This is a genomic window from Streptosporangium sp. NPDC023825 (assembly GCF_040639575.1).
In the GTDB taxonomy this organism is placed as follows: domain Bacteria; phylum Actinomycetota; class Actinomycetes; order Streptosporangiales; family Streptosporangiaceae; genus Streptosporangium.
Genome location: NZ_JBFAAE010000008.1, coordinates 56,808 through 111,613, shown reverse-complemented (window position 1 = coordinate 111,613; position 54,806 = coordinate 56,808). Strand labels below are relative to the sequence as shown.

Below are 54,806 nucleotides of genomic sequence, written 5' to 3'. Positions count from 1 at the left end.
CTCAACCGCGCGCGGGCGCTGCTGTCGGAGGTGCCGCAGGCCAGGCACAGGGCGGCGGCGGTGCGACGCCTGAACGACCTGGTCATCGGCGCGGCACCGGTCGGCTGATGAACGCGCTCGCCGAGGAGGCGTTCACCGTCCTGCGGGAGGTCTGCGAGGACCTCGGCATCGACCACAGGGACGCGGAGTTGCTGCGGGTGCGCAGCAACGCCGTCTTCAAGCTGCGCAGCGAGATCGTGGTCAGGATCGCCACCGCTCCCAACGCGCTGACCCGGCTGCCGCTGGTCCTGGCGGTGGCGCGCTGGCTCGCCGAGCAGGGGTTTCCCGCGGTGCGCCCGGCCGACGAGATCTCCGAGCAGCCCGTGGTGCACGAGGGCAGGGTCGTCACCTTCTGGCACTACGTTCCGGCCAGCGGCCGGCCCACCACCACGGAGCTGGGGGAGATCCTGCGCAGCCTGCACCTGCTGCCGGTCCCGCCGGTGGCGTTGCGGCGTTTCGTCGACCCGCTGTGCGAGGTGCGCCGCGCCGTGGACCGATCCGAGGAGCTGACCTCCTGCCAGCGGGTCTGGCTGCGCGACCGCATCGCGGAGCTGACGGAGCGCTGGTCGGACCTCGGTGTGGACGACGCGCCGGTGCTGCTGCACGGCGACGCGTGGATCGACAACCTGCTGCGCTGCACGGACGGCCACGTGGTGCTCTGCGACTGGGACGGCGTCGCGGTCGGCCCCCGCGAGTGGGACCTGGTCCACACCTACCACGGCCAGCGGCGCTTCGGCCTGACCGCCGCCGACGTGGACGCCTTCGCCGACGCGTACGGCAGCGACCTGCGTTCCTGGCCGGGGTACTCCACTCTCATGGAGGTCAGGGACATCTACGCGGTGGGCATCCACATCCGCAACGCCGCCGCCGACCCGTTCTCCCGACGCGAGCTTCCCCGCAGGCTGGATTCCCTCACCCGAGGTGAGCAACATGCCCGCTGGTACATGGCCGAACCCGTTACTGTCTCCCAGTAAAGATCTTAAAACGGGGGCATGTCATGCCAAAGGTCACTTTACGTAACACCTTTCACGTCCGTAACACCCCGGAGGCGCTCCACGCCCATCTGAGCCAGCCGCAGAGCTACGTGGGGCTCTCGCCGCTGGTGGTCGCCGTCAAGGACGTCGAGCGGGGCGAGGCAGAGACCCGCTACACCTCGGTGGAGCGGTTCAGGTTCTTCGGCCTCGTCACGTACGACAACATGATCAAGGTGACGTTGCGGAGCACGCCGCGGACCGTCGAGGGCGAGGTCGCCAGCCCCGGCGGCGTGCGCCTGGACTACCGGTTCACCCTCAACGAGAAGAACGGGGGCACCGAGGTCGAGGACATCCTCGTGGTGCACGCCTGGGTCAGGCCGCTGCTGGGCTACGCCGCGAGGAAGGCCCGCGAGGTGCAGCTCGCCCGAGCCGGGGTCCTCGCCTCCCGCCTGGGTTCCGCTCCCTAGGCTCCGTCTCTCAGGGCCCGCTCTCTGGATTTCTCTCCCCGGGTCGCGCCTTCCGGGTTCCTTTTCCCGGAGGCCGCTTCGAATTCCGCCTCCAGGCTTGCGCCTCCCGGCTTCCTTTTTCCGGAGGCCGCCCCGGGTCGCGCCTTCCGGTTCCGTCACGGCCGGCGCGGCGGGATCCGCGGGCCAGGACCTAGGCTGGGGCGCGTGAGGGCGCCCACGGTCACCGGGAAGGTCATGGCCATCCTCGGCGCGTTCCTGCCGGGAGACGTGCGGCTGACGCTCACCGAGATCTGCCGCCGGGCCGAACTGCCGCCCGCCACCGGCCACCGGCTGGTCAGGGAGCTGGTGGAGGGCGGGTTCATGGAGCGGCTCCCCGACGGCTCCTACCGGGTCGGGATGCTCCTGTGGCAGATCGGCGCCCAGGCCGCGGAGCCGAGGGAGCTGCGCGAGCTCGCCCTGCCGTACATGGAGGACCTCTACGCCGCCACCCGCGAGAACGTGCAGCTCGCGGTGCTCCGCGACGACCGGGCACTCTACCTCGAGCGACTGCGCGGGCCCACCTCCGTGCCGGTCGTCTCGCGCGTGGCGGGGGAGCTGCCGCTGCACGCGACCGGGGTCGGCAAGGTCCTGCTGGCCTTCGCGGACCCGAAGACGGTGGAACGGGTGCTCGCCAGGGAGCTCACCGCGCACGCGCCGAACACGGTGGTGGACCCGGCGCGGCTCCGTACCGAGCTGGAGGAGGTCCGCAGGACCGGGATCGCCCGTACGCAGGAGGAGATGTCGGTGGGCACCTGCTCGGTCGCGGCGCCGGTACGGGGGGCGGGCGGCCGGGTGGTGGCGGCGCTGTCGTTGGTGACCTGGCGGCACACCGCCGATCCGCGACGGCTGGCGCCGGCGGTGCTGTCCGCCGCCGCCGCGCTCTCCCGCGACCTCGCCGCCGCTCCCCGCTGAGCGTTCGCGGCCGCTTCGCGCCGCCTGTCTCCCGTCGCCGATGTTTCCCGCCGCCTGGTTCCCGCTTCCGCCGGACGTTCGCGGACACCTCTGTCTCCCGCTTCCGCCGGACGTTCGCGGCCCCCTTTCGCTCTCGCGGGGTGGGGGTTTCCGCTGAGCGGAAGGGGGCGGTATGCGAGGGCGGACGGTACGGGATGCTCGGGGCATGCGAACTCAGGTCGGGATCGTCGGCGCGGGACCCGCCGGGCTGCTCCTCTCCCATCTGCTCCACCTGCGGGGCATCGACTCGGTGGTCCTGGAGGCGCGGAGCAGGGAGTACGTCGAGCAGCGCGTGCGGGCCGGGGTGCTGGAACAGGGCACGGTGGACGTGCTCAACGAGGCGGGTGTCGGCGACCGGATGCGCGCGGAGGGGTTGCCGCACCACGGCATCGAGTTGCGCTACGGCGGGGCCGGGCACCGCATCGCCTTCGAGAAGCTGGTCCCCGGGCGGGCCATCACCGTCTACGGCCAGCAGGAGGTCGTCAAGGACCTCATCGCCCGGCGGCTGGCCGACGGAGGAAAGATCCTCTTCGACGTTCCCGACGTCGCCCTGCACTCGCTGGAGAAGGACCCCTACCTCACCTTCCAGGGCGAGCGCCTCGACTGCGACGTGATCGCCGGGTGCGACGGCTTCCACGGCGTCTCGCGGCCGTCGATCCCCGAGGGAGTCCTGTCGGTCTTCCAGCGCGACTACCCGTTCGCCTGGCTCGGCATCCTCGCGCGGGTCCCGCCGTCGTCCGAGGAGCTGATCTACTCCCACAGCGACCGGGGTTTCGCGCTGCACAGCATGCGCTCCCCGGAGATCAGCCGCTTCTACCTCCAGGTCCCCCCGGACGCCTCGCTCGACGACTGGCCGGACGAGCGGATCTGGGCCGAACTGCGGGCCCGCCTGGAGACGGTCCCGGGGTTCGCGCTGGCCGAGGGGCCGATCATCTCCAAGGACCTGTCGGCGATGCGCTCGTTCGTCGCCGAGCCCATGCGTCACGGCAACCTCTACCTCGCCGGGGACGCCGCCCACATCGTGCCGCCCACCGGCGCCAAGGGGCTCAACCTGGCCGTCGCGGACGTCCGGCTGCTGACCGCGGCCCTGGCGGAGTTCTACGCGACGGGCTCCACCGCGCTGCTGGACACGTACTCCGACGGCTGTCTCAAACGCGTCTGGCGCGCCCAGCACTTCTCCTGGTGGATGACGACGCTGCTGCACACCTTCGACGCCGACGACCCCTACGGGCGGCGCCTGCAGACCTCCCATCTCGACTACGTCACCTCCTCCGAGGCCGCGGCGACCACGCTCGCGGAGAACTACGTCGGCCTGCCCTTCGACCCCGGAACCCTCCCGTGACTCCCGCCGGCCCGCGCCCGCGTTGAGTCGTCCCCGCGCCGGCCCGCGCCCGCGTTGAGTCGTCCCCGCGCCGACCGGCACCCGCGTTGAGTCGTCCCCGGCTGCCGCGTCGCCGCGCTGCGAGTGCCCCGGAAGAGCCGCCCCTCGGGACCCCATCCCCGGGGGCGGAACCCTGAGGGGGAAGGCCCTACCATCGCGGGCTTTCGCCCAGTTCAGGAGCGTATATCGGGGAATATCCCCGATGGGTGGGCACCACCCCGTCCCGGGGACCATCCGGGAACGTTCAGGGGCGGCCGGGGGCGGTCTCCGATATTCCGTGATCTCGCTCGTCGCCATCGTTGAGGCATGGGAAGCCAGGCGTTCACGCGGCACACGATGATCCTCGGCGGCTACGCGGCGATCGGCGCGGGAGCCGTCACGATGCTCGGACTGCACGTGGTCACCGGTCTCGATCCGGTGCACACCGTGATCAGCGAGTACGCGTTCGAGGCGGACGGCTGGCTGCTGCCTCTGTCGCTCACGCTCTTCTCCGTCGCGGCGGCGATCATCGGGGCCATACTGGCCCGTCGCGGTGAGGATCGCGCGGTGGCCCTGCTGGTCGGGACCTGGGGCCTGTGCATGCTGCTGATCGGCGCCTTCCCGACCGACGAGCCGGGCGTGCCGCTGTCGATGTCCGGCGGCATCCACAGGTACGCGGCGTTCGTGGCCTTCCTCACGATGCCGATCGCCGGGCTGCTCCTGGCCAGGCGGTACGCGACCAGCCCGTACGCCCGCCCGGTCCGGCTGCTCAGCCTGGCCGCCCTGGGTGTGCTGGTACTGGTGGTCCTCCCGTACGTGGTGCGGATGCTCGGCGTGGACCTGACCAACGACGACATCCCCGCCGGGGTGATCCAGCGGCTGGTGGTGGGGTTCGAGGTGGCGGTGCTGGCCATGCTGGGGCTGGTGGCCGGTGCCAGGCACGGCCGCGTCCACCGCCCGCTCCCGGCGACCGCCCGCGCCTGACCGTTCCCGCCCGGCCGTCCCCTGCCGTCCGCTCGACCCGACCGTTCCCGGCCGAACCTCCCCGCGCCGTCCGCTTGCCCCGACCGTTCCCGTTCGGCCGTTCCCGCGCGGTCCGCTCCGCGTGGCAGGTTGACGGTCCCGGTGGCCCGGCCTACCTTCGCAGGAAGCGACCGCTCGGTACGTCACCGCCGTCCGGTCGGACCATCCCCCGGAGGACGCGCATGCCGGTCGTGAACACCGTCAGAGGTCCCGTCGACGTCGCCGACCTGGGCCGGACCCTCATGCACGAGCACGTCTTCGTCCTCTCTCCCGAGCACGTCGACAACTACGGCAGGGGCGCGTGGTGGGACGAGGAGTACCGGGTGGCCGACGCCGTCACCAAGCTCAGGGCGCTGGCGGCCAGAGGCGTGAAGACCGTCGTCGACCCGACCGTGTGGGGACTGGGCCGCTACATCCCGCGCGTGCGGCGGGTGGCCGACCAGGTGCCGGAGCTGAACATCGTCGTCGCCTCCGGGATCTACTCCTTCGACGAGGTCCCGCACCAGTACGAGCACCGGGGCCCCGGCCTGATGATGGACGTGCCCGAGCCGATGGTCGAGGACTTCTCCCGCGACATCGTCGAGGGCATCGCCGACACCGGGGTGAAAGCCGCGTTCCTGAAGTGCGCGATCGAGAGCAGGGGGCTCACCCCCGGCGTCGAGCGGATCTGCCGGGCGGTCGCCCGGACCCACCTGCGGACCGGCGTGCCGATCACGGTGCACACCAACCCCTCCACCGGGAGCGGGCTGGTCGTCCTGGACCTGTTCGTCAAGGAGGGGGTCGACCCGGCCAAGGTCGTGCTCGGGCACTCGGGCGACTCCAACGACCTCGACCATCTGATGCGGCTGGCCGACACCGGCGCGACGCTCGGCATGGACCGCTTCGGGCTGGACGCCTACAACTCCACGGCGTCGCGGATCGCCACCGTCGTCGCGCTCTGCGAGCGTGGCTACGCCGACCGGATGGTGCTCAGCCACGACAGCGCGTGCTTCATGGACTACTTCGGCGACGCCTGGGACGAGGGCATACCGCTGGCCGCGCCGAACTGGCACTTCGGCCACATCCACGACGACGTGCTCCCGGCCCTGCGGGAGGCCGGGGTGAGCGACGCGCAGGTGGACCAGATGCTGATCGACAACCCTCGCCGCTACTTTTCCTGACTTTTCGTTATTTGTCGTACGGCTGCCCTACGCTCCCGGAAAGTCGATCAACCGAGAAGGTGGAGCATGGCCGCGCGGAGCACTTACCTGGAACTGTCCGAGGACGGCGGGAGCTCGCACAAGTTCTACGAGGTCATGGTCGACGGAACCGAGGTGACGATCAGGTACGGCCGCATCGGCGAGTCGGGCCAGTCCAAGGCGTCGGCGTTCGCCAGCGCGGCGAAGGCCGAGGCGGCCGCCGCGAAGAAGATCAACGAGAAGGTCCGCCGGGGTTACGCCCCCGCCGTCCAAGGGGTGCGCCAGCGCCGCGCGGTCACCCGGCGCAGCGTGGAGAGCACCCGCTCCACCGCCACCCAGGCGCCGGTGCTGTGGCGCTTCGCCAGCGGCGCGGCGGCGTTCGGCATCTTCGTCGACTCCGAGCGCTGCTGGGTCGGCAACCAGCGCGGCGACGTCTACACCGTCACCCACGGCGGCACCGTCACCGGCCGCTTCAAGCTGCCCGACGGGGTCAAGTGCATCGTCGGCGACGACTTCTGGATCTACGCGGGCGCCGACGACGGCAAGGTCTACGACCTCGGCGGCAAGGTCCCCAGGGTCGCGTACGAGATCGCCGAGGACGTCGACATCTACTGGCTGGACATCCACGACGGCGTGCTGGGCGTCTCCGACCGCGCCGGGCGGATCACCACCATCGACCACGAGGACGAGTTCCAGTGGGCGCGCAAGGGCAGGGGCGACTCGGCCTGGATGGTCCGCTGCGACGACGAGGCCGTCTACCACGGGCACTCCACCGGGGTGGCCCGCTACGACGCCGCCGACGGGACGCCCGTCTGGGAGACGCCCCTCACCGGCGCGGTGCTGTTCGGCTGGCAGGAGGCCGACTCGGTCTACGCCGGTACCTCGCGCTCGGCCGTGCACCGCCTGCGCAAGTCGGACGGCGCCTCCCAGGCGGTCTACCGCTGCGACGCCACGGTCTTCTCCTGCGCCACCGCCCCCGGCGGCCGGTACGTGTTCGCCGGCGACAACCACTCCTCGATCTACTGCTTCGACCAGAGCGGCGAGCGCCTGTGGAAGCTGGCGACCGGCTGCGGCTCCGCCTTCTCCATGCAGTATCTCGACGACCGCCTCTACATCGTGACCACCGACGGCACCCTGGCCTGCATCGACGCCACCGAGGAGGCGATCAGGGCGGCCCAGGACGGCACCGTCCCCGAGGCCGTGGACGTCAAGGCGTCCGCCGGGCTGGCGGTGGTGGAGCCCACGACCGCGCTGGAGACCGTGGTGTTCGACGCCGTCCCCGACACCGGCGACGGCGTGGTGGTGGAGTGCTTCCGCGAGGGTGAGCGGCTCCGGGTGCGGGTGGTCAGCGAGGGCTACGACGTGCGGCGCAACGTGCAGTTCCCCAAGGGCGTGCGCGAGGCGGGCGCCCGCTATCTCGTCGAGGGCGTCCGCTTCTCCGAGCGGGGCGGTTTCTACCGGGCGTACGGCGACATCAGGCGCCTGCTCTGATCTCCCCGATGGACCGTCGGCAGCAAAACTAACGAGATTTTGTCAGATACTGTCGCTTCCTGACCTCTCTTCCTGATGGATGTCCTAGCGTCCGATACATGGTGCATGACTTCCGCGGCGCGGTCCCGGCGAGGACGGGGGAGAACCCCGCAGGTGAAGGCTCGGCTGAAGGCTCGGCGCGCGAGGGATTCGTGCGGGGGCGCTCGGCTCTCGGCGGGAAGAGCGCGGTCGCCGTCGTCGTGGAACTGAACGTTTTCCCGCTAAAAAGCGCGGGAGGCACCCCTCTGGCCGGTGCCGAGCTGACACCGACCGGGCTGCGGCACGACCGCGAGTTCATGCTGGTCCGGCCGGACCTGCGGCATCTGTCACAGCGGGAGCTGCCCCGGCTGGCGACACTGCGGCCCGCGTACGACGGCGTGAAGCTCGTCGTGGGCGCGCCCGGGGCGGTGGCACCCCTGGTCCACGAGCCGGTGGACGGGCCGGTGCTGGAGGTGACCGTGCACGGGAAGCCCTGCCAGGGCGTGGACCAGGGGGAGGAGGCCGCCGCGTGGTTCTCCGGCCTCCTCGGGGAGCCCTGCCGCCTGGTCCGCTTCGCCGGCACCCGGCCCACCTCGCGGGGCGGCGGCACGCTGGCGTTCGCCGACGCCCACCCGCTCTCCGTACTGTCACGCGAGTCCCTCGACGACCTGAACCTGCGCGTGGGCGGCACGCTGCCGATGAACCGGTTCCGGCCCAACATCGTGCTGGAGGGCCTCGGCCCCTACGGCGAGGACGCGTTGTCCACGCTGCGCGTCGGCACCGCCGAGATCGAGTTCATCAAGCCCTGCGCGCGCTGCGTCATCATCAACGTCGACCAGGACTCCGCACGCAGGAACGGCGAGCCTCTCCGGGTGCTGGCCGGCTACCGGACCCGGGTCTTCGAGGGCGATCGCGGCGTCATGTTCGGCCGGCTCGGCATCCCGCGCGCCCTCGGCACGATCGCGGTCGGTGACACGGTCACCGCGTCGTGAGCGGCGGCGAACGGGAGAAGCCCGTCGCGGGCCGGAACCGAGGGTGGGGGTTCCGACCCGCGACGGGCCGGGTCAGGCCGGGTCGGGCCAGGTCGGGCGGGGTCGGTCAGGTGGGGGCGTTCCACTTCTGGTTGGCGGTGCCGGTGCAGGTCCAGATCTGCAGGCGGGTGCCGTTGGCACTGGACTGGCCGGTGGCGTCCAGGCACTTGTCGGCGGCCGGGTTCACGAGATCGCGGGTCGCGGCGTTGTAGGTCCACCGCTGGGCGGTGGTGCCGTTGCAGTCGTACAGCTGGATCTGCGCTCCGTCGGCGGTGGAGGCGGCGGTGACGTCCAGGCACTTGCCGAGGGCGCGCACCGTGCCGTCGGTGCCCAGGGTCCACTGCTGGGCGCCGGTGCCGTTGCAGTCGTACAGCTGGATGGGGGTGCCGTTGGCGCTGGAGGCGGCGGCGACGTCGACGCACTTGCCGCCGATACCGGTGATCTGGCCCGTACGGCCGCCACCGCTGGGCGGGGCGTAGACGCGGACGTAGTCGACGGTGAGCTGCTGGGGGAAGGTGGTGGAGGCGTCGGGCGAGCCGGGCCAGTTGCCGCCGACGGCCAGGTTGAGGATCATGAAGAACGGGTGGTCGTAGACCCAGGGGTTGCCCCGCGTGTCGGCGGGGGTCTTCCTGGAGTACTGGACGCCGTCGACGTACCAGGTCACCGCGCCGGGTTCCCAGTCGACGGTGAAGGTGTGGAAGGCGTCGGCGAAGGCCTGGCCCGCGGGGAGGTTGTAGCTGCCGCTCAACGGGTTGGCCCCGAAGTAGCCGGGGCCGTGGAGGCTGCCGAGCACCTGCCCGGGGACGCTGCCGACGTTCTCCATGATGTCGATCTCGCCGTTGGCGGGCCACTGGGCCCCTCCGGTGCCCAGCATCCAGAACGCGGGCCACATGCCCTTGCCCCGGGGGAGCTTCATCCGCGCCTCGAAGCGGCCGTAGGCGCGGGTGAAGGTCGCGGCGGTGGTCAGCTTGCCCGAGGTGTACTCGCACGAGCCGTACCAGCAGCCGAGTCCGGCGGGGTTGCCCTTGCGCGCGGTGATGACCAGGTTGCCCGCGCCGTCGTGGGCGATGTTCTCGTTGCCGGCCGTGTAGTACTGCCGCTCGTTGTTTCCCCAGCCGCCGCCGCCGACGTCCCGGCGCCACTTGGTGGTGTCGGGGCCGGTGCCGGAGGCGGCGTTGAACTCGTCCGACCACACGAGGGGGCCGGGGGCGGGTGCCGCCAGGGCCCGCTGGGCGGCGGTGCTCTGCGCGGCGGTGCTCTGCGCGGCGGTGCTCTGCGCGGCGGTGCTCTGCGCGGAGGTGGCCTGGGCGCCCGCCGGGGAGGGGACGAGCGTGGCGGAGCCGAGGGCGAGGAGCGCCGCGGCCAGGAGGCCGCCGAGCCGCGCGCGCCGCGTCCGTGAGTGGCCCTGTGAGGGGCTTTGTGAGGGGCCCGGTGAGTGGCTCCGCGAGGGGCGGGGGCCGGGAAGGGGCGCCGGGCTGGTGGAGATCATCGGCTGTTCCTTTCGATCCGGTGTCCGCTGGAAGGGCTGGAAGGGCTGGAAGGGCTGGAAGGGCTGGGAGGGGGCGCCATCGCCTAGAAGCCGGCCGTGATGCGGGTGAACTCCCAGTCGGGCTGGGAGATGCCGCTGCACGCGGAGCCCGCGTCGCCGCCGGGGCAGGGACGGTCGCGGTTGACCGCCCAGTAGGCGAAGCGGGTCAGGCCCTTGGACCTGGCCCAGTCGCGGATCTGGGTCCAGGTCTGCGTGGTGGTCAGCTCGCCCTGGTCGGACAGGCCGTTCATGCCGGAGATGCCCATCCGGGCGTACGCCTGCGCGTCGGTCCAGCCGTTGGCGGCCTTGAGCGCGTTCTTCAGGCCCTCGGCGGAGCTGACGGTGGCGTTGTAGATGTTGGAGGCGCCGAAGTTGAACGGCATGATCGTGTAGTTGTCGATCGGCACGGCCAGTGCCCTGGCCTGGTTGATCAGGCGGACACCGGTCGAGCTGGGGCCGTTGATCCCGGTACCGATGGTGACGGCGATCTTGACGTTCGGGTTGTTCTGCTTGACGATCTTCAGGCCGTTGAGGATGCGGTCCTGGACGGTGTAGTTCTCGAACTCGTCGTTGTTCTCGATGTCGAAGTCGACGACCGCCGGGCCGACGGCGTTGATGACCTGCTGCACGGCTCCGGCGTAGGCGGCCGGGGTGGAGCAGTTCGGGCCGAGCTTGTTGCCCGACCAGCCGCCGAAGGAGACCTGCACGCTGCCGCCCGCCGCCTTGATCTGGTTGATCGCGGCCTGGTCGGTGCCGCCGGTCAGCGGCCTGGAGCCGTCCCAGCGCGGGGTGCAGCCGCCGCCGGACAGGATGAACGCCATGGTGAAGGACTTCACGCCGGTGGTGCTCATGATCGTCGCAGGGCTCGGCGGGTTGCCCCAGCCCATGTAGAGGTACGGGGCCCCGGCCATCTTGCCGACCGGCGGGGGGTCCGTGGGCGGGTTGCCGCCGCCGTCGCTCGGGGCGTTCCACTTCTGGTTGGCGGTGCCGGTGCAGGTCCAGATCTGCAGGCGGGTGCCGTTGGCGCTGGACTGGCCGGTGGCGTCCAGGCACTTGTCGGCGGCCGGGTTCACCAGGTCGTTCGCCGCGCTGTATGTCCACTGCTGCGCGGCGGTGCCGTTGCAGTCGTACAGCTGGATCTGCGCTCCGTTGGCGGTGGAGGCGGCGGTGACGTCGAGGCACTTGCCGAGGGCGCGCACAGTGCCGTCGCCGTTGCGGGTCCACTGCTGTGCCGAGCTGCCGTTGCAGTCGTACAGCTGGATGGGGGTGCCGTTGGCGCTGTTGGCGGCGGCGACGTCGACGCACTTGCCGCCGATGCCGGTGATCTGCCCGGTGGCGGCGGCGGCCGGCGTCGCGGTCGTCACGCCGGCGAGAGCGAGGACGACGACGGTGAACATCCCGCCGAGGGTGGTGGGAAGCGACATGCGACGGCGCCGGCGAGGCGACTGTCCGGTGTCCATGCGCGGATTTCCTTCCGTCTTGGGGAGCGACGTACGGGTGACGCCACATCCCGGTGGGGACGCGACGCGCGCGCGTGACGTCACGACCCGTATCAGGGGGTGACATGCGGGTGGTGCCGGACGCGGCGAGCGTGCTTTCCGCGAGCGGCCGCACGGTGGCCCGGGGGGACGGGCCCGCCATACGGCGGCACGCGCTGCTCGGCGCGTCCTGGGCCCTGCCGCGACGGATACGGCAGGGAGAACGGAGCCTTCACGGGGCGGAGGGCGGCCAGCGCGCCCCACACTCGTGACGGGGTGTGGTCAGGGCGGCGGGGCGAGCGTGATCACCACGTCCGCCGCCATCCGGCGTCAGGGGAGCGAGTCATGGGGGGTCCCTTCACGGCAAGGTCTCGCTTGCCCGGGACCTTAGGCCAGCCTTCGTTCTCAGGTCAATACAAGGAGTAAAAAAAGCGGCACGGCTTCGGGTTCCGGATCGTGCGGAACGCTGTGAACTTACGAAAAAAAGGAAAGTTTATTTACGGTGGAACTCCTGAAGGGAACGTTCCAGGAGGCCGCGCTGTCAGGATCTTCTGTCAGAAAATCCCGGAGCGGGGGCCGGAGAGGCGCGTGCGGCCCGGCGCGGCACAGGGCCGGCCACGGCACCGTGCGAGCCGGTACCGCGTGCGGTGCTCCGTACCCGTGGCGGGACGCCGTCCCGGCCATCCGCGGTGTGGTGTTATTCAGTGCCCTTCCCGACTTTTCGTATGGTGTGATGTCCGGTAGACGGCAAGCTCTCTCGCCCGCCGCCCGCCGCCCGCCGATCGACAACAGTGGGGTTTCACTCATGCTTCGTGGAGACAGGGTCCTGCTCAGGGCCATCACCAAGGAGGACCTGGTCCCGCTCCACCGGTTGAACGACGACGTGGAGACGGCGGCCGGAGCCACCACGACGCCCTGGGTTCCCGAGACGATCGACCAGGCCATCGCCCACTACGAGCGGCGCAAGCCCGATCCGGCCAACGTCGACTTCGCCATCCAGTCCCTCTCCGGGGACCTGCTCGGATCCGGCAACGTCTGGGGGATCGACACCCTCAACCGCAACGGGCACCTGGGCATCTCGCTGCTTCCCGAGGCGCGCGGCCACGGCTACGCCCCCGACGCGCTGAGGCTGCTGTGCGACTACGCCTTCCGCATCCGCGGCCTGAACCGGCTGGGCCTGGAGACGCTCGCCACCAACAGCGCGATGATCGCCGCCGCCGAGAAGACCGGCTTCCGGCGCGAGGGCACGCTCCGCGAGCACGCCTGGGTGGCGGGGTCCTTCGTCGACGAGGCGCTGTTCGGACTCCTCGCCTCCGAGTTCCACGACCTGCGTACCACGAAGGAGCTGTGAGCGATGAGGACCTGGCTTCCGATCGGCCTCGGCGTCCTGCTCGTGCTGGCGGGCGGCCTCTGGGCGCTCCAGGGCCTCGGGTACGTGGGCGGCAGTTCCATGAGCGGTGCGCGGGAGTGGTTCTGGATCGGCCTGGCCACCCTCGCCGTCGGCCTCGTCCTCGCCGTCTCCGCCTTCCGCAGGGGCCGCCGCTCCCGGTGAGCGGAGCCGCTCGCACCGGCCGCCGTTCCCTCGTCGGCGACACGGCGCCGACGACCGGTCAGCGGTGGCGACACGGCGCCGACGACCGGTCAGTGGCGGCGATATGGCGCCGGACAATGGCGCCCGACCGGTCGCCGGTGAGGGCTCCGCACGCCTTACGTTCGCGCGTGTGACCCGGTTCAGGTGAACCCGGCCAGTTTGTAGAGGACCAGCGATCCGGCGACGGCCACGTTGAGGCTGGCTCCCGTGCCGATCATCGGGATCTCCACCGCGGTATCGAGCAGGTCGAGGGCCTCCGGTGGGATGCCGTCACGCTCATGGCCGAGGACGGCGACCGTGGGGCGGCGGGCCATGGGCAGGTCCGCGAGGCGGACGGCCTCCTCCGCCAGCTCCACGCCCAGGACGTGATGTCCGGCGGAACGCTGGTCGGCGAGCCAGGTCAACGGGTCGCGCACCCAGTGCACGCAGGCCGGTCGACGCAGGGTGTTTCCCCGGTCCAGGGCCTCGGGGACCCAGGACAGGCGGGGCACGGCCATGCACGCGCCGACCGCGTCACAGGTTCGCAGCAGGGTGCCGAGGTTCAGTCCGTGCAGGGGCCACAGCGGGGCGACGTACAGGTGGCCGAGACAGCGGGGCGGGCGCGGGCGACGGGTCGCTCGCAGGTCCTTGCGGGTGCGGACCCGGATGGCGGGGCCGTTCACGCCCGGTCGCGGAAGACCTCCGCGCGGGTGGCAGGAATCATGGTGGTGAACGCTTCAGCGGTGCGTCCGGACCATCGACGACGTCATCTCGCCCCAGGGTAACGGCAGGGCCCGGCTTGACGGTAGGGCTCGGCTTGACGGTAGGGCTCGGGGTGACGGCAGGGCCCGGGTGACGGCAGGGCCACCACCTTCGTGTTGAGGCGGTGGCCCTGCCGGTCCCGATGCCGCTCGGGTGCCCGCGGTCGTCGCGGCCCCCGGTCCGCGCACCCGCGCGGAGCGGTGTGTCCCGTGCGGGCGCGCGGCGGGGTGTTCGGCCGGTGCCTAGCGTTTGCCGCCGGAGCCGTCGAGCCCGGCACGGCGCAGCGCGTCGGCCATCGCGCCGCTCGGCGCGTTGCGCTGCCTGCCGCCGCCCTCCTGACGCTGCCGGTCGCCGCGTCCCTGCCCGCCCTGTGCGCCCTGCCCGCCGCGTCCCTGCCCGCCACCGCGCCTGCCGCCGCCGCCGTCGCCCTGGCGCTGCCCGCTGCCCTGCTGGTCGCGCTGGTCGCGCGGCCCTCGGGGGCCTGAGGGCTTGACGTCGTCCTCCAGCCGGAGGGTGAGCGAGATGCGCTTGCGCGGGATGTCGACGTCGAGCACCTTCACCCGGACGATGTCGCCGGGCTTGACCACCTCGCGCGGGTCCTTGACGAAGTTGTGCGACAGCGCCGACACGTGGACCAGGCCGTCCTGGTGCACGCCGACGTCGACGAACGCGCCGAAGGCGGCGACGTTGGTGACCACGCCCTCCAGCAGCATGCCGGGCGTGAGGTCGGAGAGCTTCTCCACGCCCTCCTTGAAGGTCGCGGTCTTGAAGGCGGGACGCGGGTCGCGGCCCGGCTTCTCCAGCTCGGCGAGGATGTCGGTGACGGTCGGCAGGCCGAAGGTGTCGTCCACGAACTCCTGCGGGCGCAGGGCCCGCAGCGCCGTGCCGTTGCCGATCAGGGACGCGAGGTCGCCGCCGGTGCTCTTCAGGATGCGCCGCACCACCGGGTACGCCTCCGGGTGCACGCTGGAGGTGTCGAGCGGGTCGTCGCCGCCGCGGATGCGCAGGAAGCCCGCGCACTGCTCGAAGGCCTTCGGGCCGAGCCGGGGGACCTCCTTCAGCGCCTTGCGGGAGCGGAACGGGCCGTTGGCGTCGCGGTGCTGGACGATGTTCTCCGCGAGCCCGGAGCCGATGCCGGAGACGCGGGTGAGCAGTGGCGCCGAGGCGGTGTTGACGTCGACGCCGACCGCGTTCACGCAGTCCTCCACCACGGCGTCGAGCGAGCGGGAGAGTTTGGTCTCGGCGAGGTCGTGCTGGTACTGGCCGACGCCGATCGACTTGGGATCGATCTTGACCAGCTCGGCCAGCGGGTCCTGGAGCCGCCTGGCGATCGACACGGCGCCGCGCAGCGACACGTCCATGCCGGGCAGCTCCTGCGAGGCGAACGCGGAGGCGGAGTAGACGGAGGCTCCGGCCTCCGACACCACGACCTTGGTCAGCCCGGGGACCAGCTTCACCAGCTCGCCGGCGAGCTTGTCGGTCTCGCGCGAGGCGGTGCCGTTGCCGATCGAGACGAGCTCGACGTCGTGCTTCCTCGCCAGCGCGGCGAGGGTGGCCAGCGACTGGTCCCACTGGCGGCGCGGCTCGTGGGGGTAGATGGTGTCGGTGTCGAGCACCTTGCCGGTCGCGTCGACCACCGCGACCTTCACCCCGGTGCGCAGCCCGGGGTCCAGCCCCATGGTCGCGCGGCTCCCGGCGGGCGCGGCGAGCAGCAGGTCGCGCAGGTTCGCGGCGAACACGCGCACCGCCTCCTCCTCGGCTGCCTGCCACATGCGCATCCGCAGGTCGATGCCGAGGTGGACGAGGATGCGGGTGCGCCAGGCCCAGCGGACCGTGTCGGCCAGCCACGCGTCGGCGGGCCGCCCCTGGTCGGAGATGCCGAAGCGGTGCGCGACGCGGCCCTCGTAGGTGCCGGTGGGCTCCTGCTCGGGCTCCAGGGTGAGGGTGAGGATCTCCTCCTTCTCCCCGCGGAACATCGCCAGGATCCGGTGCGAGGGCAGCTTGGTGAACGGCTCGGCGAAGTCGAAGTAGTCGGAGAACTTGGCGCCCTCCTCCTCCTTGCCCTCGCGGACCGCCGCGACCAGGCGGCCCTTCGTCCACATCCGCTCGCGCAGCTCGCCGACCAGGTCGGCGTCCTCGCCGAACCGCTCGACGAGGATCGCGCGGGCACCGTCCAGGGCGGCGGCCGCGTCGGCCACCCCCTCGCCGACGAACGCCTCCGCCGCGGCCCGCGGGTCGACCGACGGGTCCGCCAGCAGGCCGTCGGCGAGCGGTTCGAGCCCCGCCTCCCTGGCGATCTGCGCCTTGGTCCGCCGCTTGGGCTTGTACGGAAGGTAGATGTCCTCCAGGCGGGCCTTGGAGTCGGCCGCCAGGATCTGCGCCCGCAGGGTGTCGTCGAGCTTGCCCTGGCCCTGGATGGACTCCAGGATCGCGGTGCGCCGCTCCTCCAGCTCCCGCAGGTAACGCAGCCGCTCCTCCAGCGTGCGCAGCTGCGTGTCGTCGAGCATCTCGGTGGCTTCCTTGCGGTAGCGGGCGATGAACGGCACGGTGGCCCCGCCGTCGAGCAGGTCCACCGCCGCACTCACCTGTCGCTCGCGCACACCCAGCTCTTCGGCGATCCGCTGATGAATAGACGTGGTCACGATCTCTCTTCCTCTGTGATGGCGGTCTCCAAGCTACCGCCTCACCCCCTGGAGGGCCGGAGAGCCGAGGGGACGAATCACCTGAGAGCAGGAAAAGAGCCGTGCGGTCGTACGGGGAGCGGCGAAGTCAGGGCAGTACCTCGAGGTTGGGGGTCAGCCGGGTCCACTCGACGGTCGCTCCGGCCGCGTTGCCGCCGGGGGTGCCGGTCACCCAGTGCGTGAGCTGGGGACTCTCCCTGCTGTCCTGGACCACCCAGGTCGCCCCGGTGTCGGTGCCGTCCCTGAACAGCCGGGCCGTCCCCGCGCTGTCCACCCGTACCTTCCAGGTCGCCGTCCGGCCGGCCGCGTCCAGCGAGTGGACCTTCTCCCAGACGGCGGAGCCCTTGCGCATCGTCCAGACCCCGCTCCGCTGCACGGTCAGCATGAGCCGCCTGGCGCCGTTCGCCACCTTCGCGCCGAGGCACACACCGTTGCCGGTACGCGGGTCGAGCGCGCTGTCGTCGTCCACCCGGCCGCGGAACTCCAGGGTGAAGTCGCATCCCTTGGAGGCGTCGAGGGGGAAGGACGCCCGGCACGCCGCGGTGCCGGTGCTCGCGAGCCGGAGCCCGCCCCCCGCGATCCGCGCGCCGCCGGCCAGCGTCCAGCCCTTCGCGTTCGCGCCCGTGGTCCAGTCGCCCGCGGCGAGGGGCGCGCCGGAGAGGGGACGGGAGATGTCGAGCCTGGCGACCTTGATGTTGGTCTGGTTGTGCTCCCAGACGACGAAGAACCGGCCGGGCTCGTACTCGTCGGCGCTGGGGTAGACGTCCCACCCCCGGGCCGCGCCCTTCGTCAGGCGGGGGCCGTCGGCGAAGAGCCGCGCCGGCTCCCAGGGCTCGCCGGGCCGCCTGACCTTGTAGTAGAGCACCTCGCGGTACTGGTCGGGCTTGCTCGCAGAGGAGCCGGTGAACGGCCCGGCCAGCGTGTTGAAGATGGCCAGGTGCCGGCCCGCCGAGTCGCGCGTGAAGAACGTCTTGACGTAGTAGTTGGGCAGGTCCGCGTCCAGCCTCAGCGGCGACCACGTCAGCCCGCCGTCGGTGCTGGTCGCCGTGGCGCTGTGGGCCGCGCCCGAGCGGTAGCGGGCGTCGCGCGCCGCCGCCGAGGTGCCGCTCCTCAGGTCCAGGGCGCGGGTCACCATCACGAGCGTCCCGGGGTCGTCCTGGGAGATCGCGATCTGCGGCTCCTCGATCGCCACCCCCGGCGGGTTCTCCGCCATCCCGCCGGAGGTCCAGGTCACCAGGTCGGCCGAGCGCAGCACGCCCGCCTTGTTCGTACCGCCCGAGTGCCGCCAGTACGGCACCAGCCACACGCCGCCGAACCGCAGCGGCCTGCCCGCGACGACCACGCCCCTGCCGTTGTCCGGCACGTCGACGGTGACGGGGAAGGCGGTCCACGTACGGCCGCCGTCGGTGCTCCTCCTGACGGCCAATGAGGTGGGGAAGCCGTCGACCTCGCCCTCCCGGTCGCGGTCGCGCTCGACGGAGATCACGCCGAGCAGCGCGTACAACGTGCCCGCGTCGTCGAGGAGGATCACGTAGTGGTAGCGGGTCGTCGCGGTGGCGGCGGCGAGCGTGCCCACCGTCCAGGTCAGGCCGCCGTCCTGCGAGCGGGCGAACATGATGGAGCCCTGGTCGGTCGGCGCCGGGTCCCGCGCGTCCCGGACCCCGGCCCGCCAGGCGACCACCAGCCGCCGGTGGTCCAGGGCGACGATGTCGGGAACCCTGTTGCCCTCGTGGGCGAGCTCCCCGTCGGGACTCCTGTCCACCGTGCCGTACACGGTGACGGGAGGGCTGACGTCCGATCCGACGATCTCGGTTTCCGGCCACGGCATGGATCACAGCGAACAGGGGGCGGATGGACGGGAGGTTACCGGGGGGTGACGCCCGCACGGCCGTCGTCCCGCGCCTGGCAACGGTGTCGGCCAATGCCCGCTCCACGCCCGTCCCGCACCCGGCCCGCGGGCGGGAATGTCCAGCCAATGAAAACCGTTATCACCGGCATCGTGCGACCCACCAACCCGAGAGGAGCCGACCGTGGCCAGGAACGAGGTGCGCTCAGTGATCAAGCTGAGGTCGACCGCGGGCACCGGTTTCACCTACGTGACCCGCAAGAACCGGCGTAACGACCCCGACCGGCTCACCCTCGTCAAGTACGACCCGATCGTCCGCCAGCACGTTCCGTTCCGAGAGGACAGATAGTCATGAAGAAGGGCATTCACCCTGACTACCGCCCGGTCGTCTTCCGCGACCCGAGCGCTGGTTTCGCCTTCCTGACCCGTTCGACCGTCGGCAGCCGCAAGACCGTCGAGTGGGAGGACGGCAACGTCTATCCGGTGGTCGACGTCGACGTCTCCTCGGCGAGCCACCCCTTCTACACCGGGCGCAGCCGGGTCGTCGACACGGCCGGGCGCGTCGAGCGCTTCAAGCAGCGCTACGCCAAGCGCTGACGCCGGACCGATCCCGGCCGGTCCGGCCGGCCGGGGCCGCGTCTCGCGTCTGCCCTCTACCGGGGTGCGCGGCGGCGGTGGGAGCGCCGCGTACGGTCCGAGCGGGTGGGAGCCCGGGCAGGACCGCCGGTCCCGTCAGCCGCAGGTGATCTCGGTGAAGGTCGGGGGAGTGGCGGCGGCTCCCACGAAGCCGATGTCGGAGACGGTCTCCCCCGGCGGCAGCGACGGCTTCTCCGCAGGAGCGTGGATCATCGCGACGGGACCGCTCTGCATGTGGGTGCCGTTCCAGGACTGCCTGAAGGTTGCCTCGCGCGGCTGCATCCACTGGATGTACCAGTCACGCATCGGCTGGTCGGTGGTGTTGCTGATCGTCGCGGCGCCCCGGTAGCCACCCGGCCACGACTCCACCAGGGTGACCGTCGCCCGGCACCTCGCGGAGGCCTTGGCGGTGGTGCCGCGCTTGGAAGTTCCGTGAACGGGCGTGGAGGGCGAGGACGCCTGGGTGTCTCCGTGAACCGACGGGGACGCCTGGGTGTCTCCGTGAACCGACGGGGATGCCGGGGCGTTGGGGGAGGGCGCGGCGGGCGGGTGTGCCACGGCGTGCCCGCCCTCCGCCGTCCGGCCGACGCAGGCCGCCGCGACCAGGGCCACCGCCGCTCCGAGCGAGACGAGACCCAGCAATGGGGCGATCTTCGTGGTGGGCGGCACGGGACTCTCTTCCGTCCTTTCACGAGGCGCGGCGGTCCGGCGGTTCGCCGGCCGGTCTGCCCCCGCTCTGTTCTGCCGGACCGGCACAACAGAGCGGGGGCGGGCGCGGGTCGGTCCCCGCCGGTGCGTACCGGCGGGGACCGCGTCCCGCTAGGGGCTGGTGCAGGTGACGGAGGGGGAGCCGCTGGTTCCCGTTCCGGTGAATCCGAAGGTGGTCGAACCACCACCCGCTATCGCCCGGTTCCATTCGACGTTCTTGGCCGTCACGGTGGACCCGGATGTGGTGTGCGTGGCGCTCCACAGGCTGTTCACCGTGCTGCCGTTGTTGAGCGTCCATCTCGCCGTCCAGCCGTTGAAGGCGGCCGTGCCCGTGTTCTTCACGGTCACCTCCCCCTGGAAGCCGCCCGACCAGGTGGTGACGGTCCGGTAGGTGGCGGTGCACGCGCCGGGCCCGGGCGTCGGGGTCACGGTAGGAGTGGGAGTGGGGGTGGGGGTCACAGTGGGGGTGGGGGTGGGGGTGGGCGTCGGGTCGGTGCCCGTCCGGCCGACGCCGGTCACCTCGCCGTTGCCGCCGTCGAAGACGACGTCGGAGCAGTTGTAGAACGTCTCCGCGCTGTCGGAACGCTTCCACACCGAGTAGATGATGTGCCGGCCGGACTTGCCCGACGGGAGCCTGGCGTTCCAGTAGTAGTGGGCGTCGTTGGTGCCCGGCGAGCCGACGCTCTGCGGGTGGTCGGCCGTGTGGAACGGCTCGCTCTCCAGGTCGTCCCAGGTCAGCGCCCGGTTGGGGTTCCAGCCGTCCTTGGTGATGTAGAGGTAGAACCAGCCGGGGTGGGCGGCCCACTTGTTGTACTTGAACTGGATGGACGCGCCCGAGGTCAGGTGCGTCACCGGCCAGTTGGCGCTCGGGAGGTCGAACCCGCTGTAGCCGGGGTTACCGCCGCTGCACGCCTGGCCGTCGGGGATGAACCCGCGGGTTCGCCCGGCTCCGTCGGACCGCAGCAGGCTGAACCAGTTGTACAGCGAGTTGGTCCCGCTCTGGGCCACCGCCGCCGAGCACGCCTGGTTGATCGGCACGATGTTCCCCTGCGGGGAGAGACCGTCCTGCCAGCAGAAGAAGGTCCGGCTGCCGGGCGTCATCATGGCGCCGTGCGCCGAGGCCGGTAGGGGAACGAGGACGACGGCAAGAAGCGCGGTCATGAACGTGACCACACCGGCGACAGCCATACTTCGCCATTTACTCACAGAATTACCCTCCCTTTCGAGGGGTGACGAGTCGCTGATCAATGGCGGTGAGGCGCTCACGCGAGACGGACTCTAGGTGGCCGATCCCGGCGTGTAAACGGAGTGTTTCTTCCGTGGTGCGGCAACGGCTCGTCGTACCAGCTCAGGGAGGAGGCGCGGTGGTTTCGCGGGATGAAAGGTTCACGGCCGGAGTGTGTCCTGGCGGGATTTTCCCGCTCGGGCCTCCCGGGAGACGGGAGAACCACTTCCCGGGAGACAGGAGAGCCAGGAGAAACGGAAGAACGAAAAGACCGGCCGGAAGGGTGTTCCGGCCGGTCTTCGCGGTGAGGGCGGGCCCGGGGTGAATTCCTTTTCCCGGTACGGCTCCGGTACGGCTACCGCGTGCCTCCCGCCGCGACCTTCTCCAGCGCGGGGCCGGAGAGCCGGTACCTGTCCCATTCGTCGACCTGTTCCGCGCCGATCGCCCGGTAGAAGTCGATGGCCGGGGTGTTCCAGTCGAGCACCGACCACTCGAAGCGGCCGTAGCCGCGCTCCACGCAGATGCCCGCCAGCGTGGCGAGCAGCTGCTTGCCGTACCCGCCACCCCGGTGCTCGGGGTGGACGAAGAGGTCCTCGAGGTAGATGCCGTGGGTGCCGAGCCAGGTCGAGTAGGAGACGAACCAGATCGCGAACCCGGCGGTCCTCTCCCCGTCGACGGCGATGTGGCAGAACACGCTGGGAGAGGGGCCGAAGAGTGTCTCGTGGAGCATGTCGGCGGTGGTCTCGACCTTGTCCAGCGCTCTCTCGTACTCCGCGAGTCCGCGGATCATGTCGATGATCGCCGGTACGTCGTCCGGCGTTGCGGGGCGAATCATGCTCGAAGTCTAGGCGCGGGCCGAGGACGAGCCGGCCCTGAAAAAGGATTTTCGGTGATAAAACATGTTATATAGGGCCACTTGGCTGGACGGGGGGTTCCTCCCGTAAGTTGTCTGCTGATCGAAGTGCGGGTCGTTGAGAGAGGTGGGTCACCATGTCGACAGAGCCCAACGGGGAGCGGTTGGCGGAGCTCAGGCAGGCGTTCGCGGCCATCGACACCGATGGCGACGGATTCATCACGGAAAGCGAGTTCGGTGAGCACTTTCCCGCTCTGCCCGCCGAGGCCATCGGGTCGCTGAACCAGAACGGCGACTCCGACGGCGACGGCCGGTTCTCGTTCGAGGAGTTCGTCCGCCTGGTCGCCCGCGACTGATCCGTCTCCGGCACCCGGCAGCGGCCCTCTCACCCGCTGCCGGAACCGGCGGCCTCTTCCGGGGCGGGTGCCGCCGTACCTGCCTTCCCTCCCGGCGTCTTGCTCAGGACCTCCACAGGCGTCTTGCTCAGGACCTTCACAGACGTCTTTGCTCAGGATTTCCGCAGGCCACCGGCGATCGGGATCAGCGTGGGACGGGGACGACCCCGTCGGAGACCTCGCGCAGTGACTCCTCGACGGTGGAGTCGATGGGGAACGCCTCTCGCAACCTGGTCAGGTCGAGCAGGCGGCCGAGGAATCCGTGCACGCCGGCGAGGCGCAACCAGCCTTTCCGCTCGTAGGCGCGCCGCAGGCTCGTCAGCAGCACCCAGATGCCCGTGGAGTCGCAGAATCCCAGCCCCGTCGTGTCGACGACGAGGCAGACGTGGCCGCGCCTCATGAAGTCCGCGAGCCTCTCCTCCAGCAGAGGAGCCGATGACTTGTCCAGATCGCCGATCAGGGTCACCACGGAGAAGTGTGGATGCGCATCCACAGTGACGGATAGTCGAGTCATATCGCCCCGCTGTCTACGGCAGTTGGAGACAGCGCCCTGTCGGGAGCCGTACGAAGGACGGGTGCCATTGGCTCCCACCGTACGCCCGTGGCTCATGACAGTTCAACAAGCGATTGCGAACCGTCGGTGGTCAGGAAGGCCGGTGACCGCGCGCCGCGGCCTGTTCCCGGCACCTGGTCGGGACGTCATCATCCCAGGTCGGCGCGGTCGAACGGGCCTCGGCGTCCTCGCCGCGGCCGCCCACGCGGAGTGACGGGCGAGGACCCGTCGCGGGGCCCCGTTTGCCCTGTCCGGCCTCGGGCACGCCAGGAGGATGGGAACCACTGATCCGGCGGTGCTCACCGTCAACGCGGGATCGTCGAGCCTCCAACTTCACCTCGTCCGGGACGGGCGGGTCCTGCGCACCGAGCACAGCGAGCAGAGCCCCGACCCCGCGACGTCCGAGCGGTCGATCGCGGACTTCCTCGACGCCGCCCCCGGCGCCGGCCTCGCCGCGGTCGGCCACCGCCTCGTCCACGGAGGCGAGGCGGTACGCGAGCCGACGGTCGTGGACGACGGCGTGCTGGAGGCGGTACGGGAGTACGCCGACCTCGCCCCGCTGCACGTGCCGCCCGCCCTCGCGCTCGTCGAGGCCGCCCGGCGCAGGCTGCCCGACGTCCCGCACGTGCTCTGCCCCGACACCGCCTTCCACGCGGGGCTTCCCGACGGCGCCGCCACCTACGCGCTGCCCGCCGAGTGGCGGAGCCGCTACGGCCTGCGCCGCTACGGCTTCCACGGCCTGTCGTACGCCTGGGCGCTGGGACGGGCCGCGGAACTGCTCGACCGGCCCGGGGGAACCCTGCAGGTGGTGCTGGCCCATCTCGGCGGAGGCTCCTCGGTGTGCGCCGTCCGCGAGGGGCGCAGCGTGGACACCTCGATGGGGTTCACCCCGCTGGAGGGGGTCCCGATGAGCAAGCGGTCGGGGAGCGTCGATCCCGGCATGCTGCTGTGGCTGCTGTCCGGTTCCCGGCTCACGCTCGACGAGCTGCGCGACGGCCTGGAACACCGGTCGGGGCTGCTCGGGCTCTCGGACGGCAAGTCGGGCGACACCCGGGAGCTGGTCGCCTCCGGGGATCCCGCCGCCGCGCTGGCTCTGGAGGTGTTCGGGCACCGGGTGAGCCGGGAGATCGCCGCCGCCGCGACGAGCCTGGACCGCCTCGACGCGCTCGTGTTCACCGGGGAGATCGGCTGGGACCAGCCGGAGGTCCGCGAGGCCGTCTGCCGCAGGCTCTCGCTGCTCGGTGTCGAGCCTCCCGCCCGTACCGACCTCGACGCCGACGGCCCGGTCAGCGCGCCCGGCGCGTCCGTGCCCGTACTGGTGGTCCGGCCGAGGGAGGAACTGCAACTCGCCCGGGAGACGCTCGGCGCGCTCGGCCGGCATGCGCGAGGATCCGGCGCGGTGTCCGGTCACCGTTCGGGGAGCCGTTCGGGGAAGGCGGGGAGTGACCGTGACTCGTGATCTCGTCAGGGGCGCCGGGAGCGGCGTCCTCGCCACCGCGGCGATGAGCGCGGTGATGCTCGCGGGAGACCGCGCGGGTCTCATGGGCGACCAGCCGCCCAAGAGGATCGTCCGCGCCCTGCTGCCGGGTCACAGGCACCGGCCCAAGCGGGGAGAGCGGGTGCTGGGCGCGATCGCCCACTTCGGTTTCGGCGCCGCGGGCGGGGCCGCGTTCGCCCTGCTCTGCGGGGGACGCCGTGCCCCGGTGACGCTCGGGGTGGCGTACGGGCTGGCGATCTGGTTCGTCAGCTATCAGGGCTGGGTGCCGAAACTGGGAGTCCTGCCCCCGATCCCCGAGGACCGGCCGGGACGTCAGGCGGTGATGGCCGCCGGCCACGTGGTGTACGGCGCGACGCTCGCCCTCGCGGCGAACGGCCTCCGCCGCGAGACCTGACGGCCCGCACGACACGTACCGGGTTTCGCGGTGAACGGTCTTCCCCGTACCGGGTTTCGCGGTGAACGGTCTCCCGCGTTCGGGGCCGGCGGGTTCGCCCGCGGGGCGGCCCGCCCCTTCCGTGTCCCTGCCGGGAGGGAACGGGGCGGGCCGTCACGCTGATCGCGGAGACGGTGGAACGGTCTGCCCCGCGAAGGGGATCCCGTCCTACGAGCGGTCACCGAGATACTAGGAGGTGGCCACCGAGGCCGAGGCCGAGACCGGCTGCCCTGCCGAGAGCGTCTGCCGCATCGGCTTGCCGACGGCGCTACGCGCCGCGCCGGGGCCTTCCGGCGCCTCCTGGACGTCCGCGGGGTTGATCCGGCCGCCGTGCTCGTCGTGGTGGTCCGCGTCCGCGTCGTCGAACCACACGCCGCCGTCCGCGAGGTAGCGGAAGCGGATGGGCTGCCGTGCGGGGACCATCAGGCTCACCTGGTAGGTACCGTCGTCCCTGCGCTGCATGGGATGGGCATAGGGGTCCCAGTCGTTGAAGTCGCCGACCAACGAGACTCCTCCGACGGTCGGGCTCTCCGTTATGCTGAAAGTCAGCTTGACCTGGCCGTTCTTGGTCGGCTTACCGCGCTTGATCACTGAAATCCTCCTGACATCACTGTCTCCGTGCGTAACGTGCCGTGATCTTGGTTGCGGAAAGACGTGAAGATCACGCCAACTACCGGATCGCGCCGACATGGACGTGACGCGACCAGGAGGCCGACGCCCAGTCACGGCCGAGCCGTCGATCCATATGGATCGTTACCGCCCGTAGCGGCAGGACAACCCGGACAGACCGATATTTGATCGGCATCACGTCCGACCTTGACCCGGCCATGATGGTTGACCGGCCCCGGCCGGAGGCGGGCGCGCGTCGGCCAGGATGGTGGGGTGAACATAAGGCCGATCTCCCCGTCGTCGCTGGTGGAGGACCTCGCCGATCGGGTGGTCGCGCAACCCCGCGACTCCTGGGTGCGCGTCGCGCTCGACGGGGCTCCGGCGGCGCGGCCGGAGGACCTCGCCGACGCGCTGGCAGACCCGCTCCGGCTCCGCGGCAGGGAGGTGCTCCGGGTCTCCACCGCCGACTTCCTGCGCCCGGCCTCGCTCCGCTTCGAGTACGGCCGGACCGACCCTGACTCCTTCTACGCCGAGTGGTTCGACTACGGGGGACTGGCCAGGGAGGTCCTGAGACCGCTCGACCCCGGGCGGTCGGGGAAGGTGCTGCCCACGCTGTGGGACAGCGTCGTCGACAGGGCCACCCGCGCGCCCTACGTCACGGTCCCCCCGGGCGGGGTGCTGCTGCTGGCCGGGCCCCTGCTGCTGGGCCGGGGGCTGCCGTTCGAGCTGACCGTGCATCTGCGGCTCTCACCGGGCGCGCTCGCCCGGCGCACCCCGGACGAGCAGCGCTGGACGCTGCCCGCCTACGCGCGCTACGAGGAGGAGGTGACCCCGGCGGAGGTCGCGGACGTGGTCGTCCGCGTCGACGATCCGAGACATCCGGCCCTGGTCACCTTGTCATGAGCGGAGGCAGGGCGCGTCCCTCGGACGCGCCCTGCCTCCGCTCGTCCAACGGCGGCGCTACACGCCCGCGCGCGAGGGAATCCTGCCCTCGGAGTCGGAGTACGAGCCGCGGAGCGACTCCTGCTCGATGGAGGACCGCATCTCCTCGCGATTCTCCTCCAGACGCAGGGCGACTCCCATCGCGAAGAAGGTCGGCGCCCACTCGCCGATGAAGATCCCCCACCGGTCCGCCCGGTCGACTCCCGCGCTCTCCTTCGAGTTCGACGTGAACCACACCGCGACCGACGCGCCGATCGAGGCGAGCCCGGCGACGTACATCATGCTGGACTTCACGCCCATCTTGTGAAGCATATTGATCATTTCATCCCCCTGATGATGGTTCGTTCTTATGGTTACCCCGGGAAATCACGGATAACCGAATGTGACGAACCGCAGGTGATGGCATCTCCGGGCGTGCGGGTCCCGCCGTCCTACGTCGTCTCGCGCGGTCTCGCGCGGTCGCGCTCGCTCTCCCCGCCGAGGCGTTTGAGGAGGTCCTCGCGCCTGGCTTCGAGCTCGCCGACGAGGATCTCCTGCTCGTCGGCCTGGTTGATCATCATCGACCGCTCGGCGGGGTCGGTGGGGCCGACCTCCCCGACCTGCCTTCGCATGTCGGCGACCTCGGCACGCAGTCTCTCCAGGTCCTCTTCGACCTGTCGCAGTTCTTCCTGAAGGCTCATTCGCTGTCCATACCCCTGCTTTCGGCCTCGACTCCACGGTTCCGGCCGTCTCGCCCGGTCCCGCCCGCCCGGTCCCGCCCGCCCGGTCCCGCCCGCCCGGTCCCGCCCGCCCGGTCCTGCTCGCCCGGTCCCGCTCGCAGGGCTCGCGATCCCGGCGGCCGGGAGGCGCTCCGCGGTGGCGGGAACCCGGCGGGCCCGGCCGGTGTACCTCCCGCATGAGAAGAATCCTTTTCCTCCTGGCGTTCATCGTCCCCCTGCTGGCCCTCGGCGTCCCGGCACGGGCGGGAGGCTGGGCACTCACCGTGATGGACCCGGTCCCGGCGACGAGCCCGGACACCACGTACACCCTCGGCTTCTGGCTGCTGCAGCACGGCACCCACCCGTACGAGGGCGACGACCTGGGTGAGGTCGCGCTGAGGTTCACCGACGGCAAGAGGAGCCTCACGTTCTCCGGCGTGGCGCTGAAGGAGCCCGCCCACTACGCCGCCGCGGTCTCCCTGCCCAAGGGCACCTGGGAGGTGGAGGGGATCCAGGGCTGGTTCTCGCCCTACCGGATCGGCACCCTGACGGTGCCCGGCGGGCTGAAGGTCGCCCCGGTTCCCGAGGACCTCAGGCGGTCGATCGCCGCCCAGCCGCAGCGGGATTACTGGGGTGTGATCCGCCCGCCGGGCGTCCCCCTCGGCGACGGCGTTCCCTCCGAGTCCGCCGGCCCCACGCCCGCCGCCACTCCGGCGGCGGCGCCCGCCGGAGGCTCACCGGTGGAGACGGCCACCGTCGCGGTCGTGGAGCAGGAAACCTGGTGGCGGCCCCCGTACGTGCTTGCGGCGCTCGTGGGGATCGCCGCTCTCACGGCTCTCGTCTACCGGGTACGGCGACGCTGACCACCGGGGCCGGGGGTAGGGCGGGCGCCGAATGCCGGAGCGGGTACGGCGACGCTGACCACCGGGGCGGGCCCGGGACGGCTCGCCCACGGCTCGGGCCGGCGGAGCATCGCGCATGACCGGGGCCGGGGTCGGGGTCGGGGTCGGGGTCGGCGGAGCCTCACCCGCGGGCCGGGCCGGGCCGGGCCGGGCCGGTGGAGTCTCGCGCACGGCCCGGATCGGCGGAGTCCCGTCTGCGGCCCGGGTCAGCGGAGCAGGGATCTCGCCGTCGGCGTCAGGTTCAGTCGCTCGGGAGGAGCGACCAGGCGCGCCGACAGCTCGGGAAGGACCTCCCGTGTCCACCTCGCCGAACGTGCGAGCAGCGCGGCGTGCTCGTCGTGCCGTTCCCGGCTCGCGAAGGCGGAGAACCACACGAAGACGTCCTCGCCGGTCCGTACCGGCAAGGCGGGGTAGGTGTTCTCGGCGTGTTCGGTCCGCAGGCGGGCCAGCGGGGCGGCGCCCGTCTCCGCCAGCAGCGGTGCCACCCGGTCATCGAAGAACCGGGCGAACTCGTCGCCGGGTACGCCCGGGTGGCAGACGGTCGCGGTGAACCACGACGAGGTCGCCGCGTCGCTCGCCGGGGGACCGGCCGTCGCCGCGCCGCCCGCCGCGGGGCGGGCGGCGCCCGACAGGTCGAAGCCCGCTCCCGGGGCCGACGGGCGGAGCAGCAGGACGTCGTCCGAGTCGATCATCGTCCCGTTGGCCTCGTCGCGGTGGGCCCTCCACACCGGTCCTCCGTAGAAGGCCGCCAGCGCCGCGGCCCGCGACTCCATGTCGCGGAACCCGCGCAGCCAGACGAACCTCTCCGGGTCGTCCCGGTCGCGGAACTGGCCGACGACGCGCATGCCCACGGCCTCCTGGGACTCGACGAACTCCCTGTCGAACAGGGTGACCAGGTCGTCCCTCCTGTCGGGGTGCAGCGTGTACCGCCTCAGTTCGAGGATCGGGCAGCAGGTGTTCTCCGCCTGCCCGTGACGGGCGTCGTTCGTCACCGTGGTCGGTCCTTCCCGGAACTGCTCAGTGGTGCCCGCATGCTAGGAGCAGGTCACTGACACCTTGCGTCAGTGACCTGCTCCCGTGGCCGGGCCGCCACCGTCGTGTCCGGCCGGTCCGAGCGCGGAGCCCGCGACACGCGAGGTGTCACGGGCTCCTTCGCCGTCGGTCGTGTTCCCGTCAGTCGTCGTCCTGGTCGTTCTGGTCGTCGGTGTCGGTGTCGTCGGCGTCGTCGGCGGCCCGCTCGGCGGCGGTCTCGGTCTCCTGGTCCTGCTCCAGGATCGCGCCGGTGGTGGCGTCGATGTCGAACTCGTGCTGGACGTCACCCTCGAGGAGCTCGATCTCCCAGCTGGTGGGAGTCTCGTCGCCGTCGAACTCGGCCTTGACGAGCTTGGCGCCGGGCACCTTGTCCTGAGCGATCTTGATGGCCGCGTCCCGCTTGATCTTGGCCTCCGCCTCGCCGGGCGCGGGGGGCGGGGTGGCGGTCTGGGTCCCGGGCGTCTCGGTCACCGGTGCGGGAGTCGTCGCCGTACCGCTGGGGGCCGGGGTGGGCGTCGCGGTTCCGGCGAAGGCTACTGCGCCGCCTCCGGAGACGACGGCGAGAAGTCCGGCGGCGGCGATGGTGAGTTTCGTCGTGTTTCGCATGTCCCCAAGCTTGCCGGGGCTCCCGTTAGCGGCACGCTGCGGAAACCCTAAAGGCAGGTTAAGGCCGTCGAGCGGTTCCGGCTCCCTGTCTTCCCGTACCCCTTCGTCCTCCCGTACCCCTTCGGCGCGACCCGGTCGCCGGGAGCGCACGGGAGTCCAGGGCCAGGATCGGAAGGCGGCCGCGGGAACATCACGAATGGGGTCTTGTCGAAGTGCGGTCGAAGGATCACTGTCGGAGCAGGGGGGTTCCGCGACCCTGGAGGATCGCCATGACCGAAGTCACCCGGTCCCATCCGCTCGGAGTCAGCCGCCCGGATCTCGCCGTGGCGGACCTGCCCGAGCCTGAGGAGGTCTTCGGAGTCTCCCGGCTCGGCAAGAAGGAGTTGTTCAAGTTCGCCGTCGGTCCCAGCCTCATCGCGCTCGGCATCTCCATCGGCAGCGGCGAGTGGCTGCTGGGGCCGCAGGCCGTCGGCCAGTACGGGTTCGTCGGGGTGGGCTGGGTCATCCTGATCTCGGCCGTCCTGCAGACCTTCTACAACGTCGAGTGCTCGCGCTACGTCGTGGCCACCGGTGAGGCGCCGGTGGTCGGCTGGGGACGGGTCCCTCCCGGCTTCCAGCTCTGGGTGCCGCTCTCGGTCTTCGTCGTCATCTTCGCGTTCATCGCCGGAGGCTGGGCCGCCTCCGCCGGGCAGGGCGTCTACGCGCTCGTCCACGGGGAGATCGCGCCCGCCGGAGCCGAGGAACCCCGGCTGTGGGCGATCGGCCTGCTCCTGCTCGTCTTCGTCATCACCGCCGCCGCCCGCAGGATCAGCCGGGCCCTGGAACTCGCCAACTGGGGCATGATCAGCACGATCCTGGTCGCGCTGCTGGTCATCGACCTTTTCGTGGTGCCGTTCGAGATCTGGTGGGACGCGATCCGCGGTTTCGTCACCCCCGCGGCGCCACCGGCGGGGATCACCGCCACCCAGCTCGGCGCGCTGGCCGGGTTCACCGCGCTCGCCTCCGGGCTGAACTGGTACGTCATGGGCCACTACCGCGACAAGGGCTACGGCATGGGCTACCGGACCGGGTTCATCGCCGGGATGCGCGGGCCGAAGAGCGAGCTGCTGGCCAGCGGGGTGACCTTCCCCGACGACGAGGCCAACGCGGGCCGCTGGCGCCGCTGGTACCGCCTGCTGCTGATCGACATGTGGGGCGTCTTCTTCGTCGGTGCCGTCCTCGGGATGCTGCTGCCCACCATCCTGATGTCCAGGGCGGTCGAGCTGTCCGGCGAGCGGCCGACCCAGGAGAACGTCCCGACGTTCGTGGCGAGCGCCCTGGGCGACGAGTACGGCCAGGCCATGTTCGTCGGCGCGCTGGTCCTGGGGGTGCTGATCCTCTTCTCCACCCAGCTCGGCATCTTCGAGGCGATGGTCCGGGTGGTGACCGACGCCGCCCACGCCACCAGCCCCCGGCTGCGGGTGCTCATCGAGGGCGATCCCCGCAGGTTCTACTACCCGTTCATGTTCGGGCTGCTGGTGGTCATCGCCGTCGTCCTGCACCTGGCACTTCCGGTGAGCCTGGTGCAGTGGTCGGCCAACATGTCCAACCTGGGCGCGCTGATCTATCCGTTCATGCTCATGTACCTCAACGCCAGGTTGCCCCGCCCGGCACGTCCCCGCTGGTGGCACTACGTGATCCTGGTGCTGAACTTCCTGTTCTTCGGCTTCTTCTTCGTGAATTTCATCGCCGACTTCATCGGCGATCCGCTGGTCACCTTCTGATCCCTCCCCGGCCCGGCCGCTCCTGTCCTGGCGGGTCGTGTCCCCGCGTCCCCTGTCCCCGTGCGCCCTTGTCCCCGCGTCCCCGTCGGACCTCCGTCCCGGGGACGCGGTGCGACGTCGGGGGAGGGAGGCGGATGACGTCGGCTGAACCCGGCACGCCGGTTTTGCGTACCTGCTGGCGAAAGCGACCTCGAAACCGGTGGAGCGAGGCTGGACCCGATTCGTGGTCCCGGCTCGCGGCCGGGTGCGATCCGCCGTCGTGCCCGCCTGCCCTCGATGACGCGGACCTCCACGCTGGAAGGATTGGGATGGACGACATCACGGCCTCCGTCGGGACTCTTCGCCCCCGCTCCGGGGCCTCGTGTCCCTCGTGGTGCGAGCGCGAGCACTCCACCACGTACGTCACCCACGCGGCCGACATCGCCGAGCTGCGCAACCCCGACGGGTCCACGGTGACCGTCACGCTCTCCCAGCACGTCCAGCCGGGGTACGTGGGGGAGCAGGTGGTGCGCGTCTACACCTGCCTCGGTGAGGAGACCGGCATCGCCGACCTGTCCCCGGACTCCGCCGAGGCGGTCGGGCGCTCGATCGTCTCCTTCTCGCCCGACGGATCCATGCGCGCGTACGGGCTCGCCCTGCAACGGGCCGCCGCCCACCTGCTGCTTCCCGGGCTGGAGGTGTCCCGCGACGGGGCTTCGGCGGCGAGGCCGGTCAAGGGGCCCGGCCGGTCCTCCGCCGAGCCGCCCTCGCAGGAGAAGCTGTTCAGGATCGCGTTCCTGTCCGGCTACCTCAACGTGAGGAGCGCGCCGGGACCGTTGAGCGGGGGCGTGGTCGAGCGCCGTCTCAGCCGGGTGCTGTCGCCGAGGGAGACGAGCGAGCTGTGCGACATCGTGCGCGGTATGTTGTCGCGCCGCGCCGCCGCGAGCCGGGGAGCCTTCCGCGGCGACACGCACGGCGACACGCGCGAGGACACGTACGACCTCGCGTCGGGCCTGTAACGCCGAGCGACCTCGCGTCGGGAACGTGGCGCCGAGCGACCTCGCGTCGGCCTGTAGCGCCGAGCGACCTCGCGTCGGGAACGTGGCGCCGGGGAGTTTCGGACACGGTCCGCCAGGCGGGAAAGCGGTAAGAAGGAGATTTGTCTCGCTTGGCACTTGCGGTTGCAAGTGCAAACGCAAGTGCGTGCGCAACGGAGCTGTGCGAAACGCGGTGTATATGTGAAACTGTGGCACCCTAGGAAGGTGCGACAGGGAGCCCACATGGCCAGACAGGCCGCGGAAGACAACGGCGAGCAGGGCGGCGTTCTCGCGTACGCGGGCGGTGGCGGTCCCACTATCCTGCGGATTCTTCTGGGCGCCCAGCTGCGGAGGCTGCGCGTCGCCAAGGACATCACCCGAGAGCAGGCCGGTTACGCCATCCGCGCCTCCCACGCCAAGATCAGCCGGCTGGAGCTCGGGAGGGTCGGTTTCAAGGAACGCGATGTCGCGGACCTGCTGACAATGTACGGGGTGACCGATACCCGGGAAAGGGCTCCGCTGCTCACGCTGGCCCGCCAGGCCAACGCCCCCGGCTGGTGGCACAAGTACGGAGACCTGCTCCCCAACTGGTTCGAGGTCTACGTCGGCCTCGAAGAGGCCGCCTCGATCGTCCGGACCTACGAGGTGCAGTTCGTCCCCGGCCTCCTGCAGAGTCCCGAATACGCGCGGGCCGTCATCATGCTCGTGCACGGCGGCGCCACCGCGGACGAGGTCGACCGCCGCGTCGCGCTCCGCCTGGCCCGCCAGGAGCGTCTGACCAGGCCGGACGCCCCGACGCTCTGGGCCGTGATGGACGAGGCCGTGCTGAGGCGGCCTATCGGCGGGCCCCAGGTTCTGTGCGCCCAGATCGAACACCTGCTCGAGGTCGTCGAGCTGCCCAACGTCAGGCTGCAGATCATGCCGTTCGACCGGGGCGGTCACGCCGCGGCCGGTGGCCCGTTCTCCATCCTGCGCTTCCCCGAGCGGGACCTGCCCGACGTGGTCTACATGGAGCAGCTGACGAGCGCCCTCTACGTGGACAAGCTCGAGGAGACCGACCATTACATGCAGGTCATGGACCGTCTGTGCATCCAGGCGTACTCCGTCTCCGAGAGCAGGGAGTTCCTGCGCGAGCTCCGCGAGGAGCTCCCGGACTGACCGTGCTTGGCATGGTTTCAGAAGAATTGCGATGTTTGATGACTTAGAGCTGTCTTGTCCAGTTATTAAGCGAAATATCGGTTCATGATCTAAAGGCGTCGGTCGCTCGTCTACCATGCGGGAAAGACGTGGCGAAGGCGAGGATATGACTGAGCGCGAGCAGGCTCCGCCGGGAATCGACCCTACGGTCCCGAGCGTGGCCCGTATGTATGACTACTACCTGGGGGGTAAGGACAACTTCGCCTCCGACCGGATCGCCGGTGAGAAGATCGTCGAGTTCGTCCCCAACGTCAAGGACGTGGCGCGCTCCAACCGCGCCTTCCTCGGTCGTACCGTGCGGCATCTCGTCGCCGCAGGGATCCGCCAGTTCATCGACATCGGCACGGGTCTGCCGACGCAGGAGAACGTGCACCAGGTCGTCCTGCGCGAGGCGCCGGACTCCCAGATCGTGTACGTCGACAACGACCCCATCGTGCTCGTCCACGCCCGCGCGCTGCTCGCCGACAACGCGCAGACCGTCGTGATCTCCGGGGACCTGCGGGAGCCGGAGGCGATCCTCGAGCACCCGGACGTCCGCGAGCGCATCGACTTCGACCAGCCGGTCGCCGTCCTCATGGTGTCCATCCTGCACTTCGTCGCCGACGACGAGCAGGTCTCCGGCATCGCCGCCTCCCTCGGGAAGCGGCTGGTCTCCGGCAGCCACGTGGTGATCTCCCACGTCACCTCGGGCGACCTCACCGAGGAGCAGGTCAGCCAGGGCCGCGGCGTCTACGGCACGACCACCGCGGGCGGCATCTTCCCCCGTACCCTCACCCAGATCCGCGGTCTGTTCGACGGGCTGGAGATGCTCGAACCCGGCCTGGTGCCCGTATACGACTGGCGGCCCGACTCCGGCGACGTCGTCATCCCGCCGGGAGCAGGAGCCGTCACCGTGGGAGCCGTCGGACGCGTCCCGTAGGACCCCGTCCACCCCCGTCCGCGTTCCCCCGGGGAGCGCGACGGGGATCCCCGGGGCGCGTGGAGGGGGATCTCGAGAGCCCGCAACCGGACGGGGCCGCGGTCGCCGGCGCCCCGGCTCCCTCCGGGTCCCCTCGGCCGGCACCGGGTCGGGGGAAAGGGTGAACCCGCCGGAGCCGGTGAGCGTATCTGAAGGATGTTGACACATTCGCGCCAGACCGGTGTCGCCAGGAACGCCCGGGTGGTCGCCACGGTGATTCTCGCCCTGTCCTTCTCCCTCGCCTGCAGCGCGGACCAGCCCGTGAGTCCCCCCGCCGCGGCCGGAATCGCGGCACCCGCGGGCCCGCCCCCAACCGTCGAGCAGCTCGCCAAGAAGGTCGACTGCAAGCCCCGGATCCAGGTCGACGCGGTCGACATCCGGACGGGAGCCTGCAAGACCTCCGTCGGCCAGTTCTTCATCAGCACCTTCGTCACCCAGTCCGGCAAGGACCAGTGGATGGACCAGGCGCCGGAGTACAACCCGCACCTGGTCGGGGAGCTGTGGACCGTGCTCGGCGCCAGGAAGGTCCTGGACGAGTTGCGCGTGACGCTGGGCGGAGACCTGCACCTGACCGACCACCGGGTGACCCCGGCCCCCACGCCGCCCGCCGGGTGACGAGCGCGGCCGGCCCGCGCCGGGCGAACGCGCCAGGCGCGGGCCGGGGCCGCGGCGGGCCCGGGCACCCGCCGTCGGGGTACCGATTGCCATCCGTCGGGGTAGCGATTGCCATAGCGACGCTAGATATGCGAGCGGCGTTATTACTAGCGGGGACCGGCTCCATAGCGGTGCTAGCATCTGCGGGATGTCCACACAGGAGCGCCGCGAGCGCGAGCGGGCGCGACGCCACCGGCTGATCGTGACGGTCGCTCGCGAGCTGGCCGAGGCCGAGGGGTGGGAGGCGGTCACGACGCGCCGTCTCGCCGAGCGTATCGAGTACAGCCAGCCGGTCCTCTACAGCCACTTCGCGGGCAAGGACGCCATCGTGGCGGCCGTCGCCCTGGAGGGCTTCGCCGAGCTCACCGCCGAGCTGGGCAAGGCCCGCGCGACGGCCGGCACCCCGCGCGAGGCGCTCGCCGCCCTGATCCACGCCTACGCCGGCTTCGCCCGCCTGAACCCGTCGCTGTACGACGCCATGCTCACCCTCGCCGTCGACCTGCCCTTCGGCCGTCCCGGCACGCCCGCCCCGCTCCAGGCCGCCTTCGCCGAGTTCCGCGAGGCGATCGCCGCCTTCGCCGCCGGCCGCGACACCGGCATCCTGGCCGAGGTCGCCTGGGGTTCCGTGCACGGTCTCGTCACCCTCACCCGCAGTGGCCGTCTTCCGGCGGACCACCACGAGCGGCGGCTGGCGATGCTGATCGACCAGCTCGCCGCGTCCGCCGACCGGCGGTAGTGCCTCGGGTCCCCTCGCCCGGCGCGGGTGGTCTCGCGCACGCGTTTTCCCGCCGGGTTCCCGGGTTCTCAGGGAGGGCGAACTTTATCCCCGAATGAAATAGATACGGCATTGCCTGCTGATTCGCCGGTCCGTAGCATCCGTCCCATGTCCATCACACGTGAGTTCGCCTACGCATCGCCCTCGCGTCCCGCTGACGGCGAGTGCGTGTGGTATCGCTCCAAGGGCGATCTCTACGACCTGATTCGCACGGGCAGCGACGGAGATTTTCGCTATCACATCTTCCACGCCCGCGACGGCCGCTATCTCCAGGCCTTCGCCTCCTGGCAGGACGGCCTGGAGTGGATCAAGGAGCGGGTCGAGGACGAGTAGTGCGGTCCGGCCCGGGACACGCGGCCCCGGTGCTCGCCGCGCCGCACGCGGAACCCCGGGGCGAGCGGGATCCCGGACGCCCCCGGAGGGCACGGGCCTCCGGGGCGGAGCCGGGTGCTGGACGCCCTCCGGTGGGTACGGGCCTCCTGGGCAGGTGCCCGCCGGAACGGAGGTCAGGGCACCAGGCGCAGCGCGGGGCGCTGGTCGGGCAGGTCGAGCAGCTCGCGCACCCGGGAGACGGGCCAGGCCAGCTGGGCGGCGAGTCGCGCCATGGTGAGACCGGTCTCGGAGACGGCCAGGTCGAAGGCCCTGCGCAGCAGCACGGGCTGCTCGCCGGGATAGCCGCTGATCGGTTCGGCGGCGAAGCCCGGCTGGTCACGCAGTGTCTTGAGCCGCTGGTAGGCGCGGCTCGCCGCCGAATCGGAGATCAGGCCGACCTCGCGGCAGCGGTACAGCAGGGAGTCGACCGACACGCCCCAGGTGTGCTTGAGCTCGACCAGCCTGCGCAGGTCGAGGCGGCCGGGCAGCTCCGGCAGGATGCTGTCGCGCGGGGTCAGGAACTCGGCGGCGAAGACGTCGGCCTCCCGCTCCTGCTGGGTGTCTCCCGACGCGGTGTCGCCGTGCAGCACCAGGTGCCCCAGCTCGTGGGCGGCGGTGAAGCGGTAGCGGTGGATGTCGTCGAACCGGTTGGCGGTCAGCACCACGATCGGACGGGGCAGCTGGGAGGTGGAGAAGGCGTCCACCGTGGTGGCGTCCTCGTCGGGCGGCGGGAGGACCACGACGATCCCGTGGGCCTCCATGTGCCGGACGATGTGCGACAGCGGGCCGGTGCCCAGCCCCCAGAGCCGCCGCAGGGCGCGGGCGGCCTGGGCGGGGTCGCTGGGAAGCTCCACGCCGGAGTGGACCTCGCCGCCGGAGAAGCCGGGGAGGGCGACGTGCGGCAGCCTGACCTGCCGCTCCAAGGCGTGGGCCAGCTCCCACACCTGCTCGACGAAGGCCGCGGCCTTGGCCCGCTGGTGCGCGCGGGTGGAGCGCAGGCTCCTGAAGTGCGCCATGGACCCGTCCAGCTTGCCGTGCGGCCGGCCCAGCAGGAAGAACGCCGGCGGTACGCCGAGCGCGTCGGCCAGGCGGGGAACGAGGTCGGGCCGGGGACGGGTCATGCCCGTCTCGTACTGCCCCACCGCCGCGGGGGTGACGCCGACGCGTTCGGCCAGGTCCTTCTTGGTCATCCCCGCGAGCTGTCGCGCCTGGGTCAGCCGCCCCTGGTCGAACGCGTCCGCCACGGCCTGCGGGCTCGGCCCGCCGCTCCCGGAGAGGCCGGGAGCGCCGAACGGAGGGGTCTGGTTACGGTTGCTCATTGTCGCCGGTGACCACGGTTTCCTCGGGTGCCTCGCTGCTTACGGGGAAGATCTTGCCATTCTTCCGCTCGGCCGGAGACCTCGTGCTCAACGCGAGGGCCGGTACGAGGCCGTCGTCGAAGCGCGACGCGGCATCGGGCCCGGCCGTCCACAGGTCACGGACGGCCCCGGGGGAGGCGGCGGGCAGCGGGATCGGCTCGTGGTGCAGCCACCGGATCCTGCCGAACTCGTCGATGAGCTCCGCCTCGCCCCAGTAGAGCCGTAGCAGGCCGGCCTGCGCGTTGCCCGCGTAGGCGACCGGGACCAGCCGGGTGTCGCCGGGCAGCCCGGTGAGGGCGGGACGGACCGTGGCCGGCCCGTCCGTCCCGGCGGACAGGTCCAGCTCCTCCTGAGCGGGCCGGCCGGGCCGGCCGGGCTCCTCCCCGAGCGCCAGGTCCAGCTCCTCCTGGCGGTAGGAGGTCGCCGGGCCGAACCGGTCGAACAGCTCGCGCACCAGCGAGGAGATCCGGCCGTCGCTGACGCGGGCCTCGGAGATCGGCGTGCGGTCGTCCTCGGCGTAGCGGAAGGGCAGCAGCAGGTTGCCGCCCAGGACCACCAGGTGGTGCGGCGAGCCGTGCGGCCTGACCAGCTGGAAGCCCGGCTCGTCGCGCAGCCCTTCGGCGATCGCCTCGTAGCGCCTGGCCATCATGGTGAAGCCGTAGGTGTATCGCTTGTCGCTGTGCCCGGAACTCTGCGCGTCCTGCGCGTTGCCCATCGCCTCAAGCAGCGACGCGGCCAGCCGCCCGCGTACGGCCTCGGCGCGGTCGCCGAACCGCTCGCTCGCCCAGCTCGACATCCGGCCCGGCACCCGGTCCGCCCCCGGGCCGGGCACCCGGTCCGGCCTCGTCCGGTCCGGCCCCTCCTGGGACGACAACGACGACCCCGCGCCCATCGGCGACCTCCGCTCGGACTTCGTTCCGTGCCGGGCGACCGTCGCCGGCACTTCATTTCCGCGCATCATACTCCCGCCGAAGCTCTAGTTGATGTTGCGTGTCTCTCGTGTCGCGGGTCGTGACGGTCGGTTGCCCGGCGGGACCGCGGCCGGGGCGGTCCGGGCCGTCAGGGGTGAGGATCAGGGGTGGCGGGTGAAGAGACGGGGGTAAATGAACTGTGAACTGTCGGTGGGACAGGCCATGATTGCTCCCATCATGGTCATCTCCCCGTCCCTCCCGTTCACCGCCACGACGTCCCCGAGCGGCGACATCGTGGTCTTCTACGTCGGCACCGAGCCCCGCATGACGCCGGAGCAGGCGCTCGCGTTCGCCGACATGCTCCGTGACCTCGCGGCCGGCGTGCGACGTCCCGTCCTGGCCGGCGCGACGGCCGGCGCGCACCGGCTGTCCTGATCGAGGCCTCACCGGTCCTGGCCGGGTGATCGCCGGTTCCGACCGGCGCCCGCCCGTCCCCGCCCGCGGCCCCGTCCGGATCCTGGCCTCGGGCGGGGCCGGAGAGTGTCATGGGCGCACGGGTAGGCCGCGGGTATTCGTGGCAATCCCTTTCACTCTCCGTGGTCATTGCGTAACGTTCTGGCTGGCGAGGCGTCCGCAGGGCAGGCCGTCTCGCCGATCCGCCCACCCGCTACTCCGTCGCGGTCCCGGCGTCCGATGCCCAGGGCGTTCCCGAAAGCGTCGAAGTCAGATATGGAAGGACAGAACATGCAACCCTTCGAGCTCCCTGACTTCTACCTGCCGTATCCGGCCAGGCTGAACCCCCACGTGGAGACCGCGCGCGAGCACACCAGGGCCTGGGCGTACGACATGGGCATCCTCGACCCCGAGCTCGGCATCTGGGACGAGCACAAGCTCGACGCCATGGACTACGGGCTGCTGTGCGCCTACACCCACCCCGACGTCCCAGCCGCCGAGCTCGACCTCATTACCGACTGGTACGTGTGGGTGTTCTTCTTCGACGACCACTTCCTGGAGACCTTCAAGCGCAGCGGCGACCTGACCGGGGCCAAGCGATACCTCGACAGGCTGGCGGCCTTCATGCCGGTGCAGCCCGCGGGCCCTCCCCCCGAGCCGGAGAACCCGGTGGAGCGCGGCCTCGCCGACCTGTGGGCCCGCACGACCCCGGCCATGTCCGCCGACTGGCGGGCCAGGTTCGTCGAGAGCACGAAGAACCTCCTCGACGAGTCCCTGTGGGAGCTGGCCAACATCAACGCGGGACGCGTCGCCAACCCGATCGAGTACGTCGAGATGCGGCGCAAGGTCGGCGGCGCCCCCTGGTCGGCCAACCTGGTCGAGCACGCGGCGGGCGCCGAGGTCCCGGCCGCCGTCGCCGCGAGCAGGCCGATGCGCGTGCTGAGGGACACCTTCTCCGACGCGGTGCACCTGCGCAACGACCTCTTCTCCTACGAGCGGGAGGTCGGCGAGGAGGGCGAGCTCAGCAACGGCGTGCTGGTCTTCGAGCGCTTCCTGGGCTACGACACCCAGCGGGCCGCCGACGCCGTCAACGACCTGATCACCTCCCGGCTGCACCAGTTCGAGAACACCGTTCTCACCGAGCTGCCCCCGCTCTTCGAGGAGCACGGCCTGGACCTCAGGTCCCGCCTCGACGTCCTCGCCTACGTCAAGGGGCTCCAGGACTGGCAGTCGGGCGGCCACGAGTGGCACATGCGCTCCAGCCGCTACATGAACGGCGCCTCGCGGGCGGCCCCGGTGGCCCCGGCCCTGCTCGGCGGGCCGACCGGCCTGGGTGTCTCGGCGGCGCGCATCAGGCTGGCGCCCGGCATCACGGGACCGGGGGGCCTCAGAAGCCACACCCACGTCCCCCTCCGCAAGGTGGGGCCGCTGCCGCTGCCCGAGATCTACATGCCGTACACCGCCCGGATGAATCCCAACCTCGACGCCTCCCGCCGCAACGCCGTGGCATGGGCGCGCGAGATGGGGATGTTCGAGCAGCTCCCCGGTTTCCCCGGCCTGGCCGTCTGGACCGAGCACAAGCTCGACACCTACGACTTCGCCATCTGCGCCGGCGCCATCAATCCGGACGCCCCCGGTCCCGAGCTGGACATCTCGACGTTCTGGCTCACCTGGGGAACCTACGCCGACGACTACTTCCCGGTCGTGTTCGGGCCACGCCGCGACATGGCGGGCGCGAAGGTGTTCAACGAGCGGCTGTCGGCGTTCATGCCGCTGGACCTCTCCGCCACCCCGCCGCCGGTCAACCCGATCGAGCGTGGCCTGGCCGACCTGTGGTCCCGTACGGCGGCCCCCATGCCGGAGGCCGCGCGCGCCAGGTTCCGCCGGGCCGTCGAGGACATGACGGAGAGCTGGCTGTGGGAGCTGGCCAACCACATCCAGAACCGGATCCCCGACCCGGTCGACTACATCGAGATGCGCCGCAGGACCTTCGGCTCCGACCTCACGATGAGCCTGTCGCGGCTGGCCCACGGCAAGGCGGTGCCGCCCGAGATCTACGACACCCGGACGATGCGCGGCCTGGACGACTCGGCCGCCGACTACGCCTGCCTGGTCAACGACCTCTGCTCGTACCAGAAGGAGATCCAGTTCGAGGGCGAGCTGCACAACTGCGTCCTGGTGGTCCAGGACTTCCTGAGCTGCGACGCGCGGCAGGCCGCCGACATCGTCAACGACCTGATGACGTCCCGGATGCGGCAGTTCGAACACATCGTCGCCACCGAACTCCCGGCTCTCTTCGACGACTTCGACCTCGACGGGGAGGCCAGGGAGACGCTCGACGGATACGTGGCGGAGCTGCAGGACTGGATGGCCGGCGTGCTGCTGTGGCACATGAAGACGCGCCGCTACGACGAGTCCGAGCTGCACTACCCGCCCGCGACGGTCCGCCCGGTCGGCGCCCCCGCCGGTCTCGGCACCGCGGCCGCGCGCGTCGGATCGCCGTTACGGGTGGTGCCGGCTCCGCTCCCCTGACAGGACGGGGGGCCGGGGCCGTCCCGCTGTCTCCCGGGCGGGGCCGGCGCGGCCGGTGGGCGAGGGCGGCCTTGTCGGCTCGCCGGCCTTATGGAAGGTCGCGGCTGCCCGCCTGCGAGGTCAGCGCACTCGCCGCGTTCTGAAGTCGTACCTGCGCGGCCCGGCTCGCGGCGGTGCCTGCGCCTGTGGTTCCGCCTCGGGTTCCCCCTCCGGTTCCGCCTGCGCCGGTGGCTCCGCTTTGATCTCGGGGATCGCCGGCGCGGTGACGACCTCCGTGCGCGGCTCGCCGACGGGCCGCCGCGTGGTCAGGTCGATGACCGTTCCGTAGCGGCTGGTCGCGGCGTGCGAGGTGGCGAACAGGATGAGCACGTTCACCAGTTTCAGGAACAGCAACATGCCCACCGCGCCCGCGACGACCTGGTACGCCGGACTCGCCGAGCTGAAGTTGAGGTAGACCTGTCCGATCGTCTTCAGCAGTTCCAGCCCGATGGTGATGACCAGGGCCGGTCCGATCACCCGCCGCGGCGACAGGCGTAGCCGAGGGGGCAGCGTCAGCAGCGCCGTCGACAGCAGGAGGTTCACGCAGATGCCGAGCACGAAGGCGACCGTGGACAGTGCCCACTGCGCCGGTAGCGCGTCGACCCCGATCGTCTGCCCGGCCAGCCAGGTCAACGCGGTCTGGGCGCCGAAGGACAGGGTCAGCGAGATCGACAGCAGCAGCCCGAGCGTGACCAGTACGGCCAGGTCGATCAGCCACCGGAGGAAGAAGTCGCCCGGATACTGCTCCAGGCCCCAGACCGCCCGCATGGAGGAGCGCATCGAGTCGATCCAGAACAGGCCGGTCAGCGGGAGGCCGAACGAGGCGATCAGCCCGGCCGTGTCCCGCGCGTCGCGCAGGGCCTGCACGTCCAGCCGCGGGAACGTGTCGCTCAGGTATCCCTCCACCTGAGCGATCGCGGCGGGCGTGTCCAGCACGTGACCCATGATCACGAAGGCCAGCAGGGCCAGCGCGAAGATGGCGTAGAACGCGTAGTAGGTCATGCCCGCGGACAGGCGGCCCGCGTCGGTGCGGTCGTAGTGGACGGCGGCCCGGACAAGATGGTCGAACCAGCCGCACCGGTGCCGCGCCGCGGCCCATGCCCTGACGAACCCGCTGGTCCACCGGCTCGCCTCGGGGGTGGCCTTCATGACGGCGCACTCTACCCTCAAGCGGGCGTTCTACCGCTTGCGAACCGGCCGATCGTGGTGACATCCGGAGCGACGCGGCTCGCCGCCGCTCCCCGGAAGCGGACCCTGAATCTGGCCCGATCCCCAACGAGCCGACAAAGGTGTCGTTCTGCCGTAGCGCGAGACGCGATTAACCGTATAGAAATACGACATCACTTCGTTTAAGGCTTGACGTAAGCGCGGCGGCGGCGAGAGAGCGCTCTCTCGGCATCCCGGTGACGTCACGCCGCCCGTTCTCGATAGGCAGGTCGATGAGAACAGCTCGTGACCAGCATGGACGTGCGACGTCGCGCGCACGCAGAGGCATCTTCTCCGTCCGTCTCCTCGCGCTGGCCACCTCGGTGGCGGCGCTCACCGCCACGGGGCTGGTGTCCGTGGCCGGCCCCGCCGCCGCGCATCCGGGCGGGGCACCGGACTTCGGGCCCAACGTCTTCGTGTACGACCCGTCGACACCCGCCACCCAGATCCAGGCCAAGCTCGACGAGATCTTCGCGCGGCAAGAGAACAACGAGATGGGCACGAACCGGTACGCGGTGCTGTTCAAGCCCGGCCGCTACGACGTCAACGCCAAGCTCGGCTACTACACCACCGTCGCGGGGCTCGGCCGGTCGCCCGACGACGTCGACATCAACGGCGCGGTCCGGGTCGTCGGCCGGCCCGACCCGAGCTCCGAGGCCGGCATCTCCGCGCTCACCAACTTCTGGCGCTCCGCCGAGAACCTGTCCGTGACGCCGACCGACTGGTCGAACCAGTGGGCGGTGTCGCAGGCCTCCCCGATGCGGCGGGTCCACATCCGCGGCACCCTCTGGCTGGAGCCCGGGAACGGCGGTTTCTCCAGCGGCGGGTACATCGCCGACTCGAAGATCGACGGGGTCACGATCAACGGCTCGCAGCAGCAGTGGCTGACGCGCGACAGCCGGCTCGGCGACGCCTGGACCAACGGCGTCTGGAACCAGGTGTTCTCCGGCGTGGTGGGCGCCCCCGCGGAGGGTTTCCCGAGCCCGCCGTACACGACGTTGCCCACCAGTCCCGTGACGCGTGAGAAGCCCTTCCTGTACGTCGACGACGCGGGTGCCTACCGGGTCTTCGTCCCGGCCCTGCGCCGGAACACCTCGGGCACGACCTGGGCCGACGGTCAGCAGCAGGGGTCGTCGCTGCCGATCCGCGACTTCTTCATCGCGAAGCCGACCGACAGCGCGTCCAGGATCAACCAGCAGCTGTCGCGCGGCAAGCACCTCCTGCTCACCCCGGGCGTCTACCACCTCGACCGGGCGCTGCGCGTCAAGCACAAGGACACGGTCGTGCTCGGCCTGGGCATGCCCAGCCTGGCTCCGGACACCGGCGACGCGGCACTGCGGATCGAGGACGTGGACGGCGTCCGGATCGCGGGCGTGCTCGTCGACGCCGGGCGGCGCGAGTCCGAAGCGCTGGTCGAGGTCGGCGACCGCCACAGCCGCCGGGACCACTCCGGGAACCCGATCTCGCTGCAGGACGTCTTCTTCCGCATCGGCGGACCCTGGGTGGGCAAGGCGAAGACGAGTCTCGTGATCAACAGCGACGACACGATCGTCGACAACATCTGGGCGTGGCGCGGCGACCACGGCAACGGGATCGGCTGGACGCAGAACACGGCCGACACGGGCGTCGTGGTCAACGGCGACGACGTGACGGCGTACGGGCTGTTCGTCGAGCACTACCAGAAGTACCAGACGATCTGGAACGGCGAGAGGGGCCGGACGATCTTCTACCAGAGCGAGATCCCCTACGACCCGCCGAGCCAGGCCGCCTGGAACAGCCCGACCGGCAAGGGCTGGGCCTCCTACAAGGTCGGTCACAGGGTGCGGAACCACGAGGCGTGGGGCATGGGCGTCTACTCCTTCTTCAACCAGGGGGTGGACATCCGCGCGGACCGCGGCATCGAGGTTCCGAAGACGCCGGGGGCCAGGTTCCACAACATGGTCACGGTCTTCCTCAACGGCAGCGGCGGCATCGAGCGCACGATCAACGAGGCGGGCACTCCCGTCGTCGGCTCGTACGGGACGAGCAACGTCGTCAGCTACCCCTGACCCGGCCCCCTCGTCCGCGGGCGTGACCCCGCCCGCGGACCCCGTGCCGACCGTCCGCCGGCGCCGACCCGGATCCTTCCGGGCCGGCGGACGGTCACCTCTCCCGCGCCGGCGGCACGGCCACCCTCGGCCCGCGCAGCAACCACCACAGGAACGAGGCCTGGACCAGCCCGGCGGCGGTGAGCAGCAGCAGATGCGCGCTAGCGGGAATCGTCTCCGCGGGGATCATCATCACCAGCCACGAGAGCGGCAGGGTCACCAGGATCAGCATGACCGCCGACAGGCCCTGGTTCTCCGGCTGGCGCATGCCGACCTCGGCGAAGACGTGCGCGGCGATGACGAGCAGGACGTAGAGGCCGCTGACGACGAAGGCGAGGGTGCCCCGCCTGTACCGGGAAACGAAACGGGCCACACCGTGAACTGGTCTCATGACCCCGACTCTGCCCCAGCGCCGCCGCCGAAGTCCCGGTACGGACACCTGACCTGTCCCGGTACGGATACGCGGAACCGAAGGCCCGAACCGGCCGCCATCGTGTCCCCACCGTGTCGCCGCCATGCCGCCGCCATGCCGCCGCCACGGCCAGGCCGTGCCTCACACGCGCGGCATGTTGGGGAAACCGGTCCAGCGCAGCCCGGGGGGCAGGTGGCTCATGTCGTTGAAGAAGAGGACGGTCGAGGGGCGGCCCGGCGCGTACCGGATGACCGTCAGCGCCGCGTTGCAGTGGTTGAGCCCCAGCCACCGCCACCGCGGGGCGTCCTGCGCGGCCCGCACGAGCCAGCCGGCCAGGAAGTTGTGGGTGACGACCAGCTCGTGGCGGTCCGCGTCGCCCTCCACCGGGCCCGTCAGCCGTTCCAGCGCCTCGCGGGCCAGCGCCTCGCCGCGCTCGCGCTCCTCGGCCGGGAACAGGCCGAGGAAGCGGAGCAGGTGGTCGGCCGCCTCAGGCGGCAGCTCATCCCCCTCCGGCGTGTAGGGAACGTAGTCTCCGGCGGCCTCGGAGACGTGCAGGGGGACGCCGTCCAGCTGCTCGCCGATCAGCCGTGCGGTCTGGCCGGCCCGGGGCAGCGGACCGTGGTGGATCGCCGAGAGGGGAACATCCCGCAGCCGCCTGCCGAGCAACGCGGCCTGCCGGCGGCCGTTCTCCGTCAGCTCGCCCTCGACCGGCGAGGCCTCGCCGTGCCGGGTGAGATACAGGTAGCGGGAAGAGTACGGCACAGTGATCCTTTCACCTTCGGGGCGACACCATACCGATTCTCCCCATCCGGGCGTCCACCGGTCCGCGGTGCCCATGGCCGGCCACGTCGCGGGCCGCCGTGCGCCGCTCAGGGGCGGAACGCGTTGAGCACCATGTGCCCGTAACGGCGCCACAGGGCCTGGTCCCACCGGTCCAGGGTGATGAGCTGCCTGATCACTCCGCAGAGGACGACACGCAGGTCCAGCTCGCCGGCGTCCTGACGGATCCGGCCGGAGGGTTTGGCGGCTTCGACGAGCCGGCCGATCAGTTCCAGGAGGCGGCCGGCGGGGACGAGCCTGCCCTCGAAGAACGCGGCGGCGAGCCCCCGGTTGCGGGTGAGGTATTCGAGCAGGTCGGGGAGGTAGTCGTGGAGTCCCTGGTAGGCGTCGTCGCTGTCGAGCGCGGCGAGCGTACGTTGCTCCAGCTGCTGGAACTGCTCCTGGACGATCGCGACGATCAGGTCGTCCTTGGTGGGGTAACTCCGGTACACGGTCGCCCGGCCGACCCCGGCCCGTTCCGCCACCTGGGGCACCGTCATCTGGAGGCCGTGCTGGGCGAGGAGTTCCCGGGCGGCCGCGATCACCCTTTCGTGGTTGCGGCGGGCGTCCAGACGCCGATGGGAGCGGTCCGGTCCGATCGGCGGCCGGATGATGTCGGGCGAAGTCATGGAATCAGTGTGCCCCGGCATCGTCGCCGTGCTCACCCGGGATGCCGGCCGAGCCGGGCCGGGAGGCGTCGGATCCGCCGGCGAGCACCGGTTCGCCGGCGCCGTACACCTTGGTGAGCTCGACATCGAGCACGGTGCAGACCCGGCTGAACGACCAGTAGTAGCCGGCGACCTGAAGGACCTCCACGATCTCGCGCTCGGTGAGGAACCGCCGCGCCTGGTCGAAGAGCTCGTCGGACACGGCGGGCCGCCGCACCACCTCGGCGGTGAACCGGATGAGGGCCCGGTCGGAGGCCGGTAGCTCGGGACTGTCGAGTTCCCTGTCGCGAATGAGCCGCCGGGTGCGCTCGTCGACACCGGCCGCCTCCGACATCGGCCGGTGCTGGGCCGCGACGAACTCGCACTCGGCGTACTCGGCCACGGTCAGGATCACGAGCTCCCGCGAGCGGGGCGGCAGCTCCAGCGAGCCGAACTGCGCCTTCGCGAGCCGGATGAACGGCTTCACGGTGCCGGCCGAGTGGGTCAGCATCTTGACCAGCGGGTCCGGCGGCAGGGCGGCGAGGAATTCGCGTACGTCGTCCGGGACGTTCTTCGGATCGGGATCCGCAAGACGGGGCATGTTCTTCTCCACTCTCTTCAGGTCGGTCAGCGGGTCTCGTCCGGGTCTTCAGGTCGGTCAGCGGGTCTCTCGTCCGGGCCGACGGAGAACCCCGTCTCGCTGAGTCGCTGGAAGCGGCCGTCCTCGGCGTAGGAGCCGAAGACGGAGACCTCCCGCCGGAGGGTGGAACCGTCCACCATGGTGATCTCGAAGACATGCCGCTCGGCATAGGTGGGACCGTCCCGGAGCTCGTCGAGCACGGTCACCGTGCCGCTGGCGATCCGGCTCCGGGTGGCGGCCACCATCTCGGCGAACGCGGCCCGATCGAGCGATGTCCCGTCACTGCGGTGGGTGTAGCCGGGGGCGTAGTACTTGTCCAGGGCCTCGTTCAGCTCAAGCCTGGGCTCGAAGACCAGCTCCCGGAGGGCCTCGCTGATGCGCGAATGCTTCGTCACTCGAAATTCCTTCTGTACGGCGACTCGACATAGAAGCGGACTCATGGGTCCGTTTAGTGACGAACAGTACCGGACTCATGAGTCCGTTTTAAGTGGATTCGAGGGATAGTGACCATCGTCATACCTCTGGTGGCGCTCCCCGCACCGCCGACGACCTGGCCGTTCAGGGCCCGCTCGACGGCTTCGGCGCCGGAAGGCCGTCGTCGGGGGAGAGCGTCACCCACCGGACGGGCGCGACGATGATCGTTCCTTGCGCGTCCCGTATCGGCCGCGTCCCCGTGACGTGGTGACTGCCCGATGAAGGATTTCGGCCCGGCGCGGTAACTACAGGTGACCTCATACGCCAGGAAAGGCCAACATGTATGACAATCCCCCGCGAAGTCATCGAGGTCGATGACGCGACCCTCATCGAGAGGTCGCTGAACGACCCCGAGATCTTCGCCGTCCTGTTCGACCGGCACGCGCCACTCCTGCACCGCTACGTGACCAGGCGACTGGGGCCCAGCGAGGCGGAGGACGTCGTGGCGGACACCTTTCTGGCCGCCTTCCAGCGCCGGAGCGATTACGACAGGGGCCGCTCCGACGCCCGCCCGTGGCTGTACGGCATCGCCTCCAACGTGATCGGCAAGCGGCGGCGCACCGAGACGAACCTCTACCGCGCGTACATCCGCAGCGGCGTGCATCCGGCGGAGATACCCGGCCTCCAGGTGGAGGACGGAATCAACACCCTCGCCGTCAACCGACCGCTGGCACGGGCCCTGCTGGGACTCAAACGAGCCGATCGCGATGTGCTGCTGCTCGTCGCCTGGGCCGAACTGAGTTACCAGGAGGTCGCCGACGCGCTCGCCATCCCGCCGGGCACCGTCGCCTCGCGGCTCAACCGAGCCCGCCTCCAGATCCGCCAAGCCCTGAACCAGGAAGAACGAGGAGAATGACGATGGACGAACTGAAGGCCATGTGGGAGAGCATCCCGCCGGCCACCCCGGGGGAACTCGCCGGGGCGCGGCGGCGGCTCCTCGACGGGATGCACCCCCGGCGGCGGTTCGTCACCGCCCCCCGGCTGCTGGTCGCGGCCGGTGTCGCGGCGGCGGCCGCCGGCACAGTGCTGATCGTCGGAAACGACACCCCCGCCTACGCGCTGGCCGAGAGCTCGGACGGCACGCTCACGGTGACCGTCAACGAACTACGTGACCCCGAAGGGCTGCAGGCCAAGCTGGGCGCGGCCGGAGTCAGGGCGGACGTGACGTTCCTGGCCGCGGGCACGCGGTGTGCGGCTCCCCGGTTCGCCGGTGTGGACCCGACCTACGACGGGCCGCCCACCACCGGACCGGAGGAGCTGCGTGCGCTCGCGAACGAATCGCGTTCGCTCAAGGCCGCCGCGGTGACCTCCATACGGACGATCCGGATCTCCCCCGAGCACATCAGGCCGGGCGAGACGCTCGTGATGGAGTTCCGCGACAACCCGGACGCCCAGGCGCCCTGGCGACTCGGCAAGTGGCTGGCCCAGGCGAACACTCCCGTGCAACCGTGCACGCCCGTCGAGGACACCGGCTGAGGGGTTCTTGCCGGCACGGTCCGGCCGGGCACGCCGCTGCTAGGACGCCAGCTGCCGTTGCACCAGCAGGCGGAAGGTCTCGGTCGCGGGATGGGAGGGGCTGCTCGGCCACACCAGATACACCGTCACCGGGGCGGCATCGGACAGGGGCAGGTAGCGGATGCCCGGGTGGGGGTGGTTGTAGCCGATGCCCGCGGTGGTCACCCCGACGGCTTCCCCGGTGGCGATGGCGGTGAGCCATTCGTCCACGCCCGGCACCTGGAAGGTCGGGGGCCGCTGGGCGTCGGGCCACAGATCGGCGCGCGTGGTGGAGGCGGTCGAGCACAGGACGACGGGCCGGTCCGCGAGCTCGGCCAGGCGCACGGCCGGGCGCCGGGCGAGCGGGTGCTCCTCGGACACGGCCGCCATGCGCTGCTCGCGGATGAGAGAGCAACTCGCCAGGCTGGGATCCGGGGTGGGTTCGGCGCGCAGGAAGGCCACGTCGGCCTCGCCTCGCCGTACGGCCGTCTCGGGGTCGTCCACGCGCCGGATGTGCACGGGTGTGTCGGGGTGGCGGTCACGCCAGGCGCGAAGGAGGGGAACCGTGTGGCTGCCCAGCGCTGACCAGGCGAAGGCCACCCGGATGGGGCGCGGCCGCTTCCCGGCGACCGCCTCGGCCAGCGCGGTGTCCACCTGGTCGAGAATGCGGCGGGCGTGCTCCCACAGTCGCCTCCCGGCGTCGGTGAGGGCGAGGCTGCGGGTGGTGCGCTCCACCAGCTGGGTGCCCAGACGGCTCTCCAGCTGCTCCAACGTGCGTGAGAGCGCGGGCTGGCTCATGTGAAGGGTGAGCGCGGCGCCGGTGATGGTGCCCTCGTCTCCGATCGCCGCCAAGGCGCGGAGATGCCGCAGTTCCACATTCATAATCGCTCCACATTCATAATCGCCGAGCATAAATGCCGCCCGAAGAGCATTTCACCGCCGGCTTCGTACCGCCGTAACGTTGTCGCCATGAAGATCCTCCTCATCGGCGCCGGCGGCACACTCGGCACCGTCCTGCGCGAGACCCTGCTCGGGCGTGGCCACGACGTCCTCACCGTCGGCCGAAGCAGCGGCGACCTCCGCCACGACATCTCCGACCCCACTCAGATCACGGCACTGTACGCAAGGACGGGTGCGGTCGAGGCCGTGGTCAGCGCTGCCGGCCACGTCCCCTGGAAGCCGTTCGCCGAGATGACGCCAAAGGACTACCAGGCGGCGTTCGACGGCAAGGTGCTCAGCCAGATCGAGCTGGTGCGTCAGGGTGTTCCCCACGTCTCCGAGCGCGGGTCCTTCACACTGATCAGCGGAGTGCTGGCTCGTGAGCCCGTCGTCACCGGCAGTGCCGCCTCCATGGCCAACGGAGCGGTGGAGGCGTTCGTGCGGGCGGCCGCCATCGAAATCGCCCCCCAGCGGATCAACGCCGTCTCCCCGACGGTCTTCACCGAGGACCTCGACAAGTACGGGGCCTACTTCCCCGGCTTCCCGCCGGTGGACCTCAAAGATGTCGCCGCGGCTTACGTCCGCTCGATCGAAGGTGCCCAGACCGGCCAGGTCTACTCCCTTCCGTAGGGCCCGCGTTCCGTATGTGTCCCGTACCCCGGTTCGTCTGGCGCGGATCTGGCACGCGATCGCTTGCCTGTGCTTACGTGTTCGTGTGAGTCATGATCCGGACATGGGCAGGCGTCTCGAACCTGTCGCGGCGAAGACGAACCCGGCGGCCGGCAAGGCGAAGTACGTCACGCCGGTCCTTGCCCTGGGCGCGGTCCTTCTTCTGCTCGCCAACTGGCTCATCGTCGCCGCGATCCTGGGGCGCGACTGCGTCGTGTCGTACGGGGGCGGCAACATCACGGAATGCGGTGGCGGGCTTTCGGAGGAGGAGATGTCCGCCGCATCGGGACCGATCGCACTGGTGGTGCTTGTCATCCAGATAGGGCTGATCGTTCTGGTGAGCCGGCGCGTCCGCTCCGGCCCGCGGTGAGGTTGCAGGGCCGGCGACGGCGCGCCTTGATGCGGCGGGTGCGCGAAGGCGAGGGCCATTGGAGTTCGGTCGTTGGATCGTCCGTGAACGCGTTCCCTCGGCGACCGGTGCTCGACGGACTGTGAGGGCTGGTCCAGCGGGTGGTCCCGCCCGCGCCGACCCGGTGCACGGTGCACGGTCAGGAGCTGACTCCGCCGCCCTCGGCCTCCTCCTCTTCCGGCCTGAACGGCTCCAACGGGCGGGCACCGAGAACCCATCCGGCCGCGACACGCGCAAGGCACGCCTGCGTCTCGTCGAGCTCCTCTCGGTCGATCGCCCAATCCATGTCCGGCGACCCCTCGCCCATGATGATCGCGTACATGAAGTCGTTCCAGCGCCCGTACGAGCTGAGCAGGACGACCTCGTCCGGCACGTCCAGGTCGAGCACCACGTAGCGGGCGTACTCCTCCGGGGTCTGCGGGCAGAGAAGCATTTCCGCCGCCAGCGCCACGCCGTTGTCGCCGGTGTCCGGCCCGGCCCACGCCCACACCGGCGGCCGGCCTTCACTGTCGAGGCCACGCCGTGCCATCTCCGCCACCATCTCCTCGTAGCAGGCCCGGTAGTTTCCGGCCATGATCCGGTCCCAGTCCCCGACCAGCTCGCCGGCATCCTCCAGCGACGTGAGAACCGCTCGATGCTGGACCGTCCACAAACGCATCGGGCAATTGTGCCGGTGTGGGAACAGAGCGATCCACGCGATTACTCGGGAGCGGCGGTGACGGTCCACTGGGGCGGAGTCGCGGCTGTCCTGTCAACGTGGCTGACTCCTTCGGTTCCTCGGCAGCCGATCTCGGATCGGCAACGGTGGTCATATGCGTAAGGGTGCATGCGTTTGAGTGGTGGTCTACGAGGTTCACGCAGTAAGGGCGGTGGCGGTGCCTGGGCGATCGAGGTTCGTGTGGTGGGGACTGATCACGGCGTCACTCCTGGTCACCGGTGGAGTAGCGATCAACCAGGTCTTCGACGACGGAAAGCTGAGCTGGACCTGGGCATATCTGGCGCTGGTGGTGACGGTACTGGCCGGGCTGGCGCAGACGGCGCAGATGGCGCTGCAGCCGGGCCCTCCACGAGATCCCACAGGCGAGCGGGCCGGGACCGGAGTTAGCGGGACGCATCGGGGGAGGGTGACGCGACGCGGTTATCTGCGGCGTGTGCGGTCATCAGTGGATCAGATGGAGACGATCGGGCTGGTCACCCAGTCGGAGTTTGTTCTACGGACCCGGCAGGTCTACGTGGACGTGGCGTTACAACCGCGTCCCGTGGTCGATGTGGCCGGCGACAGCGGAACCGGCCCCGCTCCAGCGGCGACGGAAATCGGGAAGCGGGCACCGCTGGCGGAGTTCCTGGCCCCGACTCGGGTGCTGGCGGTGCTGGGGGCCGCCGGGGCGGGCAAGACCACTCTGGCCCGCTACACGGCGCTGGAGATGGCCGATCGGCGGTGGCGGCCCTGGCAGCGCGAGTTCTGGCAGCCCCGGCAGATTCCAGTCCTGCTGTACCTGCGCGACCACGCCGCACAAATCCTGGCAGACCTACCCGTCGAGCTGGCCGAGGTCGCAGTGTCGGCACCCTGGCTGGACGGGGAGGTCCCGGCGGCATGGCTGAAGCAACGCCTGGCACGCGGCCGGTGCGTGGTGCTCCTGGACGGCTTGGACGAGGTCGCCGACATCGCCGACCGTAAAAGCGTGGTCCGCTGGGTGGAGAACCAAATCAGTCGTCACCCTCAAAATGCCTACGTCGTCACCTCCCGCCCGCTGGGCTATCAGGACAGCCCACTACGCAATGCCGACACCCTTCAGGTGCAGCGGTTCACCAGCGGGCAGATCCGCGCGTTTTTACATGTCTGGTACCGCGCCATCGAGCATCGCGCCCGTCAGGCCGACCCGCACGTCATCGACCGGATCGCCGACCGCGCCGCCGATGACTTGTACCAGCGGATCAGCACCCGCGTCGCGCTCTACGACCTGGCCGCCAACCCTCTGCTCCTGACCATGATCGCGAACGTGCACCGATATCGCGGAAGCCTCCCCGGAGGCCGGGTCGGCCTGTACACGGAGATGTGCCAGGTCCTGCTCCACCGCCGGGACGAGGCCAAGAACCTTGCTCCCGCAGGCCTGGACACGCTGAACGAAGACACGGGGGACAAGAAAGAACGCGTTGTCCAGGAACTCGCCTTGCACATGATGCGACATCGGCTACGGGATATCTCTGCCACTGACGCCCATCGTGTGATCCGCCCCATTCTTGAACGCACCGCTCCCGACGTCACCCCTGAGACATTCCTGGCCTTCATCCGGCGCAGCGGGCTCATTCTGGAACGCCGGCATCAGCGGTACGGCTTCGCCCACCTCACCTTCCAGGAGTATCTCGCCGCAGCCCTCATCCCGAACCACCACACCCGCCGCCAACTCCTTGTCGACAACGTCAGCGATCCATGGTGGCGTGAGACCACCCTGCTGTGGGCGGCCCGCAACGACGCCAGTCCCGTCGTCCAAGCCTGCCTGACCGCCCGCACCGTCTCCGCTCTCCACCTTGCCTACAACCTCGACACTGAAGCTCGCGAACTCGATCCGCACCTGCGCGACCAGCTCAACCAGATCCTCACCGCAACCCCCCTCAACCCCGAACAAGCCCGGCTTCTAGACGGCGTAACCTCCGCCCGCGCCCTCCACGACCTCCACACCCTCGACGACGGCACTCGGATCTGCGCCGATCCCATTACGTGCGATCTGTGGAACCGCTACGCCGCCCATACCGGCACTCACCTGCTCCCGCCCGGCACCGAACCCGCCGCCCTCTGGCCCAACGACATCCGCGGGTTTCTTACCTGGCTCAACGGTCTGTTTGCCGACGGCACCGGCTACCGTCTTCCCACCCCTGAAGAAGCCCACCAGGTTCTCCAGCACGACCTGTATCCCGTCCCCGGCAGCAGCCTCTGGACCCTCGACGATGACAGCATCCGCCTCACCCACCACGCCGACACCCCTCACCCCCACCGTCCCACCCGCGAGCAGGTCGACAGCTACCCGGACCTGATCCAGGACCACACGTACCTTCTCCTCCGTCTCCTCCTGCACCGTTCGCACCTGACCTTCAGCCAGCTCCTGGCCTACAGCCTCCCTCGCGACCTCAAACGCCCCGAACACCAGTTCCTCCAAAGCCTCGACCTCATCCTCGCCCTCGACCTCGCCCGCCTTGGCTCCTTCATCCCCGACCTCGCCCTCAGTCCCGACCTCGTCGGCGACCTCGAACGCGCCTACGCCCTCACTCGCGCCCTCGCCCGTGACCTTGACCTCGTCACCGACCTCGCCCTCAGCCTCGCCCGTGACCTCGCCCGTGACCTCGAACGCGCGCTGGCCCGCCACCCTGAACGGTCCCGCTCTCGCGCCCTCATCCGTGACCTTGTCCGCGCCCGCGACCGCGACCGCGACCGCAACCTCGCCCACGCCCGCATCCTCG

At 70.7% G+C, this 54,806-nt stretch carries 57 protein-coding genes (2 of these 57 cut by a window edge); 33 read left to right on the top strand and 24 right to left on the bottom strand.

Annotated features, from left to right (window positions below; translation table 11 throughout):
* From AB0G15_RS10295 to AB0G15_RS10255, 9 genes are all read left to right on the top strand, one after another.
* On the top strand, positions 1-108 hold the 3' end of the coding sequence (locus AB0G15_RS10295) for a helix-turn-helix transcriptional regulator (protein ID WP_362837294.1). The gene continues 1,287 nt to the left of window position 1, outside the view; only the last 108 of its 1,395 coding nucleotides appear in the window; its start codon lies off the left edge, out of view; it ends in the stop codon at positions 106-108.
* Positions 108-1,013, top strand: a complete 906-nt coding sequence (locus AB0G15_RS10290; protein ID WP_362837292.1) for an aminoglycoside phosphotransferase family protein — start codon at positions 108-110, stop codon at positions 1,011-1,013. Before AB0G15_RS10295 ends, AB0G15_RS10290 begins: the two co-directional genes overlap by 1 nt.
* Positions 1,014-1,036: 23 nt before the next feature.
* Entirely contained in the window at positions 1,037-1,480 is a 444-nt protein-coding gene (locus AB0G15_RS10285; protein WP_362837290.1) for an SRPBCC family protein, read from the top strand.
* Positions 1,481-1,684: 204 nt separating this feature from the next.
* Positions 1,685-2,431 (top strand): IclR family transcriptional regulator, encoded by a 747-nt coding sequence (locus AB0G15_RS10280; protein WP_362837288.1) that lies wholly within the window; start codon positions 1,685-1,687, stop codon positions 2,429-2,431.
* A 205-nt stretch (positions 2,432-2,636) separates the two neighbouring features.
* The gene (locus tag AB0G15_RS10275) at positions 2,637-3,812 is read left to right on the top strand and encodes a 4-hydroxybenzoate 3-monooxygenase (RefSeq protein ID WP_362837286.1); all 1,176 of its coding nucleotides are present in this window, start codon (positions 2,637-2,639) and stop codon (positions 3,810-3,812) included.
* Between the two features lie 345 nt (positions 3,813-4,157).
* A complete protein-coding gene (locus AB0G15_RS10270; protein ID WP_362837284.1) occupies positions 4,158-4,814 on the top strand; it encodes a DUF998 domain-containing protein in 657 nt (218 codons plus the stop codon).
* Positions 4,815-5,035: 221 nt separating this feature from the next.
* Positions 5,036-6,013 (top strand): phosphotriesterase-related protein, encoded by a 978-nt coding sequence (locus AB0G15_RS10265; protein ID WP_362837282.1) that lies wholly within the window; start codon positions 5,036-5,038, stop codon positions 6,011-6,013.
* Positions 6,014-6,079: 66 nt separating this feature from the next.
* On the top strand, positions 6,080-7,522 hold the full coding sequence (locus tag AB0G15_RS10260; RefSeq protein ID WP_362837280.1) for a WGR domain-containing protein: 1,443 nt from the start codon (positions 6,080-6,082) through the stop codon (positions 7,520-7,522).
* Positions 7,523-7,620: 98 nt separating this feature from the next.
* Positions 7,621-8,532: an MOSC N-terminal beta barrel domain-containing protein gene (locus AB0G15_RS10255; RefSeq protein WP_362837278.1), complete on the top strand. Its 912-nt coding sequence runs from the start codon at positions 7,621-7,623 to the stop codon at positions 8,530-8,532.
* Positions 8,533-8,638: 106 nt separating this feature from the next.
* Here AB0G15_RS10255 and AB0G15_RS10250 read toward each other — a convergent pair whose 3' ends face one another.
* Together AB0G15_RS10250 and AB0G15_RS10245 are read right to left on the bottom strand one after the other, a co-directional pair.
* Positions 8,639-10,060, bottom strand: a complete 1,422-nt coding sequence (locus AB0G15_RS10250) for a family 16 glycosylhydrolase (protein WP_362837276.1) — start codon at positions 10,058-10,060, stop codon at positions 8,639-8,641.
* Between the two features lie 83 nt (positions 10,061-10,143).
* Positions 10,144-11,559, bottom strand: coding sequence for a ricin-type beta-trefoil lectin domain protein (locus tag AB0G15_RS10245; RefSeq protein ID WP_362837274.1), 1,416 nt, complete (start codon positions 11,557-11,559; stop codon positions 10,144-10,146).
* Positions 11,560-12,382: 823 nt separating this feature from the next.
* On the opposite strand from AB0G15_RS10245, the gene AB0G15_RS10240 reads away from it, so the two are divergent.
* On the top strand, positions 12,383-12,928 hold the full coding sequence (locus AB0G15_RS10240) for a GNAT family protein (RefSeq protein ID WP_362837272.1): 546 nt from the start codon (positions 12,383-12,385) through the stop codon (positions 12,926-12,928).
* Positions 12,929-12,931: 3 nt separating this feature from the next.
* Entirely contained in the window at positions 12,932-13,129 is a 198-nt protein-coding gene (locus AB0G15_RS10235; protein WP_362687250.1) for a hypothetical protein, read from the top strand.
* Between the two features lie 179 nt (positions 13,130-13,308).
* On the opposite strand, the gene AB0G15_RS10230 is transcribed toward AB0G15_RS10235, so the two are convergent.
* The 3 genes from AB0G15_RS10230 to AB0G15_RS10220 form a co-directional block, all read right to left on the bottom strand.
* Positions 13,309-13,830 carry a TrmH family RNA methyltransferase gene (locus AB0G15_RS10230; RefSeq protein WP_362837270.1) on the bottom strand — a complete coding sequence of 174 codons (522 nt, stop codon included), beginning with the start codon at positions 13,828-13,830 and terminating at the stop codon, positions 13,309-13,311.
* Between the two features lie 321 nt (positions 13,831-14,151).
* Positions 14,152-16,551: a Tex family protein gene (locus tag AB0G15_RS10225; protein ID WP_362837268.1), complete on the bottom strand. Its 2,400-nt coding sequence runs from the start codon at positions 16,549-16,551 to the stop codon at positions 14,152-14,154.
* Positions 16,552-16,678: 127 nt separating this feature from the next.
* The gene (locus AB0G15_RS10220) at positions 16,679-18,418 is read right to left on the bottom strand and encodes a sialidase family protein (protein WP_362837266.1); all 1,740 of its coding nucleotides are present in this window, start codon (positions 18,416-18,418) and stop codon (positions 16,679-16,681) included.
* Between the two features lie 202 nt (positions 18,419-18,620).
* On the opposite strand from AB0G15_RS10220, the gene rpmG reads away from it, so the two are divergent.
* Together rpmG and AB0G15_RS10210 are read left to right on the top strand one after the other, a co-directional pair.
* The gene (gene rpmG, locus AB0G15_RS10215; protein ID WP_329084587.1) at positions 18,621-18,785 is read left to right on the top strand and encodes a 50S ribosomal protein L33; all 165 of its coding nucleotides are present in this window, start codon (positions 18,621-18,623) and stop codon (positions 18,783-18,785) included.
* 2 nt (positions 18,786-18,787) lie between these two features.
* The gene (locus tag AB0G15_RS10210; RefSeq protein WP_362687236.1) at positions 18,788-19,033 is read left to right on the top strand and encodes a type B 50S ribosomal protein L31; all 246 of its coding nucleotides are present in this window, start codon (positions 18,788-18,790) and stop codon (positions 19,031-19,033) included.
* Positions 19,034-19,168: 135 nt separating this feature from the next.
* Here the strand turns inward: AB0G15_RS10210 and AB0G15_RS10205 are convergent, their stop codons facing one another.
* The 3 genes from AB0G15_RS10205 to AB0G15_RS10195 form a co-directional block, all read right to left on the bottom strand.
* Positions 19,169-19,741: a cellulose binding domain-containing protein gene (locus AB0G15_RS10205; RefSeq protein WP_362837264.1), complete on the bottom strand. Its 573-nt coding sequence runs from the start codon at positions 19,739-19,741 to the stop codon at positions 19,169-19,171.
* A gap of 150 nt (positions 19,742-19,891) precedes the next feature.
* Positions 19,892-20,941 carry a lytic polysaccharide monooxygenase gene (locus AB0G15_RS10200; protein ID WP_362837262.1) on the bottom strand — a complete coding sequence of 350 codons (1,050 nt, stop codon included), beginning with the start codon at positions 20,939-20,941 and terminating at the stop codon, positions 19,892-19,894.
* Between the two features lie 419 nt (positions 20,942-21,360).
* Positions 21,361-21,840, bottom strand: coding sequence for a GNAT family N-acetyltransferase (locus AB0G15_RS10195; protein WP_362837260.1), 480 nt, complete (start codon positions 21,838-21,840; stop codon positions 21,361-21,363).
* Between the two features lie 155 nt (positions 21,841-21,995).
* On the opposite strand from AB0G15_RS10195, the gene AB0G15_RS10190 reads away from it, so the two are divergent.
* Entirely contained in the window at positions 21,996-22,214 is a 219-nt protein-coding gene (locus AB0G15_RS10190; RefSeq protein WP_362687225.1) for an EF-hand domain-containing protein, read from the top strand.
* 184 nt (positions 22,215-22,398) lie between these two features.
* On the opposite strand, the gene AB0G15_RS10185 is transcribed toward AB0G15_RS10190, so the two are convergent.
* Positions 22,399-22,746, bottom strand: coding sequence for an STAS domain-containing protein (locus AB0G15_RS10185; protein WP_362837258.1), 348 nt, complete (start codon positions 22,744-22,746; stop codon positions 22,399-22,401).
* Positions 22,747-23,080: 334 nt separating this feature from the next.
* Here AB0G15_RS10185 and AB0G15_RS10180 point away from each other — a divergent pair, with 334 nt between their 5' ends.
* Together AB0G15_RS10180 and AB0G15_RS10175 are read left to right on the top strand one after the other, a co-directional pair.
* Complete coding sequence (locus AB0G15_RS10180; protein WP_362837256.1) at positions 23,081-24,265, top strand: acetate kinase; 1,185 nt, start codon at positions 23,081-23,083, stop codon at positions 24,263-24,265.
* Complete coding sequence (locus tag AB0G15_RS10175; RefSeq protein ID WP_362837254.1) at positions 24,255-24,698, top strand: DUF6789 family protein; 444 nt, start codon at positions 24,255-24,257, stop codon at positions 24,696-24,698. Before AB0G15_RS10180 ends, AB0G15_RS10175 begins: the two co-directional genes overlap by 11 nt.
* Before the next feature lie 228 nt (positions 24,699-24,926).
* On the opposite strand, the gene AB0G15_RS10170 is transcribed toward AB0G15_RS10175, so the two are convergent.
* The gene (locus AB0G15_RS10170; protein ID WP_362837253.1) at positions 24,927-25,328 is read right to left on the bottom strand and encodes an isoamylase early set domain-containing protein; all 402 of its coding nucleotides are present in this window, start codon (positions 25,326-25,328) and stop codon (positions 24,927-24,929) included.
* Positions 25,329-25,619: 291 nt separating this feature from the next.
* Here AB0G15_RS10170 and AB0G15_RS10165 point away from each other — a divergent pair, with 291 nt between their 5' ends.
* A complete protein-coding gene (locus tag AB0G15_RS10165; RefSeq protein WP_362837251.1) occupies positions 25,620-26,249 on the top strand; it encodes a uridine kinase in 630 nt (209 codons plus the stop codon).
* A gap of 57 nt (positions 26,250-26,306) precedes the next feature.
* Here the strand turns inward: AB0G15_RS10165 and AB0G15_RS10160 are convergent, their stop codons facing one another.
* Together AB0G15_RS10160 and AB0G15_RS10155 are read right to left on the bottom strand one after the other, a co-directional pair.
* Positions 26,307-26,609: a hypothetical protein gene (locus AB0G15_RS10160; RefSeq protein ID WP_362837249.1), complete on the bottom strand. Its 303-nt coding sequence runs from the start codon at positions 26,607-26,609 to the stop codon at positions 26,307-26,309.
* Positions 26,610-26,719: 110 nt separating this feature from the next.
* Positions 26,720-26,968: a hypothetical protein gene (locus AB0G15_RS10155; protein ID WP_362837247.1), complete on the bottom strand. Its 249-nt coding sequence runs from the start codon at positions 26,966-26,968 to the stop codon at positions 26,720-26,722.
* Positions 26,969-27,183: 215 nt separating this feature from the next.
* Here AB0G15_RS10155 and AB0G15_RS10150 point away from each other — a divergent pair, with 215 nt between their 5' ends.
* On the top strand, positions 27,184-27,849 hold the full coding sequence (locus tag AB0G15_RS10150; RefSeq protein ID WP_362837245.1) for a hypothetical protein: 666 nt from the start codon (positions 27,184-27,186) through the stop codon (positions 27,847-27,849).
* 245 nt (positions 27,850-28,094) lie between these two features.
* On the opposite strand, the gene AB0G15_RS10145 is transcribed toward AB0G15_RS10150, so the two are convergent.
* Positions 28,095-28,880 carry an NIPSNAP family protein gene (locus tag AB0G15_RS10145; protein WP_362837243.1) on the bottom strand — a complete coding sequence of 262 codons (786 nt, stop codon included), beginning with the start codon at positions 28,878-28,880 and terminating at the stop codon, positions 28,095-28,097.
* Between the two features lie 181 nt (positions 28,881-29,061).
* Complete coding sequence (locus tag AB0G15_RS10140; protein ID WP_362837241.1) at positions 29,062-29,526, bottom strand: PepSY domain-containing protein; 465 nt, start codon at positions 29,524-29,526, stop codon at positions 29,062-29,064.
* 269 nt (positions 29,527-29,795) lie between these two features.
* Between AB0G15_RS10140 and AB0G15_RS10135 the strand changes: the two genes are divergently transcribed.
* The 7 genes from AB0G15_RS10135 to AB0G15_RS10105 all read left to right on the top strand — a co-directional run bounded on the left by AB0G15_RS10135 (position 29,796) and on the right by AB0G15_RS10105 (position 36,222).
* Positions 29,796-31,289 carry an Nramp family divalent metal transporter gene (locus tag AB0G15_RS10135; RefSeq protein ID WP_362837239.1) on the top strand — a complete coding sequence of 498 codons (1,494 nt, stop codon included), beginning with the start codon at positions 29,796-29,798 and terminating at the stop codon, positions 31,287-31,289.
* A 308-nt stretch (positions 31,290-31,597) separates the two neighbouring features.
* On the top strand, positions 31,598-32,287 hold the full coding sequence (locus AB0G15_RS10130; RefSeq protein ID WP_362837237.1) for a hypothetical protein: 690 nt from the start codon (positions 31,598-31,600) through the stop codon (positions 32,285-32,287).
* Between the two features lie 261 nt (positions 32,288-32,548).
* Entirely contained in the window at positions 32,549-33,463 is a 915-nt protein-coding gene (locus tag AB0G15_RS10125) for a helix-turn-helix transcriptional regulator (RefSeq protein ID WP_362837235.1), read from the top strand.
* A gap of 115 nt (positions 33,464-33,578) precedes the next feature.
* Complete coding sequence (locus AB0G15_RS10120; protein WP_362837233.1) at positions 33,579-34,421, top strand: SAM-dependent methyltransferase; 843 nt, start codon at positions 33,579-33,581, stop codon at positions 34,419-34,421.
* A 195-nt stretch (positions 34,422-34,616) separates the two neighbouring features.
* A complete protein-coding gene (locus AB0G15_RS10115) occupies positions 34,617-35,075 on the top strand; it encodes a hypothetical protein (protein WP_362837231.1) in 459 nt (152 codons plus the stop codon).
* Between the two features lie 187 nt (positions 35,076-35,262).
* Positions 35,263-35,850, top strand: coding sequence for a TetR/AcrR family transcriptional regulator (locus tag AB0G15_RS10110; protein WP_362837229.1), 588 nt, complete (start codon positions 35,263-35,265; stop codon positions 35,848-35,850).
* 147 nt (positions 35,851-35,997) lie between these two features.
* The gene (locus AB0G15_RS10105; protein ID WP_362687175.1) at positions 35,998-36,222 is read left to right on the top strand and encodes a hypothetical protein; all 225 of its coding nucleotides are present in this window, start codon (positions 35,998-36,000) and stop codon (positions 36,220-36,222) included.
* 173 nt (positions 36,223-36,395) lie between these two features.
* On the opposite strand, the gene AB0G15_RS10100 is transcribed toward AB0G15_RS10105, so the two are convergent.
* Both AB0G15_RS10100 and AB0G15_RS10095 read right to left on the bottom strand, forming a co-directional pair.
* Positions 36,396-37,580: an XRE family transcriptional regulator gene (locus tag AB0G15_RS10100; RefSeq protein ID WP_362837227.1), complete on the bottom strand. Its 1,185-nt coding sequence runs from the start codon at positions 37,578-37,580 to the stop codon at positions 36,396-36,398.
* The gene (locus AB0G15_RS10095) at positions 37,567-38,511 is read right to left on the bottom strand and encodes a hypothetical protein (RefSeq protein ID WP_362837225.1); all 945 of its coding nucleotides are present in this window, start codon (positions 38,509-38,511) and stop codon (positions 37,567-37,569) included. The genes AB0G15_RS10100 and AB0G15_RS10095 overlap by 14 nt, the downstream gene beginning before the upstream one ends.
* A 241-nt stretch (positions 38,512-38,752) precedes the next feature.
* Between AB0G15_RS10095 and AB0G15_RS10090 the strand changes: the two genes are divergently transcribed.
* Positions 38,753-38,965, top strand: coding sequence for a hypothetical protein (locus AB0G15_RS10090; RefSeq protein WP_362837223.1), 213 nt, complete (start codon positions 38,753-38,755; stop codon positions 38,963-38,965).
* A gap of 309 nt (positions 38,966-39,274) precedes the next feature.
* Positions 39,275-41,515, top strand: coding sequence for a family 2 encapsulin nanocompartment cargo protein terpene cyclase (locus AB0G15_RS10085; protein ID WP_362837221.1), 2,241 nt, complete (start codon positions 39,275-39,277; stop codon positions 41,513-41,515).
* A 120-nt stretch (positions 41,516-41,635) separates the two neighbouring features.
* Here AB0G15_RS10085 and AB0G15_RS10080 read toward each other — a convergent pair whose 3' ends face one another.
* Positions 41,636-42,703, bottom strand: a complete 1,068-nt coding sequence (locus AB0G15_RS10080; protein WP_362837219.1) for a YihY/virulence factor BrkB family protein — start codon at positions 42,701-42,703, stop codon at positions 41,636-41,638.
* 290 nt (positions 42,704-42,993) lie between these two features.
* Between AB0G15_RS10080 and AB0G15_RS10075 the strand changes: the two genes are divergently transcribed.
* Positions 42,994-44,808, top strand: a complete 1,815-nt coding sequence (locus AB0G15_RS10075; protein WP_362837217.1) for a hypothetical protein — start codon at positions 42,994-42,996, stop codon at positions 44,806-44,808.
* A 94-nt stretch (positions 44,809-44,902) separates the two neighbouring features.
* Here AB0G15_RS10075 and AB0G15_RS10070 read toward each other — a convergent pair whose 3' ends face one another.
* The 5 genes from AB0G15_RS10070 to AB0G15_RS10050 form a co-directional block, all read right to left on the bottom strand.
* On the bottom strand, positions 44,903-45,238 hold the full coding sequence (locus tag AB0G15_RS10070) for a hypothetical protein (protein WP_362837215.1): 336 nt from the start codon (positions 45,236-45,238) through the stop codon (positions 44,903-44,905).
* A 162-nt stretch (positions 45,239-45,400) separates the two neighbouring features.
* Complete coding sequence (locus AB0G15_RS10065; RefSeq protein ID WP_362837213.1) at positions 45,401-46,021, bottom strand: histidine phosphatase family protein; 621 nt, start codon at positions 46,019-46,021, stop codon at positions 45,401-45,403.
* Positions 46,022-46,128: 107 nt separating this feature from the next.
* A complete protein-coding gene (locus AB0G15_RS10060) occupies positions 46,129-46,707 on the bottom strand; it encodes a helix-turn-helix domain-containing protein (RefSeq protein ID WP_362837211.1) in 579 nt (192 codons plus the stop codon).
* 4 nt (positions 46,708-46,711) lie between these two features.
* The gene (locus tag AB0G15_RS10055; protein ID WP_362837209.1) at positions 46,712-47,326 is read right to left on the bottom strand and encodes a carboxymuconolactone decarboxylase family protein; all 615 of its coding nucleotides are present in this window, start codon (positions 47,324-47,326) and stop codon (positions 46,712-46,714) included.
* 26 nt (positions 47,327-47,352) lie between these two features.
* Positions 47,353-47,760: a hypothetical protein gene (locus AB0G15_RS10050; protein ID WP_362837207.1), complete on the bottom strand. Its 408-nt coding sequence runs from the start codon at positions 47,758-47,760 to the stop codon at positions 47,353-47,355.
* Positions 47,761-48,122: 362 nt separating this feature from the next.
* On the opposite strand from AB0G15_RS10050, the gene AB0G15_RS10045 reads away from it, so the two are divergent.
* Together AB0G15_RS10045 and AB0G15_RS10040 are read left to right on the top strand one after the other, a co-directional pair.
* Positions 48,123-48,695 (top strand): RNA polymerase sigma factor, encoded by a 573-nt coding sequence (locus AB0G15_RS10045; protein ID WP_362687123.1) that lies wholly within the window; start codon positions 48,123-48,125, stop codon positions 48,693-48,695.
* Between the two features lie 2 nt (positions 48,696-48,697).
* On the top strand, positions 48,698-49,315 hold the full coding sequence (locus AB0G15_RS10040) for a hypothetical protein (RefSeq protein WP_362837205.1): 618 nt from the start codon (positions 48,698-48,700) through the stop codon (positions 49,313-49,315).
* A 39-nt stretch (positions 49,316-49,354) separates the two neighbouring features.
* Here the strand turns inward: AB0G15_RS10040 and AB0G15_RS10035 are convergent, their stop codons facing one another.
* The gene (locus AB0G15_RS10035) at positions 49,355-50,215 is read right to left on the bottom strand and encodes a LysR substrate-binding domain-containing protein (protein WP_362837203.1); all 861 of its coding nucleotides are present in this window, start codon (positions 50,213-50,215) and stop codon (positions 49,355-49,357) included.
* Between the two features lie 87 nt (positions 50,216-50,302).
* Between AB0G15_RS10035 and AB0G15_RS10030 the strand changes: the two genes are divergently transcribed.
* Together AB0G15_RS10030 and AB0G15_RS10025 are read left to right on the top strand one after the other, a co-directional pair.
* The gene (locus tag AB0G15_RS10030) at positions 50,303-50,902 is read left to right on the top strand and encodes a short chain dehydrogenase (RefSeq protein WP_362837201.1); all 600 of its coding nucleotides are present in this window, start codon (positions 50,303-50,305) and stop codon (positions 50,900-50,902) included.
* Between the two features lie 103 nt (positions 50,903-51,005).
* Positions 51,006-51,311, top strand: a complete 306-nt coding sequence (locus AB0G15_RS10025; protein WP_362837199.1) for a hypothetical protein — start codon at positions 51,006-51,008, stop codon at positions 51,309-51,311.
* Positions 51,312-51,489: 178 nt separating this feature from the next.
* Here AB0G15_RS10025 and AB0G15_RS10020 read toward each other — a convergent pair whose 3' ends face one another.
* Positions 51,490-52,008 carry a DUF3841 domain-containing protein gene (locus tag AB0G15_RS10020; RefSeq protein ID WP_362837197.1) on the bottom strand — a complete coding sequence of 173 codons (519 nt, stop codon included), beginning with the start codon at positions 52,006-52,008 and terminating at the stop codon, positions 51,490-51,492.
* A gap of 178 nt (positions 52,009-52,186) precedes the next feature.
* On the opposite strand from AB0G15_RS10020, the gene AB0G15_RS10015 reads away from it, so the two are divergent.
* Positions 52,187-54,806, top strand: partial view of an NACHT domain-containing protein gene (locus tag AB0G15_RS10015; protein WP_362837195.1) — the 5' portion only. The gene runs 848 nt beyond the window's last position; the window shows 2,620 of its 3,468 coding nt (coding positions 1-2,620); its start codon is at positions 52,187-52,189; the stop codon falls past the right edge of the window.

Excerpts from the sequence above, each read along its gene's own strand:
- AB0G15_RS10220 (WP_362837266.1), bottom strand. The coding sequence starts at position 18,418 with ATGCCGTGGCCGGAAACCGAGATCGTCGGATCGGACGTCAGCCCTCCC.
- AB0G15_RS10265 (WP_362837282.1), top strand. The coding sequence starts at position 5,036 with ATGCCGGTCGTGAACACCGTCAGAGGTCCCGTCGACGTCGCCGACCTG.
- AB0G15_RS10115 (WP_362837231.1), top strand. The coding sequence starts at position 34,617 with ATGTTGACACATTCGCGCCAGACCGGTGTCGCCAGGAACGCCCGGGTG.
- AB0G15_RS10235 (WP_362687250.1), top strand. The coding sequence starts at position 12,932 with ATGAGGACCTGGCTTCCGATCGGCCTCGGCGTCCTGCTCGTGCTGGCG.
- AB0G15_RS10155 (WP_362837247.1), bottom strand. The coding sequence starts at position 26,968 with ATGAGCCTTCAGGAAGAACTGCGACAGGTCGAAGAGGACCTGGAGAGA.
- AB0G15_RS10060 (WP_362837211.1), bottom strand. The coding sequence starts at position 46,707 with ATGACTTCGCCCGACATCATCCGGCCGCCGATCGGACCGGACCGCTCC.
- AB0G15_RS10020 (WP_362837197.1), bottom strand. The coding sequence starts at position 52,008 with ATGCGTTTGTGGACGGTCCAGCATCGAGCGGTTCTCACGTCGCTGGAG.
- AB0G15_RS10135 (WP_362837239.1), top strand. The coding sequence starts at position 29,796 with ATGACCGAAGTCACCCGGTCCCATCCGCTCGGAGTCAGCCGCCCGGAT.
- AB0G15_RS10055 (WP_362837209.1), bottom strand. The coding sequence starts at position 47,326 with ATGCCCCGTCTTGCGGATCCCGATCCGAAGAACGTCCCGGACGACGTA.
- AB0G15_RS10025 (WP_362837199.1), top strand. The coding sequence starts at position 51,006 with ATGGGCAGGCGTCTCGAACCTGTCGCGGCGAAGACGAACCCGGCGGCC.
- AB0G15_RS10030 (WP_362837201.1), top strand. The coding sequence starts at position 50,303 with ATGAAGATCCTCCTCATCGGCGCCGGCGGCACACTCGGCACCGTCCTG.
- AB0G15_RS10240 (WP_362837272.1), top strand. The coding sequence starts at position 12,383 with ATGCTTCGTGGAGACAGGGTCCTGCTCAGGGCCATCACCAAGGAGGAC.
- AB0G15_RS10140 (WP_362837241.1), bottom strand. The coding sequence starts at position 29,526 with ATGCGAAACACGACGAAACTCACCATCGCCGCCGCCGGACTTCTCGCC.
- AB0G15_RS10105 (WP_362687175.1), top strand. The coding sequence starts at position 35,998 with ATGTCCATCACACGTGAGTTCGCCTACGCATCGCCCTCGCGTCCCGCT.
- AB0G15_RS10160 (WP_362837249.1), bottom strand. The coding sequence starts at position 26,609 with ATGATCAATATGCTTCACAAGATGGGCGTGAAGTCCAGCATGATGTAC.
- AB0G15_RS10085 (WP_362837221.1), top strand. The coding sequence starts at position 39,275 with ATGCAACCCTTCGAGCTCCCTGACTTCTACCTGCCGTATCCGGCCAGG.
- AB0G15_RS10200 (WP_362837262.1), bottom strand. The coding sequence starts at position 20,941 with ATGACCGCGCTTCTTGCCGTCGTCCTCGTTCCCCTACCGGCCTCGGCG.
- AB0G15_RS10125 (WP_362837235.1), top strand. The coding sequence starts at position 32,549 with ATGGCCAGACAGGCCGCGGAAGACAACGGCGAGCAGGGCGGCGTTCTC.
- AB0G15_RS10045 (WP_362687123.1), top strand. The coding sequence starts at position 48,123 with ATGACAATCCCCCGCGAAGTCATCGAGGTCGATGACGCGACCCTCATC.
- AB0G15_RS10120 (WP_362837233.1), top strand. The coding sequence starts at position 33,579 with ATGCGGGAAAGACGTGGCGAAGGCGAGGATATGACTGAGCGCGAGCAG.
- AB0G15_RS10195 (WP_362837260.1), bottom strand. The coding sequence starts at position 21,840 with ATGATTCGCCCCGCAACGCCGGACGACGTACCGGCGATCATCGACATG.
- AB0G15_RS10190 (WP_362687225.1), top strand. The coding sequence starts at position 21,996 with ATGTCGACAGAGCCCAACGGGGAGCGGTTGGCGGAGCTCAGGCAGGCG.
- AB0G15_RS10210 (WP_362687236.1), top strand. The coding sequence starts at position 18,788 with ATGAAGAAGGGCATTCACCCTGACTACCGCCCGGTCGTCTTCCGCGAC.
- AB0G15_RS10090 (WP_362837223.1), top strand. The coding sequence starts at position 38,753 with ATGATTGCTCCCATCATGGTCATCTCCCCGTCCCTCCCGTTCACCGCC.
- AB0G15_RS10285 (WP_362837290.1), top strand. The coding sequence starts at position 1,037 with ATGCCAAAGGTCACTTTACGTAACACCTTTCACGTCCGTAACACCCCG.
- AB0G15_RS10180 (WP_362837256.1), top strand. The coding sequence starts at position 23,081 with ATGGGAACCACTGATCCGGCGGTGCTCACCGTCAACGCGGGATCGTCG.
- AB0G15_RS10080 (WP_362837219.1), bottom strand. The coding sequence starts at position 42,703 with ATGAAGGCCACCCCCGAGGCGAGCCGGTGGACCAGCGGGTTCGTCAGG.
- AB0G15_RS10270 (WP_362837284.1), top strand. The coding sequence starts at position 4,158 with ATGGGAAGCCAGGCGTTCACGCGGCACACGATGATCCTCGGCGGCTAC.
- AB0G15_RS10255 (WP_362837278.1), top strand. The coding sequence starts at position 7,621 with ATGGTGCATGACTTCCGCGGCGCGGTCCCGGCGAGGACGGGGGAGAAC.
- AB0G15_RS10035 (WP_362837203.1), bottom strand. The coding sequence starts at position 50,215 with ATGAATGTGGAACTGCGGCATCTCCGCGCCTTGGCGGCGATCGGAGAC.
- AB0G15_RS10100 (WP_362837227.1), bottom strand. The coding sequence starts at position 37,580 with ATGAGCAACCGTAACCAGACCCCTCCGTTCGGCGCTCCCGGCCTCTCC.
- AB0G15_RS10290 (WP_362837292.1), top strand. The coding sequence starts at position 108 with ATGAACGCGCTCGCCGAGGAGGCGTTCACCGTCCTGCGGGAGGTCTGC.
- AB0G15_RS10260 (WP_362837280.1), top strand. The coding sequence starts at position 6,080 with ATGGCCGCGCGGAGCACTTACCTGGAACTGTCCGAGGACGGCGGGAGC.
- AB0G15_RS10070 (WP_362837215.1), bottom strand. The coding sequence starts at position 45,238 with ATGAGACCAGTTCACGGTGTGGCCCGTTTCGTTTCCCGGTACAGGCGG.
- AB0G15_RS10110 (WP_362837229.1), top strand. The coding sequence starts at position 35,263 with ATGTCCACACAGGAGCGCCGCGAGCGCGAGCGGGCGCGACGCCACCGG.
- AB0G15_RS10245 (WP_362837274.1), bottom strand. The coding sequence starts at position 11,559 with ATGGACACCGGACAGTCGCCTCGCCGGCGCCGTCGCATGTCGCTTCCC.
- AB0G15_RS10095 (WP_362837225.1), bottom strand. The coding sequence starts at position 38,511 with ATGGGCGCGGGGTCGTCGTTGTCGTCCCAGGAGGGGCCGGACCGGACG.
- AB0G15_RS10275 (WP_362837286.1), top strand. The coding sequence starts at position 2,637 with ATGCGAACTCAGGTCGGGATCGTCGGCGCGGGACCCGCCGGGCTGCTC.
- AB0G15_RS10250 (WP_362837276.1), bottom strand. The coding sequence starts at position 10,060 with ATGATCTCCACCAGCCCGGCGCCCCTTCCCGGCCCCCGCCCCTCGCGG.
- AB0G15_RS10150 (WP_362837245.1), top strand. The coding sequence starts at position 27,184 with ATGAGAAGAATCCTTTTCCTCCTGGCGTTCATCGTCCCCCTGCTGGCC.
- AB0G15_RS10040 (WP_362837205.1), top strand. The coding sequence starts at position 48,698 with ATGGACGAACTGAAGGCCATGTGGGAGAGCATCCCGCCGGCCACCCCG.
- AB0G15_RS10130 (WP_362837237.1), top strand. The coding sequence starts at position 31,598 with ATGGACGACATCACGGCCTCCGTCGGGACTCTTCGCCCCCGCTCCGGG.
- AB0G15_RS10075 (WP_362837217.1), top strand. The coding sequence starts at position 42,994 with ATGAGAACAGCTCGTGACCAGCATGGACGTGCGACGTCGCGCGCACGC.